The organism is Bartonella sp. CM120XJJH, from assembly GCF_042194715.1.
In the GTDB taxonomy this organism is placed as follows: Bacteria; Pseudomonadota; Alphaproteobacteria; order Rhizobiales; family Rhizobiaceae; genus Bartonella.
Window position 1 is genome coordinate 143,434 of record NZ_JBHINE010000002.1, and the last position, 57,671, is coordinate 201,104.

The 57,671-nt window shown below is 39.1% G+C and carries 34 protein-coding genes and 2 pseudogenes (1 of these 36 running past the window's edge); 12 read left to right on the plus strand and 24 right to left on the minus strand.

Going from position 1 to position 57,671, the window contains the following annotated elements; all coding sequences use genetic code 11:
* Positions 1-159 precede the first annotated feature (159 nt).
* A complete protein-coding gene (locus ACFIKU_RS01610) occupies positions 160-744 on the plus strand; it encodes a CarD family transcriptional regulator (protein WP_375641855.1) in 585 nt (194 codons plus the stop codon).
* 1,871 nt (positions 745-2,615) lie between these two features.
* On the opposite strand, the pseudogene ACFIKU_RS01615 reads toward ACFIKU_RS01610, so the two are convergent.
* Positions 2,616-2,687 (minus strand): annotated as a pseudogene (locus tag ACFIKU_RS01615) (50S ribosomal protein L32); the annotation flags it as partial.
* A 273-nt stretch (positions 2,688-2,960) separates the two neighbouring features.
* Positions 2,961-3,140, minus strand: a complete 180-nt coding sequence (gene rpmF, locus ACFIKU_RS01620) for a 50S ribosomal protein L32 (RefSeq protein ID WP_005774555.1) — start codon at positions 3,138-3,140, stop codon at positions 2,961-2,963.
* A gap of 432 nt (positions 3,141-3,572) precedes the next feature.
* On the opposite strand from rpmF, the gene ACFIKU_RS01625 reads away from it, so the two are divergent.
* Complete coding sequence (locus tag ACFIKU_RS01625) at positions 3,573-4,475, plus strand: polyprenyl synthetase family protein (protein WP_375656484.1); 903 nt, start codon at positions 3,573-3,575, stop codon at positions 4,473-4,475.
* Positions 4,476-5,051: 576 nt separating this feature from the next.
* Here the strand turns inward: ACFIKU_RS01625 and ACFIKU_RS01630 are convergent.
* The 3 genes from ACFIKU_RS01630 to ispG all read right to left on the minus strand — a co-directional run bounded on the left by ACFIKU_RS01630 (position 5,052) and on the right by ispG (position 8,222).
* Complete coding sequence (locus tag ACFIKU_RS01630) at positions 5,052-6,200, minus strand: MFS transporter (RefSeq protein WP_375656485.1); 1,149 nt, start codon at positions 6,198-6,200, stop codon at positions 5,052-5,054.
* An 86-nt stretch (positions 6,201-6,286) separates the two neighbouring features.
* The gene (locus tag ACFIKU_RS01635; RefSeq protein ID WP_375656486.1) at positions 6,287-6,454 is read right to left on the minus strand and encodes a hypothetical protein; all 168 of its coding nucleotides are present in this window, start codon (positions 6,452-6,454) and stop codon (positions 6,287-6,289) included.
* A gap of 526 nt (positions 6,455-6,980) precedes the next feature.
* Positions 6,981-8,222, minus strand: a complete 1,242-nt coding sequence (gene ispG / locus ACFIKU_RS01640) for a flavodoxin-dependent (E)-4-hydroxy-3-methylbut-2-enyl-diphosphate synthase (protein WP_375656487.1) — start codon at positions 8,220-8,222, stop codon at positions 6,981-6,983.
* Between the two features lie 824 nt (positions 8,223-9,046).
* Between ispG and ACFIKU_RS01645 the strand changes: the two genes are divergently transcribed.
* The gene (locus ACFIKU_RS01645) at positions 9,047-9,331 is read left to right on the plus strand and encodes a hypothetical protein (RefSeq protein WP_375641861.1); all 285 of its coding nucleotides are present in this window, start codon (positions 9,047-9,049) and stop codon (positions 9,329-9,331) included.
* Between the two features lie 2,359 nt (positions 9,332-11,690).
* Here ACFIKU_RS01645 and ACFIKU_RS01650 read toward each other — a convergent pair.
* The 8 genes from ACFIKU_RS01650 to ACFIKU_RS01685 all read right to left on the minus strand — a co-directional run bounded on the left by ACFIKU_RS01650 (position 11,691) and on the right by ACFIKU_RS01685 (position 23,810).
* Positions 11,691-12,698, minus strand: a complete 1,008-nt coding sequence (locus ACFIKU_RS01650; RefSeq protein WP_375641862.1) for an HlyD family secretion protein — start codon at positions 12,696-12,698, stop codon at positions 11,691-11,693.
* A 31-nt stretch (positions 12,699-12,729) separates the two neighbouring features.
* On the minus strand, positions 12,730-14,358 hold the full coding sequence (locus ACFIKU_RS01655; protein WP_375641863.1) for an MFS transporter: 1,629 nt from the start codon (positions 14,356-14,358) through the stop codon (positions 12,730-12,732).
* 23 nt (positions 14,359-14,381) lie between these two features.
* On the minus strand, positions 14,382-14,798 hold the full coding sequence (gene atpC, locus ACFIKU_RS01660) for an ATP synthase F1 subunit epsilon (protein WP_375641864.1): 417 nt from the start codon (positions 14,796-14,798) through the stop codon (positions 14,382-14,384).
* A 105-nt stretch (positions 14,799-14,903) separates the two neighbouring features.
* On the minus strand, positions 14,904-16,550 hold the full coding sequence (gene atpD, locus ACFIKU_RS01665; RefSeq protein ID WP_375641865.1) for a F0F1 ATP synthase subunit beta: 1,647 nt from the start codon (positions 16,548-16,550) through the stop codon (positions 14,904-14,906).
* Between the two features lie 19 nt (positions 16,551-16,569).
* Positions 16,570-17,481 carry a F0F1 ATP synthase subunit gamma gene (locus ACFIKU_RS01670; RefSeq protein WP_375656488.1) on the minus strand — a complete coding sequence of 304 codons (912 nt, stop codon included), beginning with the start codon at positions 17,479-17,481 and terminating at the stop codon, positions 16,570-16,572.
* Between the two features lie 20 nt (positions 17,482-17,501).
* Complete coding sequence (gene atpA / locus ACFIKU_RS01675; RefSeq protein ID WP_375641867.1) at positions 17,502-19,037, minus strand: F0F1 ATP synthase subunit alpha; 1,536 nt, start codon at positions 19,035-19,037, stop codon at positions 17,502-17,504.
* The gene (atpH, locus tag ACFIKU_RS01680) at positions 19,037-19,621 is read right to left on the minus strand and encodes an ATP synthase F1 subunit delta (protein WP_375656489.1); all 585 of its coding nucleotides are present in this window, start codon (positions 19,619-19,621) and stop codon (positions 19,037-19,039) included. Before atpH ends, atpA begins: the two co-directional genes overlap by 1 nt.
* A gap of 1,981 nt (positions 19,622-21,602) precedes the next feature.
* A complete protein-coding gene (locus ACFIKU_RS01685) occupies positions 21,603-23,810 on the minus strand; it encodes a primosomal protein N' (RefSeq protein WP_375641869.1) in 2,208 nt (735 codons plus the stop codon).
* A gap of 1,139 nt (positions 23,811-24,949) precedes the next feature.
* On the opposite strand from ACFIKU_RS01685, the gene fsa reads away from it, so the two are divergent.
* Positions 24,950-25,603 (plus strand): fructose-6-phosphate aldolase, encoded by a 654-nt coding sequence (gene fsa, locus ACFIKU_RS01690; RefSeq protein ID WP_375641870.1) that lies wholly within the window; start codon positions 24,950-24,952, stop codon positions 25,601-25,603.
* Here the strand turns inward: fsa and ACFIKU_RS01695 are convergent.
* Positions 25,600-26,214 (minus strand): hypothetical protein, encoded by a 615-nt coding sequence (locus tag ACFIKU_RS01695; protein WP_375641871.1) that lies wholly within the window; start codon positions 26,212-26,214, stop codon positions 25,600-25,602. The two genes, fsa and ACFIKU_RS01695, sit on opposite strands and share 4 nt — an antisense overlap.
* Positions 26,201-28,861, minus strand: coding sequence for a leucine--tRNA ligase (gene leuS, locus ACFIKU_RS01700; RefSeq protein WP_375641872.1), 2,661 nt, complete (start codon positions 28,859-28,861; stop codon positions 26,201-26,203). The genes ACFIKU_RS01695 and leuS overlap by 14 nt, the downstream gene beginning before the upstream one ends.
* A 166-nt stretch (positions 28,862-29,027) precedes the next feature.
* On the opposite strand from leuS, the gene ACFIKU_RS01705 reads away from it, so the two are divergent.
* The 6 genes from ACFIKU_RS01705 (at position 29,028) to ACFIKU_RS01730 (ending at position 36,413) form a co-directional block, all read left to right on the plus strand.
* Complete coding sequence (locus ACFIKU_RS01705; protein ID WP_375641873.1) at positions 29,028-29,717, plus strand: YggS family pyridoxal phosphate-dependent enzyme; 690 nt, start codon at positions 29,028-29,030, stop codon at positions 29,715-29,717.
* A gap of 1,072 nt (positions 29,718-30,789) precedes the next feature.
* Positions 30,790-31,077: a hypothetical protein gene (locus tag ACFIKU_RS01710; protein WP_375641874.1), complete on the plus strand. Its 288-nt coding sequence runs from the start codon at positions 30,790-30,792 to the stop codon at positions 31,075-31,077.
* A 581-nt stretch (positions 31,078-31,658) separates the two neighbouring features.
* Positions 31,659-33,602, plus strand: a complete 1,944-nt coding sequence (acs, locus tag ACFIKU_RS01715) for an acetate--CoA ligase (protein ID WP_375641875.1) — start codon at positions 31,659-31,661, stop codon at positions 33,600-33,602.
* A 535-nt stretch (positions 33,603-34,137) separates the two neighbouring features.
* Positions 34,138-34,797: a cell division ATP-binding protein FtsE gene (gene ftsE, locus ACFIKU_RS01720; protein ID WP_273723097.1), complete on the plus strand. Its 660-nt coding sequence runs from the start codon at positions 34,138-34,140 to the stop codon at positions 34,795-34,797.
* Positions 34,790-35,743 (plus strand): cell division protein FtsX, encoded by a 954-nt coding sequence (locus ACFIKU_RS01725; RefSeq protein WP_375656490.1) that lies wholly within the window; start codon positions 34,790-34,792, stop codon positions 35,741-35,743. Before ftsE ends, ACFIKU_RS01725 begins: the two co-directional genes overlap by 8 nt.
* Positions 35,744-35,747: 4 nt before the next feature.
* Positions 35,748-36,413, plus strand: a complete 666-nt coding sequence (locus tag ACFIKU_RS01730) for a YdcF family protein (protein ID WP_375656491.1) — start codon at positions 35,748-35,750, stop codon at positions 36,411-36,413.
* 1,335 nt (positions 36,414-37,748) lie between these two features.
* Here the strand turns inward: ACFIKU_RS01730 and ACFIKU_RS01735 are convergent.
* The 8 genes and pseudogenes from ACFIKU_RS01735 to ACFIKU_RS01770 all read right to left on the minus strand — a co-directional run bounded on the left by ACFIKU_RS01735 (position 37,749) and on the right by ACFIKU_RS01770 (position 53,413).
* The gene (locus tag ACFIKU_RS01735; RefSeq protein WP_375656492.1) at positions 37,749-42,704 is read right to left on the minus strand and encodes a DEAD/DEAH box helicase; all 4,956 of its coding nucleotides are present in this window, start codon (positions 42,702-42,704) and stop codon (positions 37,749-37,751) included.
* A gap of 958 nt (positions 42,705-43,662) precedes the next feature.
* The gene (locus ACFIKU_RS01740) at positions 43,663-45,651 is read right to left on the minus strand and encodes a MacB family efflux pump subunit (RefSeq protein ID WP_375656493.1); all 1,989 of its coding nucleotides are present in this window, start codon (positions 45,649-45,651) and stop codon (positions 43,663-43,665) included.
* A gap of 3 nt (positions 45,652-45,654) precedes the next feature.
* Positions 45,655-46,878 carry an efflux RND transporter periplasmic adaptor subunit gene (locus tag ACFIKU_RS01745; RefSeq protein ID WP_375641880.1) on the minus strand — a complete coding sequence of 408 codons (1,224 nt, stop codon included), beginning with the start codon at positions 46,876-46,878 and terminating at the stop codon, positions 45,655-45,657.
* Positions 46,875-48,356, minus strand: a complete 1,482-nt coding sequence (locus ACFIKU_RS01750; protein ID WP_375656494.1) for an efflux transporter outer membrane subunit — start codon at positions 48,354-48,356, stop codon at positions 46,875-46,877. Before ACFIKU_RS01750 ends, ACFIKU_RS01745 begins: the two co-directional genes overlap by 4 nt.
* Before the next feature lie 61 nt (positions 48,357-48,417).
* The gene (locus ACFIKU_RS01755) at positions 48,418-49,233 is read right to left on the minus strand and encodes an exodeoxyribonuclease III (protein ID WP_375641882.1); all 816 of its coding nucleotides are present in this window, start codon (positions 49,231-49,233) and stop codon (positions 48,418-48,420) included.
* A gap of 30 nt (positions 49,234-49,263) precedes the next feature.
* Entirely contained in the window at positions 49,264-49,872 is a 609-nt protein-coding gene (locus ACFIKU_RS01760; protein WP_375641883.1) for an outer membrane lipoprotein carrier protein LolA, read from the minus strand.
* 122 nt (positions 49,873-49,994) lie between these two features.
* A pseudogene (locus ACFIKU_RS01765) lies at positions 49,995-50,267 on the minus strand (DNA translocase FtsK); the annotation flags it as partial.
* Positions 50,268-50,971: 704 nt separating this feature from the next.
* On the minus strand, positions 50,972-53,413 hold the full coding sequence (locus tag ACFIKU_RS01770; protein WP_375641884.1) for a DNA translocase FtsK 4TM domain-containing protein: 2,442 nt from the start codon (positions 53,411-53,413) through the stop codon (positions 50,972-50,974).
* A gap of 731 nt (positions 53,414-54,144) precedes the next feature.
* Here ACFIKU_RS01770 and ACFIKU_RS01775 point away from each other — a divergent pair.
* Complete coding sequence (locus ACFIKU_RS01775) at positions 54,145-55,422, plus strand: ubiquinone biosynthesis hydroxylase (protein ID WP_375641885.1); 1,278 nt, start codon at positions 54,145-54,147, stop codon at positions 55,420-55,422.
* Between the two features lie 1,484 nt (positions 55,423-56,906).
* Here ACFIKU_RS01775 and ACFIKU_RS01780 read toward each other — a convergent pair.
* Positions 56,907-57,194, minus strand: coding sequence for an H-NS family nucleoid-associated regulatory protein (locus ACFIKU_RS01780; RefSeq protein ID WP_015857007.1), 288 nt, complete (start codon positions 57,192-57,194; stop codon positions 56,907-56,909).
* A 128-nt stretch (positions 57,195-57,322) separates the two neighbouring features.
* Between ACFIKU_RS01780 and ACFIKU_RS01785 the strand changes: the two genes are divergently transcribed.
* Positions 57,323-57,671 carry the 5' portion of a hypothetical protein gene (locus ACFIKU_RS01785; RefSeq protein WP_375641886.1) on the plus strand. 266 nt of this gene lie beyond the right edge of the window, so the window shows 349 of its 615 coding nt (coding positions 1-349); its start codon is at positions 57,323-57,325; its stop codon lies off the right edge, out of view.

The following is a 57,671-nucleotide window of genomic DNA, read 5'->3' on the forward strand; positions in this document are numbered from 1 at the left end:
CTTGTTGTAGTAAAGCGATGTATTTTTTTTGGATTTAAAAGTACTCGGCTTTTATGCTCACTTAATTGGTACAATATACTTGGTTAAAGAAAACTCAACCCTCAGGTTTATAACCTGTTTTCCGATACATTTGTTGATCATAAGGGAGTAAACTAAAATATGGCATCCCAACATGGAACGTCTTCCAAGACCAAAGAATTTGCAACCTCTGAATATATCGTCTACCCTACGCATGGAGTAGGACAAATTATAGCGATTGAAGATCAAGAAGTTGCAGGACATAAATTGAAACTTTTTGTCATTCATTTCGCGAAAGATAAGATGGATGTCAAAGTCCCTATTGCAAAAGCCCTTTCCGTTGGAATGCGTAAATTATCTGCTAGTGATTCTGTCGAACGCGCCTTAAAAGTTTTACACGGAAAGGCCCGCGTTAAACGAACCATGTGGTCACGTCGTGCACAAGAATATGATGCTAAAATCAATTCCGGAGATCTTATTTGTATCGCCGAAGTGGTCCGTGATCTTTTCCGCTCTAATCTACAGCCTGAACAATCGTACTCTGAGCGCCAACTTTATACAGCTGCTCTTGAAAGAATGGCCCGCGAAATTGCGGTTATTAATAGTCTTTCTGAAACAGAAGCTATCAATCTCATAGAGATGCATCTCTCCAACAAACCGGAACGCGAATTTAAAGCTGAGAGAGAAGAAACAGATGAAAACAGTAAAGCTGTCTACGCTGCATAATACACTCTTTCATCATAATGAGATATTTTGATAAAACCAGCTTTTCGCTGGTTTTATTTTTTAACATCCTCTCTGTCCTTAAGGATAAACTTTCTTAAACCAGCGCCAATCTATAAACAATCTAACTTTTCGACAAATTCCTCCTCCTCATTTTCTTGCTTCATAGATAAAAAATTGATTAATCATCATAATCTAGCATTATTCATATTAAATTAGAATCTTGAATATCGTAAGATTTTTCATTTCAAATTTCTCTCATGTTGAATCAATGACAATCACTTGCTTGTCAATCACAAGCGGGGCTGATCTTTGGGTAAAAACTATACAAAAAGAGCGAGAAGTGTCTCAAGCACCAAAAGATATAGCAACATTGGAATCTAGCAAAATGTGTAAGGATGCAGGCTTACTTTTTTATCAAGCATAAAGATCATAGTGCCGTTTATACACTACACCAAGACTTTACCCTTCTACAAAACCATTATAACATTCAAAAACGCCGTCATAAAATGGATGCAACAAATATTGAAAAATATTCCTTTTAAAAAACGTGTGATGGTACAACATAATCATATTTTGTCTCGGGCACTCTATTTTGCATGAGAAGCATTCCCTCATTAAAGAACGCGATAAACAAAAGCATGAAATAAACCATTATCTCCATTCTATAAAAGGCATTTCAAATACTTTTGAAAGCTGTAAAGCTAATTTTAAAAATAACAATAAAAATAAACGTTGGCATTGCCCCTTGCAACTTCATATTTTTCTAAAATGAGGTTATATTTTCATTTCAGAGATTACGAGATATACGCAAGTATTCTTACTCCAATCAGACATACAAAATCTAGAACGATTCATAGAACTCTAAAAGTCTCAATCTCTGTTTTAAACAGACCGCTGAAAATTGGATATTGATGAACAGATAACAAAAAAATCACAAACTTAGGTAAGCAACACCACAAAACTATTCATAAACCAGCTATGTACCGGAGAGTCATACCAACTTTGATAAAATACTTTGCTCAACCCCATACATAACACATCTGGTTTTAAGTTTACTTATTTTTACAAGCTGTTCGTAACAAATCCCTTATATTCACAAAAATAAGAAAAATATATGGACAATTCTTAGTTTAAAAATATGAAAATGAAATGTGATATTCATAGAAAAGTCTCATGTGTCTTTATCATCAAAAGCACTAAAGATTATTGAATGTGTACGCCTTCTGTCTTGTAACGATTTTCTCTTTTCTGCTTATAAGAAAACACGCTGGCATCATCATACACTTAACCCCCAATGTTACAACAATCCTTACATTTGAAAGTATTCATTATAGACATTTTGTCCTTTCTTATAGAATGTTCACCCACATGCCAGCCCCACTTGTGACCGAAAAGCAAGGGATTACCATTGATTCAACATGAGAGAAATTTGAAATGAAAAAATCCCACGATAGACCTTTCATTCAAGACGCAAACAACGAATGATCTTTATAAATCAATGTGATGTAAATCTCTATTTTTTACTGAGAATCACATGTCACAATATAAGCCTCTAGACAAACATTGCCTTAAATATTCTCATAAAAAACACCGGTATGCTTAAAGCCTTACATGGGACAACCGCCTTAAACGATGATATTTTATGGTCTAATAGGATTCCCTCTACAGTCAATAAAAATTAAATGCGATACAAAATGATTCTATTACTGAGCTAACTTATATCAATAAGCTCTTAACGCAATCATCATAAAAGACACTGACACAAGCAATCCTTTATAACCTCTCAAGAAAAAGCGAAAATGCACGCCACAAACGTGCATTCACTCATGAATCAAGAGAAGCTTACCACTGGAAAAGAGATAAAACGCTAAATTTTTAATCCCTAAAACGGAACGCCCGCGATACATTCCCGTTTTCAAATCAATGTGATGAGAGCGATGCAAAGACACCTCAACATCCATCTTAAAGCGAAAATGCACGCCACAAACGTGCATTCACTCATGAATCAAAAGAAGCTTACTACTGGAAAAGAGATAAAACGCTAAAGTTTTAACCACTAAAACGGAACGCCCGCGATACATTCCCGTTTTCAAATCAATGTGATGAGAGCGATGCAAAGACACCTCAACATCCATCTTAAAGCGAAAATGCACGCCACAAACGTGCATTCACTCATGAATCAAAAGAAGCTTACTACTGGAAAAGAGATAAAACGCTCAGTCTTTAACCACTAAAACGGAACGCCCGCGATACATTCCCGTTTTCAAATCAATGTGATGAGGACGACGTAATTCACCAGAATTTTTATCTTCGATATAAGTCGGCGCCTTCAGAGCATCAGCCGAACGGCGCATGCCCCTCTTCGCTGGAGAGGTTTTTCGTTTAGGTACAGCCATAAAAAGACACTCCAAATCCATTAAAACAGAAAAAGCAATGTCAAAAATGACAATGCCTCATTTAAAAACACCATAAAATTTAAAGATATTATACACTGATAAAAAAGAAGAGGCAATGTCAAAATGATCCTCCTCTTACCAAAAATGACCTTCTTTTTATCAAAAATGGTATCACAATGATCAAATGAATATCAAAAACACCGCAAAATTTGAAAATTTTATACATCAATGAAAGCTTTTTTATAAGACCTTCATTCAATTTTTATTTAGTTTAAAAATGGATTTGCACATACAATAGAGATACGGATAAAAAGAGAAATTGATTTTTAATAAAAAACGACGCCAATTTATGACAACAAGAAAAAGCGACAACCTTTCTCTCTTTCTCTTAAACTTCATAATTTCATTTTTGTAAAAACAAAGGAAGCAAGAATGCACGAATTTACCACCCTTCTTGCAAAACATGGACACACTGTTGAAAAGCGGCTTGATACCCTGTTAAGTGATCAAATCCAAAATGGTGAAATTTCACGCCCTAAAAACTTAATCAAAGCCATGCGCTATGGTGTGCTGAACGGTGGGAAACGCCTGCGTCCTTTTCTTGTGATTCAAAGTGCTGCACTTTTTGATATCCCTGTAGAACATTCTCTTGATGTTGCATGTGCCTTAGAATGTATCCATTGTTATTCGCTCATTCATGATGATCTTCCCGCTATGGATAACGATATACTCCGGCGTGGGAAACCCACCGTCCATATAGCATTTGACGAAGCAACAGCAATTCTAGCAGGCAATGCCCTCTTAACATTTGCCTTTGAAATCATTGCCCATAAAGCCAGTACTCTATCGACAGACATTAGAATAAAGCTGATCACGTCTCTTGCACAATCGGCAGGACTTGGCGGTATGTTAGGTGGACAAATGCTGGACCTCGAAGCTGAAAAAAGACCGCAAGAAAATACTGACATCACCACTCTACAACGCATGAAAACAGCAGCCCTGATGAGCTTTGCTTGCCAAGCAGGCGCCATCATTGGCAATGCATCTAAAGAATTAACCGAAAAGCTTACTGATTTTGGTACCTATCTTGGTTTAGCCTTTCAATTAACCGATGACCTTCTTGATGTCACCGCCAACACGCAAACCCTAGGAAAAACGGCTGGGAAAGATGAAACGGCACAAAAAGCGACCTTTGTTCATCTTTACGGCATTGAAGAAACCCAAAAAAAGCGAGATACACTCATCAGTAAAGCAGAAGCATTCTTACATCCTTTTGGCGCTAAAGCACTCCCCCTCCAACAAGCAGCACACTTTAGTGCACTACGCAAAAATTAAACTTCATCCACCCTATTGCACACAGTGTACACCATCATCTTTGTTGAATGCATAATAGATTTTTCAAAGAAACGTTACCATTGATCCCCATTATAGTCCTTATCATGAAATGGGTGCAATAAACCTTGAGAAGAATTTCATTAAAACAAGCCACGTGAATTTATAACACAAGTGCATTCTGGTATCCTATTTTGCATGAAAATTTGCATGAAAAATGCCCTCCATTAAAGAATAAAAAAAAGAAAATGTGAAATAATGCGCAATCACCATTCCTTAATAAGCATATAATCCGGCACAATCATTTTCTTTATCAGCGTCCAATCTTGTCAGCAACTCTTGGTGCAATATTCATGAGAAGCATTTTTATTTCTTTTTTAATGATTTTATGCCATGCCCACTTATAACGTACAAGCAGATGACTTTGATTGCTTCAACATACATAGATTTGAAATAAGAGTAACGGATAACATTCTGCTTTCTCATTCAACATGCAAAACAATGATGCGTCTTAATAAATAAAAGCCTTGATTCACTATAAACCCCATGAAACACACGTGAAATACGTTACTACTTTCACTAAGATTTCTTTAGAGTTCCTTCTAAAAAAAACATTGCCAACAGGTAAACCAATAAATAAATACCCAAAATATAAACGAGTGAGAAAAAGCCAAATATATCGACCATATACGCACTCATGTAAAAAAATACCAAGAGGCTAAATCTCCCAACGGTTGACAAGAAAGATTCATATGTAGCTCTGAAATGATCGCTAATACTATCATGCAAAACAACTTCTACACGAAGATATGTATACTTAATTAAGTAAAAAATCATACAAACTAAAATAATAGCGATTTCTTTTTTCGGCTCAAAGAAAACCACTGTAAAAATCAGTGAAACCAAAAGAAACAGCAATAAAACAAAATTCACCCTTTCACTTAGTTTTGTAAAGAGAAAACTAGCCAAGAGCTGAGAGAGCAATATCAGTGAAAATGTCACACCAAGATCAAAATAAGTGACATTAATATTATGATCTTTAAATATCCACTGCCAATACTGCGAGAATATATTGAAAAAGATCAATGAAAAATAAAAGCATAAAGAGATATAAGGAACCTTAATAAAAATAGACAACATCTCTTTAGCATCACAAATAAGAGAATTCGCTTTATTTGGTTTTTTCTCTCCTTTCAGGTCATCAAGAAAAAACAACCCAAAGAGTGTTGTCATCAACATTAAAAACGCCGCAATATACCATATATATTGTCTAGAATAATCAGCAAAATATGCGCCAATTAAACTGAATATAAACATGCCGATGTAATTATATTGAGAGCTCGCTCCCAGCACTTTTTTAGTCGATGTCACTTTTGCTTTTGCATATTGAACAAGTAAAGCATTATAGGCCCCCGCAATCAATGTCAGCGATAAAGCATTAAAAGATTCTGCCAAAAGAAAACCATAAAAGCTTGTAGAAAATCCCATGAGACATAGCCATGTAGCAGCAAAAGCCGCTGCCAAAACGATCGATATTTTATAACTTTTTCTATCGGCAAAATATCCCAGAGGAATATCTGTAACCATCATAATAAAAGCCTGAAACGACTTAATGATCCCGATATCAATAAGAGTTAGCCCTTTTTCAAGCATATAAAATACAATAAAGGCACCTGTTAAAATTCTTATACCATTAAATAAAAAGCCAAACGCTAATATACTTGTCATGCATCCCCCCAATAACGCCAAAAAAGGGCAACCTATACATCCTTTTATATAAAGATAAAAGCTTAAATTTTACGACAAATAGGGCACTAACCGCTATACGGATCTCCAATCCTATCAATTTTATAGCTGGAAAAATTAATAAATAATGTTTTTTCTATAATTTGACATTTGTCAAAATCCGTTAAATATTTTACTGCCTCAAGAGCAGCCAAAAAACCAGCAACCGCATGATACGGATCTATCAAAGTATTCATATAGTTTTGCTTAATAGTCTTAACAAACTAAAATAAATCGATATCCTTTATAGGCTTCTGATTCATAACATGTATAACCTCTGATTTACTTTGAAATAATAAGCAGCCCAACAACAGTATTTACCGTAGCAAAACAACATAGTGATTTATAAAGAGTATTCATTGTTTTGCATATTGAATGAGAATCCCGAATATTATAAAATTCTATCATTTCAAAGCTGTTTTGTTTTATGTTGAATCAAAATCTCTTTCACGTCACAAACAAGAGAGCCCATGTGGAGTAAAAATGCCTTTTATGAAGTGTCTCAAATGTTAAAGACCCTATAAGGGCAGGCAGATATATTAATGGTACCGACTTGTTACTTATAAGCGTAAAGAGGGTGGGTATTCCGTAAGTTTTATATTATTCATGACGAAGCTTTACCATTATATTCTTCACAAACATCGTCGTGAAATGGACTTGGGGATCTTAAGAGATGTTTTTTTAACCCGCTCCTCTTTTTTTAACTTTATGCGATTGTTTACCTCACCCCTGTCCAAAGCGTGTATGAATATAATCACTCAAAAGCGCTTCAAATTCTTCAGCAATGTGATCACCCCGCAAAGTTTTCACCTTTTGTCCATCAATAAAAACAGGTGCCGCAGGACTTTCCCCCACTCCAGGCAAAGAGATTCCAATATCCGCATGTTTTGACTCCCCCGGTCCATTGACGATACATCCCATCACGGCAACCTTCAAACTTTCAACGCCAGGGTATTTTTCACGCCAAACAGGCATATTTTTGTATAAATCTGCTTCAATTTTTTGCGCCAATTGTTGAAAGACCGTTGAGGTTGTGCGCCCACAACCAGGACAAGCCGCAACCACAGGCAAAAATTGCCGAAAACCCATTACTTGCAAAAGTTCTTGCCCCACTTTTACTTCTCGTGTCCGATCACCACCAGGTTTTGGTGTTAAGGAAATTCGTATCGTATCGCCAATCCCTTGTTGTAATAAAATGCCCAAAGCCACCGAAGAAGCAACAACGCCCTTTGTTCCCATCCCCGCTTCCGTTAATCCCAAATGAAGAGCATAATCACAACGCGCAGCCAGGGTGGTATAGACAGCAATAAGATCTTGAACATCACTCACCTTAGCAGAAAGAATAATTTTATCACGCCCCAACCCCATCTCTTCAGCGCAAAGAGCCGATTGCAGAGCAGACTGCACAACAGTTTCCCGCATCACTTCAGCAACCGATAAAGGATTTTCTTGCTGTGCATTTTCATTCATAAGCCGTGTTAACAATGCATTATCAAGAGAGCCCCAATTCACACCAATGCGAATAGGTTTATGATACCGACAAGCAATCTCAATAATTTCTGCAAATTGACGATCTTTTTTTGCGCCAAAACCAACATTTCCAGGATTGATGCGATATTTTGCAAGCGCCTCAGCACACGCAGAATGCTCAGATAAAAGCTTATGACCAATATAATGAAAATCCCCGACCAATGGTACAAAAAATCCTAACCTCTCCAATCGCTCTCGTATTTTTGGTACAGCTGCCGCGGCTTCATCACGATCAACAGTAATTCGAACCAATTGTGAACCAGCTTGCCAAAGAGCAGCCACTTGAGCAACAGTTGCATCAACATCAGCTGTATCTGTATTGGTCATTGACTGTACAACTATCGGGCTCTGCCCCCCAACGATCACATCACCAACAGCAACACCAACAGAGCGACGACGCTCAAGTGGTTTAGATAAAAAATAGGTCGTACTCATCAAGTCCTCAAATTTTTAAAACCTGCGCTATCAATCATCATTTACATTGACTTCCTCCGCGCTTCAAAGGACGAAAATTACACCGCCTACCAATCTTAACAGATTGCTCTCAAAAGGTTCCACCTACTAACACTGATGCAATACAATTCATAAGTGCGATTCATTCTATAGACGCATCGGATAAGTTCTACTACTTCTGTTCAAATCTATACTTCTATACTTGGTTGATTCAAAAAGAAACTGAACAAAATAGAGACAATACTGTATTTTTAAGTTGCATTCCTATACCTTACATCAACGTCATCGCAAAACAGTGTTTTACAGCACAACAGATAACGCCTATCAAAGCGCAATTTTTAAAAATTGCATGAAAGACACCGCCAAATTAATCCAACATGTTGATTTATAATAATCTATTTTTTACAAATTTGGATAGCAAACCAAAATATCGCAAGATTTTCTCATTTTAAATCTTCCTAATTGAATCAATCAACACCACTCCCTACAACCACAAGAGAACATGTAGATAAAAATTCCTTATAAACTATTTCAAGTGCCAAAAACTACCCTAACACTTTAAACAAACAAAAAAATGAATCTCACACCATTTTGTAAAAATTTTTACCTTACATCCTTAACAAACACCATCACAAAATGAGCTCGAGCACATTAAGAAATACCTCATTAAACCCAAACTCTTAATTCGCACCTCACCCACACGCGGCATTATCAATGCAACCTTTCAATTTTCAAGCCGTTATAGCAAAACCCCAAACACAATTCCAACTGTCACGCAACAATTTAACACATGAAGGAGTCAATAAATGTGTCTATTTTCACCCCATAGAAAAAATGCTAAAATTAAAAAACGTATAGCACAATTAAAAAGAGAGCTGGTCCCTGTAAATCATTGGAGTTCTCAAAATGATAGCTTTGAAAACATTTCTGAGCTGTTTAACACATGGAAACAAAAAGGCCGTCACGCGCTTTATCACCTCAACGAACATGCTACAGAATTAAAGAAAAAAGCGAAAGAAAATCCTAAAAAAACCCTCGCATTAGCAGCAGGAGTTGCTTTAGTAAGCTTCTTGCTAATCCGTAAAAATTAACAACACAACCAACAACCTTCCCTTTTAATGCCCGACTCAAAGCGGGCATTTTTTATAGTTTACAAAATATAAACTTTACGTCTTCCCCCTAACTTTACGCCCCCTCCCTAAAGGATAAGTTTTCTATCCATCCGACCAGTCTATAATCCAGCTTTTGTCTATCGGAAACCTATCCACACATGCGATTCACATCACCACACCTCAAAGGACGACATTTCTAAAGGCAACAAGCAAGCCCTACGATGAATGTGCTCCCACACGAACAACTTAACGTGTCAAAAAGACGTCTGATACAACACCTCAAATAAGGATATTCACGGTACCATAAGATAACAACTCAAATATTCAATCCAAAACTTCCCCTAATTTCGCAGACTTTCCAAAACTTCATTATGTATAGAGACTAAAAACAACAAATTAATACTGCAAAAACTTATACTTTTACTCTATGTATCTTTGATTGTCATTTTAATTGGGGAAAGGGAAGGATATTTTGATATTGAAAACCTACACTCCTCTCACTAACAGATATTTTTACAAAAAATGCCTTTAAACAAAAGAATTTTTTCTCAACGACAATCGTTGCATTTTCCTTTGAATTTCAAACGAACGCATTTGCAATAATTATTCTATTTTTTTCAACTCATTTTACCAGAACATAGAACAAATTAAACAATTAAAACAACAGATTGCACATTTTAAAAATCTACTCGATGAAATAAAAAACGACATGGTTTTTTAAATAAAACACCCGCAGCTCTTCAAAGAACATTCAAAAATCAAAAGGGTCATGCCCCCTATCACTCTAATTTTAGTCACTTTCAAAAATTGACAGGTAGCAGCGACAGCGAAAATACTGAAAAGAGGAAAAAAAATGCTTATACAAAGAGCCATTGAAAAACGCAAAATCAAAGGCCGCAGTTGATATTTTTGATGAACAAAAAGTCAAAGCACAACATAAAACAAGCTATTTACGAAAAAGCGCGTGAAAAACAAAAAACCATCAAACAGCTCATTGACTAACTTAAAAATCCTAAAAATACGGATCAAATTCAGCCCATTCAAACACCCTACGCAGCCCTACAGATTCACAAACAAGAGTTCTACAAATGGAAACATCGGCAATAATCCAACAAAAAAAAGAAGAACGTGAAGCGAAAGAATTTAGAAAACGACACAAAGGTTATACCCCACCACTCTGTGGTCATTAAACTGGAAAAAGGAGAAAAATCATAACAAAGTCATTATTACAACACTTGCTACTCTGCACGGCTCTTGTCTCTGCTGGTTGCGAAAGAACCTATAGCGTAGCAGAATTTAAAAAAGATAAAAAATGATTCGACGAATGGGCTATGAGATGTAGATAGTCAGGAACTTCAAAAAATTGTGAAAACCTACGAATAGCTGATCACAAACTTGCCATAGAACGTCAGAAAAAAGCCGAATATGAAATGGGAAGCTGGAGATGAAAAACGGAGAACCGAAAGTGAAGCTAGAGGAGGAGCTAAACTTTAAGAATTACAGCGACTATAAGAAGAGAATATTCGTAAAATGTTTGGAACTTAAAAACAAAAAGAAAACGGCTAAATCAGAAAAACATTCATGGCAGCATTGTCTTTAGCCTAATTGATCAGAATTGATTACAAAAATTATAACAAAGCACAATTTAAAAATTGTGCTCAAACTGCATAAAACTGAAAGAAATGGTTCTTTAAGCACTCTTCAAGAAATTATCAAAACACACAATAGATATCTTGGTATTTAAATGGCAACAGAAAACGAAGGGATATTGACCTAGATAGATAACGATTTAATCCCTTACAATACACCATTCACATCTTTCATCGTCTATATCCTCCGGTAACTACATTTTATACGCTCTATAGTGTGTCCATGGGTATAATATTATGTACGGGCGTTTTTTAGCTGGATTATTACAACAGTTTTCAAACTTAGCATCACTGTTATACATGCAATACACATTGATAATAGCAACACATGTATCCGAGATACATTTCCCAATGATCTGCCTCACATCATTGCAAACATCACACAAAGATTACACTCAGATAAAAAGAAGCACCTTCTTTCCATGCCTCAAAAGATGATGTTGCTAGAAACTACAGGCAAAGCTTCTAATATTCCCCCCTACTGAGTTATTTCAAAGGAAATAGAAGTGAGTAAAGATGCATGCGCTTTAATATTCTAAGGAACATTATTTTACATCATGACATAGAAGAGTACTAAGCTTAAGAGTTTCAAAAGATGTATTATAGCAAACCAAATGAAATCTTCCAATGTGAATATCCATTTGCTATACGTAAATGACGCAAAAATTAAACTGAACAAACCCAAAATTTCATCCTCCAGAATCGACCCGCTGCGAAGTATCCACATACGTAACCACAGACATCCCAGGAATGAGTTTTTCAATTCCCTCCTGCCCAGGATCTAAAGCAATCCGTACTGAAATACGTTGCGCAATTTTGATAAAATTACCAATTGTTGTATCTGTTTTTAACAATGAAAACTCTGAGCCTGTAGCAGGTGCAAAACGAACCACACGCCCTGTTAATTTTTTGTTGTTCAATGCATCAACAGAAAAAACAACCGGTTGTCCCACACGCATCTGAGAAAGTTGCGTTTCCTTATAATTAGCAATAATCCAAATATCATCAGAAATAACAGAGACCAATTGCGTACCCGGCATAACATATTGCCCTACCCGCGCTCCAACTAATCCAATGTATCCTGTTCGAGGAGACAAAATCTTTGTATGATCGAGATTAAGTTTTGCCAACTCAACACTCACCTTCGCTCCCGCAATCTCTGACTGTAAACTTTGCCGTTCAAGATCCAATTGTTTTTGCAATTGGCGTTTTGTTTCGAGAGCTGTCAAGAGTTGTGAAAGAGGGCGAGAAACAGAACTTGCCACATCACCAAAGCCTAACTTTTTACTATCTGGAACAACATTGGAAAATGCTCGTGAACGCGCCAATTCCACCTCTGCTGTATTAATTTCACCCTGCAAAAGCTGTGCTTGCAATTCAATACTTGCCAGTTTTGCATTTTTTGAATCGAGAACAGCCTGTGCCCGTGCAAGTTGCTGCCGAAAAAGAGAATCATCGAGCTCAAAGAGCAGCATTCCTTTTTCAACACGTTGATAATCTTGCACATAAATCCGTGCAATCACCCCAGAGATCTGTGAACTAACCAGAGTAACATTGCCTTTAATGGAAGCATTATCCGTTATTTGAATGTTACTCACAAAAGGAGGAAGTCTCCAAGCCCACAAAATCAGCAAAACACCCGTAATACCCGATAGGAATGCAACAATCGTAGCTTTTGACCGTAATTTTTTTATCATTTTTTTGCACCCCTCTTTCTATGACATTACTCTACTTTTCTAATGCACGCAAAGAGCATGACTTAACAATCATTGTGACAAGAAAAATAACGAATACAACCATTGAAATATAAAAATAAAGCCGAAAAACGTCATCATAAGCAAAAATATTTGCTGTTAACTTAAATTTCTCTATCAACATAGAAGTACCCTGCTCACTTCTCAAGCCATTGGGAACAGAAACACCATAAGAAGGCGAAAATAAAGTATTCATCTCACCAGAAATAAGCGGATCAGTAATAATAATATTTTGTGTTAAGGACTCAAAGTTTTTATGGGCAAAATAAAACTGTAGGCTGCCAAAAAAAGCTGATCCCATCAATCCCCCTGTCACTTGCGTTAACAAAAAAACAGCAATAAAACTTAAAACGTAACGCGGTCCTCGCTCACCAGCGATCACAAACCCTTTGAAAAGAGCAGGAGGCAAAAAAAGTGCATAACTAAAACTCACCAACCCTTGGCTCAACATCATATCTTTCGGACGCGTTAAATAGTTTACATGACTGTCTAAATAAGCTCCCAACGCCAAACAACCTAAAGATAACAAATAAAAATAATCCTCACGCCCCGCCCGTAAAAAAAAGACACAAACAGCCCCCCCTAACAGAATCCCTAATGTCACCGCAAGATACATGGGCGCCATCTCACGATTGAGCAAACCAAAAAGATTAAAAAATCCTACGGGCAAATTTGATCGCTCCAATAAAAAAACATGAAATATCAATAAAATAAAAACAGATTGGATCATTTCTTTACTGAAAATCCAACGTAAATCAATCAACGGTTTTTCTCTATTAAGCTCAATAATAATAGCAACAGCCAACGAGAAAATAGCAAGTGCGAGCCCCCAACCAATCCATGGTGCTTCATACCACCAATACAATATGCCAACAGACATAATCACAGCATTTAATCCAAGACCAAGAGCAATCAAACCATAGCTTATCCAATCTAATTTTTGAATAACCTTACTGCGCACAACAGGAGTAAGAGGTAATGTATAGATACAAACCAAGCTGATGAGAACCAACCCCATTTCCAGAGCGGAAAGACTGGAAAAACCACCATTTTCCAACAAATCAGGAGAAATCAAACGCGATAAAGGTGCAGCTAAAGCTGCATTCATATAATTCAAACTAAGACCAACAGTAAATTTCTTTGCTGGAGCAAAAGCCTCCATCATATAAAGCAGCGCAAGCGAAGCCAAAGGAGCAGCAGCAATCCCAGCAAAAAAGCGAATAATCAATGCAGAACGCAAATCCGTAACAAAGAGCTGCAACACGCAAACCAAAACAAAGCCAAGAATTGATAATTCAGCAAAAGCGCGCAGCCCAAATTGATAGCGGATTTTGATCAACATAATCGCTACACTCACATTTGGCGCCATATAGGCCGCTACCAGCCATGTCGTCTCGGCCAAAGTTGCATGAAAATCACCCGTAAGATGAACAATGTTAGACTGAACAATATTAGCCCCTAGACCATAAGCCCATTGCAAAATAAGAGAAGCCAAAATATAAACAAAGCACTTTGGTAAAGGTCCCGCAAAAACACGACCAGGACGAGGAAAAGGTTTTGCGCTCCTTTTAGCAGACACAACCGTACTCTTTTTTCCGCTCATGTCACCTTTTCCTGTATACTCTGCTACGCTTCTATCAATACAGCACCATCAGCTGACAACTGCTGGAAAAAAGACTCTATTTTATGATTGTCCTCATCACTTGTCCCTCCTTCTAACATCGCTTGAATCTGTAAAATCTGCTGTTCTAATACATCAAAAGAAAGATGCTCTACAGCCACAACGCGCTCTACCAATAAAGAGCAGCCCGAAACGGTAATACTTGCAACGCCCCCGCATACAGCAAATAATTTTTCACCCAAAGAGGTGCGAACACGAACACTGCCCAACACAATACTTGCCACCAATGGCGCATGATGCGCCATAACTGTCAAATAACCTGAGGCTGAAGGAAGAACAACAGACACTACCTGCTCTGAAAACACAATTTTTTCAGGCGATATAAGCTCAAATAAAAAATGCTCTTCTCTATTGTTTTCCACAAAAGTCTCCACAATACCCGATATAAGGACTCTCTGTTTTCTTCAACGACTTGTCCTTTTTAACGAAAAATACCCATGACAGTTTTCTCTTGAATAAGAAGCTTCTTACTTAGAAGCCTCTGCCATGAGACGCTTTCCTTTTTCAAGTGCTTCATCAATCGAACCAACCATATAAAAAGCAGCTTCTGGCAAATCATCATAATCGCCAGCACAAAGACCTTTAAAGCCTTTGATTGTCTCTTCTAAAGGAACGAGTTTCCCCGGCGAACCAGTAAAGGCTTCCGCAACATGGAAAGGTTGCGAAAGGAAACGTTCAATTTTACGCGCCCGCCCCACCAGCAATTTGTCATCTTCAGAAAGTTCATCCATTCCAAGAATAGCAATAATATCCTGAAGCGCTCTATAACGTTGTAAAATGGTTTGCACTTGACAAGCAACTGTATAATGCTCTTCCCCCACAATCAATGGATCTAACATACGCGAGAAAGAATCAAGCGGATCAACCGCCGGATAAATTCCCTTTTCCGCAATAGAGCGCGAAAGAACTGTTGTTGCATCCAAATGAGCAAAAGACGCTGCCGGCGCCGGATCCGTCAAGTCATCAGCAGGAACATAAATTGCCTGAACGGAAGTAATAGAGCCTGTTTTTGTACTGGTAATACGTTCTTGCAGCGCCCCCATATCCGTTGCCAAGGTAGGCTGATACCCAACAGCAGAAGGAATACGCCCTAAAAGAGCCGATACCTCAGCTCCTGCTTGCGTGAAACGGAAAATATTATCCACAAAGAAGAGAACATCTTGTCCTTCATCACGGAAACTTTCTGCAATTGTCAATCCTGAAAGAGCCACACGCGCACGCGCTCCTGGTGGTTCATTCATTTGCCCGTAAACAAGGGCACACTTTGACCCTTCCGTTGAACCATTATTCTCTTTTGGATTCACATTCACGCGGCTCTCGATCATTTCATAATAAAGATCATTTCCTTCACGTGTACGTTCTCCCACACCAGCAAATACAGAATAGCCACCATGTGCCTTTGCAATATTGTTTATAAGCTCCATAATGAGAACGGTTTTTCCAACACCAGCACCACCAAACAAGCCAATTTTACCCCCTTTAGAATAAGGGGCTAACAAATCCACAACTTTAATACCGGTGACGAGAATTTCCGAAACTGTCGATTGCTCAACATATGGAGGTGCCTCTTGGTGAATAGAACGTGTTTTGGTTGAAGCGATTGGTCCCACATTATCCACCGGTTCCCCAATCACATTCATAATACGTCCCAACGTTGCTTCTCCTACAGGAACGCTAATTTGCGTGCCTGTATCCACAACCTTTTGGCCCCGCATCAAACCATCAGTGGTATCCATAGCAATCGTACGCACGGTATTTTCACCCAAGTGCTGCGCAACTTCTAATACCAAGCGATTGCCTAAATTCTCTGTTTCCAAAGCGTTGAGAATATTTGGCAATTCACCTTCAAATTGCACATCAACGACAGCACCAATAACCTGCTTGATCTCACCAACAGCGCCTTTTGCACGCTCTTCTTTTTTTGCAGATGTCTCTTTTTTTACAGGTGTATTTTTAGCTGCACTACGCGCAAACGCAGAGGAAGCCTTTACATCCGCTGAAGCCGTTACATCCACTTGAGATTTCGAAGCGGCTTTTTTCACGCTGGAACGAGCAGCTGGTTTCTTTTTTGCACCTTTTTCTGTTCCTTTGCTTGAGGTTACTGCTTTTACCATCAATCTTTACCTTTTCCATTTAAAGCGCTTCAGCGCCCGCAATAATTTCGATCAATTCTGTCGTAATCTGTGCCTGACGTTGACGATTATAAGCTACCGTCAATTTATTAATCATTTCACCTGCATTGCGCGATGCATTGTCCATAGCTGTCATCTTTGCGCCCATCTCACCAGCAATATTTTCTAGCAAAGCCCGAAAGATTTGCACCGAAAGATTGCGTGGCACAAGCGCCTCTAAAAGAGAAGCCGCATCAGGTTCATACTCATAAACAATTGATTGTGAACCTTTACTATGATCAGTTTGCTCCTCAACATCGAGTGCCTCAACAGCTGCTTTTGGAGCAATCATCGGAATCAAGCCAAAAGCTGTTGGACGCTGATTAATCACAGAAATAAATTCAGAATAAAACAGCGTACAGACATCGAAAGCGCCTTCATTGAATAAATCAACAATCCGTTGACTAATCATCACCGCCTCTGCAAAACCAATTCGCTTTACAGCATGCAAATCGATATGATCAATTATCAAGCCTTTGTAATCACGCGATAAAATATCCGCACCTTTTTTGCCCACAGTGATAATTTTTACTATTTTATCAGCCGCCAACAATGCTTTAATCTGTTCACGTGCACAACGAGCAATTTGCACATTAAAAGCACCACACAAACCACGCTCAGCAGTACACACCACCAAGAGATGCACATCATCTCGCCCCGTACCACGCATAAGAGCAGGCGCATCAACACCATCTACATTAGCAGCAACACTGGTCAAAATATCAGCCATCTTCTTCGCATAAGGACGCGCAGACTGCGCTGCCTCTTGCGCACGATGCAACCTTGCCGCTGCAACCATCTGCATGGCTTTGGTAATCTTTTGTGTTGCTTTAACCGAAGCGATACGGTCTCTAAGATCTTTTAGTGAGGCCATTCAAGCATTCCATCAATTCATCACGAGAAATTTTTCGCATAAGTATCAAGAACAGTTATCAACTTATCTTTCAGCTCATCTGTTATTTGCTTTTGCTCAGCAATTGCCTTTAAGAGATCTTGATAATCACTCCGCAAAAGCACCAAAAGTCCCTGCTCAAACCGCGCAACATCAGAAACCGCCAAAGCATCAAGATAGCCATTCACACCCGCGAAAATAACCACTACTTGTTCTTCTGTTTTGAGTGGAGAAAATTGTGGCTGCTTCAACAGCTCTGTCAAGCGTGCACCCCGATTCAACAGACGCTGGGTTGACGCATCCAAATCAGAACCAAACTGTGCAAAAGCTGCCATTTCACGATATTGTGCCAATTCACCTTTAATCGAGCCAGCAACTTGCTTCATCGCCTTAATTTGTGCGGCAGAACCAACACGCGACACAGAAAGACCAACATTTACAGCAGGACGAATTCCTTGATAAAACAAATTAGTCTCTAGAAAAATTTGCCCATCCGTAATCGAAATCACATTTGTAGGAATATAGGCAGAAACATCATTGGCTTGCGTTTCAATAACCGGCAAAGCTGTCAACGACCCAGATCCATTTTCCGCATTCAACTTCGCAGCTCGCTCTAAAAGACGCGAATGCAGATAGAAAACGTCTCCCGGATAAGCTTCACGACCTGGAGGACGACGCAACAAAAGAGACATTTGACGATAGGCCACCGCCTGTTTTGACAAGTCATCATAACCGATCAAAGCATGTTGCCCATTATCACGGAAATACTCACCTATAGCACATCCAGCAAGAGGTGCAATAAATTGCAGTGGTGCTGGATCAGAAGCGGTCGCTGCAACAATAATAGAATATTCCAGCGCTCCACGTTCTTCTAAAACTTTAACGAATTGTGCCACCGTCGAACGTTTTTGACCGATAGCCACATAAATACAATAAACTTTGTCTTGCTCTCGTCCAGCTCCTTTTTCATGAAAAGGTTTTTGGTTTAAAAATGTATCAAGCAAAATTGCGGTTTTTCCTGTTTGGCGATCACCAATCACCAATTCACGTTGCCCCCGTCCAATAGGGATGAGTGCGTCAATCGCTTTCAATCCGGTCGACATCGGTTCATGCACAGACTGACGCGGAATAATTCCAGGAGCCTTAACATCAACACGACGACGCTCTGTTGCTTTAATGGGCCCCTTACCATCTATAGGGTTTCCCAACGCATCAACCACACGCCCGAGCAAAGCGGGACCCACAGGAACATCGACGATAGTGCCCAATCGCTTTACACAATCACCTTCACGAATATCACGATCTGAGCCAAAAATGACCACACCAACATTATCAACTTCCAAATTGAGGGCCATACCCCGCACACCGTTTGGAAAGGCGACCATTTCCCCTGCTTGGACATTATCCAAACCATAAACGCGAGCAATACCATCCCCCACAGAGAGAACCCAACCAATTTCTGAAACCTCAGCCTTTTGGTCAAAGTTTTTGATTTGCTCTTTTAGAATTTTTGAAATTTCAGATGGTCTAATATCCATCAGCTGACCTCTTTTTTCAATGCAAGCTTAAGCGAAGACAATTTTGTGAGAAGTGACGTATCAATTTGAGACGACCCCACACGAACGATTAATCCACCAAGAATTGTTGGATTCACAATGATGTGTAGCAAAACCTTTCCCCCAACGACACCTTCCAAAGCCTCACACAACTCTTGTTTTTGTTGAGAACTTAAGGGGCGCGCAGAAACAATTTGCGCAGTAACCTGCCTACGAGCGCGCGCAACACAACGCTGGAAAGCATGTAAAATACCAAATACGGCACTAAGCCTACGATTTATTGCAACAACGCGTAAAAAATCACCAATAACCTGCCCTGCGTTTTTATCAGCAAATTTGATGTTTGCACAAACAGTTTGCATCACCTTAACTTGCTCTTTAACTGAAAAGAATGGACTAAGCACAAAGCGTTTTAAATCTTTATTTTGCTCCAAAACAAGCAAAAGATCTTCCACTGCCTTTTCAATCTTTTCAATGTTTCCGGCTTCTTGAACGCAATCAAAAAGCGCTTGCGCATAGCGTTGATCTACCAACGGCAGCGGTATGAGAGAAAATGAATCCGACACGAAATACCGCCTCTTTCCCTTGAGCGACTCTCTGATAGTTATCAGATGAAATGAAACAGACATTCTCAATCTTAAGAATCTTCTTCTTAAAACCTAGAACAAAAATCACTTGGTTTCTAGCATAGACATAGCCGACTCGCAACACCACAAATCGCTGCTTTTTAAAAATTTTAATAAAATATTCAAAATATTTTTGAAAAGAATTTTTTTTAGATATACAGGATGGCATCATAGTTTTTTATGCCTCTTTTTGACATTCTCTGAGCGATTTTTTCACTCTCTTTGATTTTGCTTCAAACGCTCTTGCCACCATAACAAAACACTTCTTCTCTAAAAAACACTCCCTTTATCATCACAAAACCTTTAACGAGATACGAATGCGACTGAAAAAATCTATTATTGCAAACTGATAAGAAAGAAAAAGTGATGAATATCCTACTGAAAATTAAAGAAAAAATTGATCTTTTCTCTTCAAATACCCACTCCTTTTCAAAAATTTCACCAAGTGTATTTTCTTGTAAACACACTCTTTAAATATACAACGCATTGATTTATAATGATAATATATCATTTTTCATACCAGATGAGCCCCACACATCGAAAGATTCTCTTATTTCAAATCTTTCTATCAAAATCACTCTCTTGCTCCATCACAAACAAAAAAGAAAATGATTAAAGAAAAAAACACCTCGTATAAACGCTCTCAAGTACCAAAAGCTTTAGTAATCCTAAAAGCTTTATAATAAATAGCGCCATTTGATACCTTTATAAAATAAAGATAGTGATCCTTAACGCGTTGTTTTCATTCATAAAAGCTTTTATATTCCACACTCGAGAAACATCGTAAAATGAATTCGAGCATGCTGAGAAACATTTGCTTAAACAAGCATATGAATATAGTAATACAATAGATGTTCGGTAATTTCCGTTTTGGGCGTTCTGCTTTACATGAAAAATGTGCCCCCATTAGAGAACGAAAGTAACAAAAGAATGAAAAAATGGATAATCTCTATTTCACGACAGCGCCCATGAATGCTATAATAGTAACCTCATTAAGCAGCCCCATCTTTACACTTATGAAAGAACAAGCCAGCACTATCACATACTTTGCCATCTCCCAATTTTACGACAACCCTTAACACTTGAGATGATTAAGAATTTTAGTCCTATCTTGTATAGTTTCACTCGACACAGGCTCTCCTATCTGTAACATGCAAACGAATGGTTTTGATAGATTAATATAACCAGATTTGAAATAAGTGAATCCTACAATAGTTGAGATTCTAATATGAATAACAGCATATTATCATTATAAATCAATATTTATTATTTATAAAAATTATAATTATGGGCGCTTTTGAAAATTCTAGAGCCATAAATAAGGACGACAACGATGAATACGCATTTTAACCTTTACGCTCCCAAATGAATCTGCATTCTCGTCAAAGATAAATAAAATAGATATATGCAATACTCTCGCCTTAATCTAGCATACAAAAGCAGGTGCGACTCGCACAGCGCTGATACATCTTATGAACGCTGCTTCTTAAGGTTTTAAGATCAAACCACATGAAAAACACGACTTTCATTAAGCCCACGTAGCTTCACTTTATATGGCATTATAGTGCACTGATTTTAGAAAAAGCATAGATCAATATCAATTTGAACCCGTATAAAATTGGATATTTTGGGGTGTACCGCTAAGCATTTTCAGCCCCTATAATCCGCCTTTATAACCTATAATCCGCCTATCAAAAGGATACTGCCCTAACACAAAAAAGGAGTAAAAGCCGAAATGATAGCGCCCTCAAATAAGAGAAGCGCTTCTGCTGGTTTCATAATAAAGATATTTTTTCCTATGGCTCTGCTTAATGCAATGCACATGTATCATATTCTGCTGCTAGGATGCTTATTCTGAATAAGATAATATTAAAGTAAAGCATCTTAAGTAAAGAGACCTTCACTTTATGCGATACTGGTTTTAGAAAAAACTTTGCGGATCAATATCAATTTGAACCCGAACAGAACTGGGCATTTTGGGTGTACCACTAAGCATTGCACGTATAAACCCTTGTATATCAAAAGAGCGCTGTCCTTGCAGCAAAAGCCGAAAACGATAACGCCCCCGAACCAAAGCCAAAGGCGCTTCTGCTGGTCCCATAACCGAGATATTTTTCTCCCGTGGCGCTGCTTGACGCAATGCGCGCGCATAATGTTCTGCTGCTTGGCGCTGTTGTGCAGAGACAATCAAAGAGGCAAGCCGCCCATAGGGGGGCAAATGATAATGCTGACGCGCTGCAATCTCACGTGTGTAAAAATCTTCTGGCTGGCATGAAAGTAAGGCTTTGATGACCGGATGCTCTGGTTGATAAGTTTGCAATAATCCTAAACTTTCCAATCCCACACGCCCTGCTCTTCCGGTAACTTGAGAAAGCAGCTGGTAGGTACGTTCACTTGCGCGTAAATCACCATTGGCAAGACCAAGATCAGCATCAATAACGCCAACCAGAGAGAGCTTTGGAAAATGATGTCCTTTAGCAACCAACTGTGTTCCAATAATAATGTCCACATCGCCATTTGCAATGGCTTGTAATTCGCTTCGCAATTGCCCAATCCCCCCTTTGAGATCTGTTGAAAGAATCAATGATCGCGCTTGAGGAAAAAGCATTTGTGTTTCTTCTGCAATTCTTTCCACACCCGGTCCACAAGCCACGAGATGATCTAATGTCCCACATTCAGGACAGGCTTGAGGAAGTGGTTCATGATATCCACAATGATGACATTTCAGTTGCCCTTGCGCACGATGTTCTACCAACCAACTTGAACAATCGGTACAATGAAAACGATGTCCGCAAATTCGGCATAAAGTTAAAGGTGCATAACCACGACGATTAAGAAAAAGAAGAGCTTGTTCGCCCTTTTCAAGCGTTTGTTTTAAAGCCCTTTCAAGAGCAAAGGAAATAAAGCGCCCCTTTTGCACCCCTCCTTGGCGCATATCAACCACCCGCAACTGTGGCAGTGCTACTTCTTTAAAACGGGAAGGTAAATGCACCTTTTGATAACGCCCTTTTAAAACATTGGCTTGGCTTTCAATCGACGGTGTAGCTGAAGATAAAATAACAGGAAAATGTTCAAAAGAGCCCCGTGCAACAGCCATATCACGCGCATGATAAAAAATGCGCTCTTCTTGTTTATAAGCGCTATCATGTTCTTCATCGACAACAATCAAGCCAAGCTCATGAAAGGGAAGAAAAAGCGCTGAACGAGCCCCCGCAACAACACGCACCCGCCCTTCTGCAACTTGCCGCCAGACGCGTTCTCTACGTCGTGGCGTCAAATCAGAATGCCATTCTGCTGCCGCAGCTCCAAAGCGTGCATAAAAACGATCTAAAAACTGCTGTGTTAAAGCAATTTCCGGTAATAAAATTAAAACTTGGCTACCCCCTTTGAAGGCTTGAGCGACCGCTTCAAAATAAACCTCTGTCTTTCCTGATCCCGTAACACCATCAAGCAAAAAAACTTGAAATTGAGAAGATACAACACCTTCTCGCAACATTGTTGCTGCTTCATTTTGCGCTCCCTGCAACTGAGGAGGACAAAAGTCAGGATCAGGCATTGCCACAAGATCAGGAGCAGGAACTATAACATCTTCAAAAACCCCTAGCGCTTTTAAACCTTCAACAACAGAAACCGAAGTTCCAGCCGCATGTGCCAGACCAGAACGTGTCCATATCTTCTCATTACGCACCAATTCCAAAACCCGTGATCGCGCTGGTGTGAGACGTTCTACATTTCCACCACAATATCGCAAACCCAGCATCTGCGCTTCCGGCTCTAAAGCAGCCGGTACAGACAAAACCAATCGCGCCATAAGACCAAAAGGCGCCATTGTATAGCGACTAACAAAACGCAAAAATGTGATCATTTCTGCCTTTAAGGGGGGGCAATCAAAAACATGAAGCAGAGAGCGTAATTTTTCACGCGCCACCGAACCAGACCTTTGCCCATCTGCTGTCTTCTCTCCAACATCCACAACAAAACCGCAAAGCTCACGCCCCATCACCGGAACTCGAACAAAGGAACCAACATTCACTTCCATAGAAGAGGGAACTTTATAACTATAAGCGTGAGCAACAGGAAGAGGAACCAATACGGATACAATCTTTTCCTCTATCACGTTTGAATGCATCTTTTAAACCAATCTACGACCTCTTGAACACCAACAGGTCTATACCTTATCTTTAAAAACTCTTATAAGATTCATTGCAGAATTCAATCTCTTCCCTCTATCATAACACTTCTCTCACAAGAATTCTTTTTAACACTCATCCCCTCTACCAAAGTGTCAATAAAAGAACCAATCTTATCCTCTATAACAAAAAACTCTATAGCAAAAAAACAGCGCCATTCTTCTGTGCAAATAAAGCTCATCACTATACGCATTAAACATGATATCGTCAGTGCGCTCTTCAACAAAGCGATCCCATAGTTATGACTTCTTCCCAACACACACGTTTGTTTTTTTACCGCATCATATCTCAATTTATCTTCAACAAACTGATTTATAAAGATATAATCATCATTTTACCTATTGTAATAAAAAACCCTCAATACAGTGAATTTTCTCATTTCAAACTCATCGAGGAACATTTGTAAATCCTTATTGATGAGAGAGTATCCCATGATTTGAATTACAGGAAGAATAGTATTGCAAATGGAACCTTTACAATATTCACCTTGGCTTTGTGCCAAAACGTGGAAACACGTGTATACATCTTTCAGCTTGATTGAGAATCAAGCAACAATACAAGCAGCACAAAAGCGTATTGTTGAAGAATGGGGAACACAGAATAAATCAATGTATTGACCATAAAAAACACTTCATGTGTAAAATTTTACATGCCTTCTTCAATGGTGTTTTACCATAAAATAAATCCATTCGCTTCTATTAAAAATGAGGTTAAACCTACTTCCTGAAAAAGGAAGGGATCTTATGATGCACTCTCAAATATCAAGAGCAATCGCAAATAGGAAATGAGCAAAGAATGTGATAATGCTAGCTTATTTTCATAAGTATAAAAATACCGCTACGCAAAGATGCCAATACACAAAAATGTTTGTACACAATGAGTCCTATATCTTTCATGAGCAACGCTACAAAATGGGTGTGGAAACAATGAATCATATTGCTTTACTACAAACAGGTACATGGTTAACACCATAGCATTCTTGTTCTTTGACACAGAGATTAATTCTTTCTCTTGCTTTTGCAGTCAACAATAGCGCATAACAAAAAATAGGATAAAAGCTAACAAGAAGAGGTTAGAGATGAAGTTTTTTGTGGATAGCGCCAATATTGAAGAAATCCAAGAGTTACAGAATTTAAGCCTTGTTGATGGTGTCACCACCAATCCCTCTCTTATCCTAAAATCAGGACGCAATATTCTTGATGTTACAAAAGAAATTTGTGCTCTCATTAGCGGACCTGTTTCTGCTGAAGTTGCAGCAACGGAATTTGAAAGCATGATGAAAGAAGCGGCTGTTTTAGCAAAGATTGCCGACAATATTTGTATCAAGCTTCCTTTAACACTCGATGGTTTAAAAGCCTGTAAAGCCCTTACAGCAGAAGGACTAAAAACAAATCTCACCCTTTGTTTTTCTGCCAATCAAGCCTTACTTGCAGCCAAAGCAGGCGCGACATTTGTTTCGCCTTTTATTGGTAGACTAGATGATTGCGGAAATGATGGAAGTGAACTGCTTCATGAAATTCGCACAATTTATGATAACTATAACTTTGAAACACAAATCTTGGCCGCTTCAATCCGCACCGTTAATCATGTCAAAGAAGCAGCACTCAGTGGTGCTGACGTTGCAACAGTTCCACCAGCAATCTTAAAAGCACTGGTCAAACACCCTCTCACTGAGAAAGGATTGCAAACATTTCTCAACGACTGGAAAAAAACAGGACAAAATATTGCTTAATGGCTAGAAGTTTTATTCGAAAGATCTTTTGAAAGTAACAAAAAAATCTGTTCAGCCAACTCTTCCGCAACACGTTTTTTTGCATCCTCTTCTGCTTGCAGCGTTGCATATTCTTGACGAAGTCGCTCAAAAGATGCATTCATCATTGCTGTTCCTTTTGCAACAAGAGTATTTTTCATATCCTGCAAAGTGTAAGAAGCTTTGCTCATAACAGTTCCAACAGAAGGTCGTCCTTTTCGTTTTTTCTCGAAGTCAACCTCTATCTGCATAGATTCTCTTGTAGAGACAGATATCTGCAATGCCAATCGATAAGCCGGTAGAGAAGGCTTAGCACCATTTCCATACAAAAGAAACAGCAGATGATTGCGCACCATTTGACCAAAACGATCTGAAGGCTCTTCCACAACAATAGAAGCAAGCTTTGCTGAAAGCCCCAAAGAAGCTTGCCCAGAAACAGGATCCCCATAAGAAGCAGAATTCCCATAGGAAGCAGAATCCATTGTCATTGCACTCTGCAACTCTTGACGATAAAGCGGTTCAACTTTGCATCCACACAACAATGTGAAGATACCCGCTAAAACGACAAGAATAAAACTTTTAAAAAACGACATTCACAATCCTTTGTGGAACAATAATGATTTTTTTCACAGGCTTTTCAATCAGCTGTGCCTTTACAAAATCTAACGCCAAAACCGCCTCTTTAATCATCGTTTCATTTGCTGTTGCTGCAACGCTCACCTCACCACGTTTTTTACCATTAATTTGTACTGGCAAAGTATAGCATTCCGCAACGGTTAACGCGCTGTCATAAACAGGCCAAGCAAGCGCAGACATTAAAGTTTTTCCTCCTAAAGCAGCATGACATTCTTCTGCTAAATGGGGCATCATCGGTGCAATCATGGCAAGAAAAAAATCCATAGCTTGACGTAAAGAAGCTTTCATTTCATCGTCAACACTTGCTATCTTGTTGAGCAACGGTGCCATAATATTCAAGAATTCATAAAGGCGTGCAATAGCCCGATTAAAAGCAAATTTTTCCAAATCATCTTCCACAGCGCAAAGCGTGCGATGTGCGACCTTTGAAAGTTCCAAAGCTTCCCCCTGATGCCCTGCACAAGGCGCCACGTCCTTTAAAACAGAAGCACTCAAAGCAACATGGCGCCAAACACGCTGTACAAAGCGATGGGCTCCTTCAACACCAGATTCTGTCCAGATAACATCCCGCTCGGGGGGAGAATCTGACAACACAAACCAACGCACAGTATCAGCGCCATAAGATGCGATAATATCATCAGGATCAACGACATTCTTTTTGGATTTCGACATTTTTTCAATCGAACCAATCATCACTTCACTTTGATCAGTCAATTTGTAAGCCTGTCGTTTTCCATCCTTTTCAACAATGGAAATTTCTGCTGGAGAAACCCACCCTTGATCATCCCGATAGGTTTCATGCACCACCATACCTTGGGTAAAAAGCCCCTTAAAAGGCTCATCAACCCTCACATGGCCGATCAATTTCATGGCACGCATAAAAAAGCGTGCATAAAGAAGATGAAGAATGGCATGCTCAATTCCACCAATATATTGTTGCACAGGCAACCATTCAGAGATTGCTTGTTTGTCAACAGGTTCCTGCGCAAAAGGAGCCGTAAAGCGTGCATAATACCAAGAAGAGTCAACAAATGTATCCATGGTATCGGTTTCACGTTTGGCAGGTTGACCACAGGAAGGACAAGTAACGTTCTGCCACCTTTCATGCCGTGCAAGAGGATTTCCAGGTTGATCAAAAGTAACATCATCAGGCAACACAACTGGCAAATCAGTCCGTGGTACAGGGACAACGCCGCAAGATGTACAATGGATCATCGGAATGGGGCACCCCCAATAACGTTGACGCGAAATCCCCCAATCACGCAAACGAAATTGCACTGTTTTTTTCCCTTGCGGTTGCCCATTGAGCATTTGTTCTTCAAGCCTTTTGGCTGCTTCTTCAAAAGCTTGTTGAGGTGTCAAACCATCCAAAAAGCTGGAGTTGATCATCACACCATCACCCGTATAAGCTGTTTCAGCAATGACAAAATCTTCTGCTTGCTTTCCTTTTGGCAAAACCACCGGTTTTATTGGAAGATCATATTTACGCGCAAAATCAAAATCTCTCTGATCATGAGCCGGACAACCAAAAACAACCCCTGTTCCATAATCCATAAGCACAAAATTCGCGATATAAACAGGAATATGTACTGTTGAATCAAAAGGATGAACTGCCAAAAGGGGCGTAAGAAATCCTTGTTTTTCAGCTGTTTCAAGTGCTGCCGTTGTCGTTCCACCACATCGACAATTTTCGATAAAAGCACTCAACGCTTTATCTTTCTTTGCTAAAGCTTGTGCAATAGGATGATCAACAGACACAGCTAAAAAAGAAGCGCCAAAAAGTGTATCAGGACGTGTTGAATAACAAACAACCTCATCAAATGTCTCACAAACATCATCAACACCACTTGCATCATCAGTATCCGCAATCGACTTTAAAGCCCAACGAATCAGTAAACCTTGCGATTTTCCAATCCAATTTTTTTGCATCGTGCGAACTTTTTCCGGCCATTGCTCCAGCTCTTCAAGCCCGGCCAAGAGCTCTTCACTAAAGTCGCTAATTTTGAAAAACCACTGCGTCAACTCACGTTGTTCCACCAACGCACCAGAACGCCATCCCCGCCCATCAACAACCTGCTCATTTGCCAAAACAGTATGATCAACAGGGTCCCAATTCACCTTAGCCACTTTACGCGCAACCAACCCCTTCTGATAAAAATCAAGGAACAACATTTGTTGACGATGGTAATACTCCACATCACAAGTCGCAAATTCACGCGTCCAATCGAGTGAGAGCCCTAATTGCTTTAATTGCCCGCGCATTACAGCAATATTTTGATAAGTCCAAGTTTTAGGATGCACTTTGCTTTGCAGAGCAGCATTTTCAGCCGGCATACCAAAAGCATCCCAGCCCATAGGATGAAGTACATTAAAACCCTTTGCCCTTTTATAGCGTGCCACCACATCCCCCATGGCATAATTGCGCACATGCCCCATGTGAATGCGGCCTGACGGATAAGGAAACATTTCTAAAACATAATATTTTTCACGAGCATCTTCTTGAACAGTCTGAAAAATTTTCTTTTCATCCCAAATTTCTTGCCATTTTTTTTCTCTCGCACGTGGATTATAGCGTTCGCCTATATTATAATGTTCAATCGTCATTCCCATTATACTCTTTTAATAAAACTGCACCAAAAAACTTGTTTTATTATGCTTGACCATGGATTAAGCTCATCGTCAACATTTTCGTGAAATATTTCCCTAAGTATTTTATAAAACTTTTAAAAAAACGACCAACTCTTAAACAAAAAAGGTAAAGCACAAAAATATGAATACACAAACGCCCCTCGATGCCCCTTCCATTGAAACATGGCAAAACCTTCAAAAAGACATTGCTGAAACATGTCAAGAGCTACAACGCCCCGTAGAAGAAATTGAACTTATCGCTGTTTCAAAAACTGTTTCTGCCGCTGATATACGTCCCCTTTTGCAAGCAGGCCAATCTTTATTTGCAGAAAACCGCGTACAAGAAGCGGCACAAAAATGGCCCGAGTTACGTCAACAATTTGAAAATATTAAACTTCATCTCATTGGTCCCCTACAATCAAATAAAGCCGCTGAAGCTATCAAAATTTTTGATGTCATTCAAACGGTTGATCGTGAAAAAATAGCCAAAATTTTGGCGGAAGAAATGCAAAAACAAAAAAGGCATCTTCCCTGCTATGTTCAGGTTAACATTGGCTTAGAACCGCAAAAAAGTGGTATCGCACCACAAGAAGCGACATCTTTTGTCGACCAATGCAAAAACAACTATGGACTTAATATCATCGGTCTTATGGGCATCCCCCCTGTCGATGAAAACCCCGGACCCTATTTCGCACTCTTAGCAAAATTAGCAAAACAAGCCGGTCTTCCAAAGCTTTCCATGGGCATGTCCAGTGACTTCAAAATTGCTCTACAGTTTGGCTCTAACGTCCTTCGCATTGGCTCCGCTTTATTTGGAAAACGCCCTATGTAAAGCAATTTCCCTTCATATAAATCTCCATTGAAAATTCTACGAACAAACCCAAAACAACAAAAATGAGAAAAAACATTCCCCTCAAAATCAAGAAAAGCGCAACTCTAGCAAAAAAGATTCCAGTCCCTCTTTCATCCTGTTAGCAAAATAAGCAAAAATGCTCTTCCTAAGCTTCTCACCAGCCCTGCTCAACCCATAAAATGACTTCAAAACAGCCCTGCTTAGGCTCTCATATTCCCACACATTGGCTCTACTTCGCCTCCCCTCTGACCGCCTCTCCAGCAAAAGCAACATAAAAATAAATCCTTATATAAAGGCAAAATGATAAGAGAGGCGTTGTGCATTCATAAAAAAACTGTCGCAAAATCACTAATAGCAAAAGAATATTCAATAGGATTGTCGCAATGATTTCCATTAAAAACCACGAATTCTCTTAACTTCTCCAACACGCGTAAACAATTTCCTCACATGCCAATGGCGTAAAGCAGGCAAAAAAGGCTTATAGCTGCATAATACAGTAACAAAACTCTTTCATGTAAGTCACGTGAGCAAAATAAACATCTCAAATGCCCAATAGAGCACCAAGAGCCGCGCTAAACAACATGACAGCAATCTATATGGTTCAAGGATAGCATAGAGGCTTTCTATGCTCTACAAAGCGTAAATACAGTCAATATTCGCCTGAAAAGTAAAAGAACGAATCCCATGTATATGCGCATAATACACGTAGGAGAAACAATGGCAATGAGACTGATTTCAATAACGATATTCCTTTATCGTTCTTGTAAACAAAGAGAAAAACTTCAACTTTTTATATGCGCAATTTTTCTAATTTTAAACTTCAATTAAGCAAAAATATGGTGTAATTTCTTATATTTTAAAATATTACAAATAATACTATTATCCTATTAAGAATAAAATTTAATATATACATAAATAACTTATCATTTATACAGTATTTTTATTACTATTTTGAAAGTTTATCTTTGTCATTTCTCTAAAATACGTGATATCCATTTGAAATGTATCATTATGATGCTACTTTTAATGTAGATAATTAAGGAGAATTAATATGTTTGGTTCATTCAACACATTTGGTCATATGGCGACAAAGCCTTCTTTTGGTCATTCGCACAATTCAAGACCTACTCATGGAAATGCATGTAGTCCTAATGCTTTTATGTCTCACATGAAAGCACAGGGTTTTGACTATGCAGTTGCAGGAGGGATAACCGGAGCAGCACTGGGAGCTATAACTGGTCCAGGTGCACTTATGGGTGGCCTTACTGGTGCCACGACTGGTTTCTTCGGAGGTTTTGGTTTAGGGTTCGTACAGAAAGTTCATGAGTGTTGGTTCTAATTTGTAGAGAGCAACTATAAAGATATCTCTGAAGATAATAATTTGTAATTTTTTTCGAAAAATATCTAAATTATATTATCTACAATTATTATTGAGACGGACTTCAGAGATATTTATAATTTGTAATTATATTATAACTTGGATTTCGTGATGACAGATTTTGCTTATAAAATCATTGAATCGCTTATAGCAACATTTTTTTTGGTTTAATATATCTTTTTTATTATTGGAAAGATTCTCTAAAAAAATCATTATTAATAAGCTCAATATTCTTTCTTGTTAGTCTTTTATTTAATGATAGTGGTTTATATCAACTTGTAAGGGATATTTTATAATAGACATTTTTTAATGTCTTTATGCCTTTATAAAAGGCGCTATACCGCAATAGGTTTTACCACATTTGAGTATCCTAAAAGCATAGAATACCCTCTTTAATATCATCACATCAGATTTAAAAATTGACTATTCTAATCTTTGTCATTTAGTCTAACCTCACAATGAAAAGCTTTTGGGAAAACTCTGCCACAAATATAAAAATACAATGGCTGATTTTTCTAAAAAATAAATAAAAAGAGGGAAGCATGACTGAAAAAATCTATCCAGTATCAGAAGAGATCAAAAAAAATACTTTACTCGATGAGGAAACTTATCAACAATGGTATCGAGAAAGTATCAATGATCCAGAAAGCTTCTGGGCCAAACATGGTCAACGCATTGAATGGTTTAAACCTTTTACAAAAGTAAAAAACACTTCTTTTAACGGAGATGTATCAATTCAATGGTACGAAGATGGGATAACAAATGTTGCCTATAATTGCATTGATCGCCACCTGAAAACCCATGGAGACAAAATTGCGCTCATTTGGGAAGGAGATAATCCTTATCACAATAAAAAAATAACCTATAACGAGCTTTATGAACATGTTTGTCGTTTTGCCAATCTTTTGAAAGGTCGTGGAATTAAGAAAGGCGATAAAGTAACCATTTATCTTCCTATGATTCCCGAAGCAGCCTATGCTATGCTCGCCTGCGCCCGCATTGGTGCTGTTCATTCGGTTATTTTTGCTGGCTTTTCTGCTGAGGCAATAGCAGGACGCCTTGTTGACTGTGAATCAACCTTCATCATTACCGCTGATCAAGGCTTGCGTGGCAGCAAACGGATCAACTTAAAAGACAATGTTGATCATGCTATTGAGATAGCAGCGCGCCAAAACGTGCATGTAGACCAAGTCATGGTTATACGGCGAACTTGTGGACCCATTCAATGGATAAAGGGGCGTGATTTTTGGTACCATGAAGAGATAGCTCATGCCAAAACAGACTGTCCACCAGAACCCATGAACGCTGAAGATCCGCTTTTTATTCTTTATACTTCCGGCTCCACCGGCAAACCCAAAGGTGTTTTACATACCACAGCGGGCTATCTTGTTTTTGCCTCGATGACACATCAATATGTTTTTGATTATCACCCCAATGAAGTTTACTGGTGCACAGCTGATATTGGTTGGATTACCGGTCATTCTTACTTGGTTTATGGACCTTTATGCAATGGTGCGACTACTTTAATGTTTGAAGGCACACCAACCTTTCCTGACAAAGGAAGATTTTGGGAAATTGTCGACAAGCACCAAGTCAATACACTCTATACCGCACCAACAGCTATCCGCGCTTTAATGGGAGCAGGAAATTCGTTTGTTGAACACTCAGACAGGACATCGTTGCGTCTTTTAGGCACGGTAGGAGAACCTATTAACCCAGAAGCATGGGAATGGTTTTATCATACAGTTGGAAATGACCGTTGTCCGATTCTCGATACATGGTGGCAAACAGAAACAGGGGGGCATATGATCACGCCCTTGCCTGGTGCAACACCCCTTAAAGCAGGGTCAGCCACACGTCCTTTCTTTGGTATTCAACCCCAAATTGTTGATGCTCAAGGCAATGTTTTAGAGGGTGAAGCAGAAGGCAATCTTTGTATCAGTGATTCATGGCCCGGACAAATGCGCACACTTTATAAGGATCATGAGCGCTTTATTCAAACTTATTTTTCCTCCTATAAAGGAAAATATTTTTCAGGCGATAGCTGTAGGCGCGATAGCGACGGCTATTATTGGATCACAGGACGGGTTGATGACATTCTCAATGTCTCGGGACACAGGTTAGGAACCGCTGAAATTGAATCAGCCCTTGTTTCTCATCCCGCTGTATCAGAAGCAGCCATTGTGGGTTATCCGCATTCCATTAAAGGACAAGGAATTTATAGTTTTGTGACCCTCATGGAAGGGACAGCGCCAAGTGAAGAATTGCAAAAAGATCTTATCAAGCATGTGAGACAAGAAATAGGCTCTATTGCCATATTGGATAAAATTCAGTTTGCTCCGCAGCTTCCCAAAACGCGATCAGGGAAAATTATGAGACGTATTTTACGAAAAATCGCCGAAAACGATTTTGATACTCTTGGAGATATTTCAACGCTTGCCGAACCACAAGTTGTTGAAGATCTGATTGCTAACCGACAAAATTAAAGAACCCACAAAGAAATATAACATACGGTGGTTTTTGTTTTTCTGCTAAAATTATCTCAGCATTGTTACGAAAACCACCGATGAGAATAAAAAAACAAAACAATTCATTAGAAGCTCAATAATTCTAACAACAAACGCTTTTCTCATAACAGGTAAGAAATAATTTAAGCAAAAACCTTAGGAATGGAATGCAAACAAGAATAAGAAAGTAAGATAAAAAGAGCAACATAGCTTTTTAAAATCGCCCAATACCCACTCAATGCAAAAAAGCCTCTGATAAAGAAGGAAAAATAGTTCTGATGTTTATGCTAGAATCACTTTGAAATTCCTGCTAAAATCATAAATAAAACTAAAAAGAGAAAGTATAAGTGATAATATTTTTGAGCAAAAATATTTATCTATAACGAGGGTGTATAAAAAATATTGAAAACCATGAAATCTAAAATAAACAATCTTACAACAAAAATCTAAAGCAATGAAAGTAAGAGTTCTTAGAATAAATGATGCAATATAAAATCAGGAGTAATAATAAAAAGTGATTCATTTTGAAAATGTCGGTCTACGCTATGGAATGGGACCTGAGGTCCTTCGTGATATTAGCTTTCATATTCCTCCTGGATCATTTCAATTTCTCACTGGCGCCTCTGGAGCAGGGAAAACGTCGTTGATGCGTCTTATGTTTTTGGCACTCAAACCCACCCGCGGTCATATTGATCTCTTTGGAACAGATACAGCATTACTCAAACGCCAAGAGCTCCCTGCGCTGCGACAACGTATCGGTGTAGTTTTTCAAGATTTTCGTTTACTCGACCACATGACCACTTATGAAAATGTTTCCTTACCTTTACGCATTAAAGGACAAGAAGAAGCAACCTATCGCAGTGAAGTGGAAGATCTTCTCTGTTGGGTAGGTCTTGGAGATCATATCCATGTTTTACCACCAGTTCTTTCTGGCGGAGAAAAACAAAGGGTAGCCATTGCACGCGCACTCATTGATCAACCTGAAATTCTACTTGCCGATGAACCCACCGGAAATGTCGATCCGCCCTTAGCAAAACGCCTACTCCGTTTGTTTATTGAATTAAACCGTTTTGGAACGGCTGTGATCATTGCTACCCATGATATTGCCTTAATGGAACAAGTTGCAGCACGACGTATGCTTCTCCATAACGGACGGATGACGATTCATGAATAAGTCTTTCCCCATTTTTACAAGCAATAAAAAAAATACAACAGCGATTATTCCCAGTGGTAATATTTCTGGAAAAGCATTGGTTGCCATTATTGCTATTATGACATTTCTTTCAAGCCTCACCTTAATCGGTGTTGATTTAGTCCAACGTGCCGCCCAAAATTGGAGTAATCAGATTAGCTATGAAGCAACAATACAAATACGCCCCATGGACAATGTTGATATCAACAAAGCTCTCCGTGATGCCGTACAATTAGTTAAAACATTTTCTGGTGTACAAGATGCAAAAATTGTTGACCAAAAAGCTACAGAAAAATTACTGGAGCCATGGCTTGGAACAGGCTTCAATGTCAATGAATTGCCCCTTCCCCGCCTTATCATTGTGACTCTGAAGAGAGATGAAAAAATCAATTTTGCAGCCATTAATCACGCCATTAAAACCCAAATTCCAGGAGGTCAATTTGATGATCACCGTGTTTGGGTCCATCGTTTTGCAACCATGGCACACACCACTGTTTTCATTGGTTTTTCAATTTTAGTATTGGTTCTAGGCTCTCTTATTCTTACCATCATTTTTGCCACCCGCAATGCATTGGCAGAAAATACACATATTATCAATGTCTTATATTTCCTTGGTACTGAAACTCTTTTCATTGCCCGCCAATTTGACTGGCATTTTTTTAAAACTGCACTACGTGGTGCTTTATATGGTGGTCTCACAAGCATATTTCTGTTTTCAGCCTTTTGTCTCTGGACGAATTATAACTTGGGAAGAGTGGAAGCTAGCCAAATAACAGCTTTGTTTGGACATCTTTCCATAAGTTCCATTCCTTACGGAAAAATCATTTTTCTTATTATTTTCGTTTCTTTTCTTACCACCCTTACAAACCGCATGACTATTTTAACACAACTGAAAAAAATCGATCAATGTGAAAACGGTTTATTTTAATTTTATGACTCACAACACTTCCAACTCATTGACGCAAAACAATTTAGAACGTCCTCTTCCAAAACGGCTCCACTATAGTTGGTCTCCCCGCTTTTTATTTCGCTACTTTCCACCGACAACCCTTACTCTTGCAATCATTGTTTTCATTTTCTGGAGCGGTTTTATTATTTTTTCTGAAAAAACTGAACGACTTGTCCCCCCAACACCTCTCCCCAAAGCAGATGCCATTATCGTGCTTACAGGCGGAGAAAACCGAATAGAGACAGGACTCCATCTCTTACAAAGGGGGCTTGGTTCACGACTCCTTATCAGTGGTGTAAACACCACAACCAATCTGAAAAGTCTCATACATAACATGCATATTACCCCACGGCTTGTCTCCTGTTGTATTGACATTGGGCATCAAGCGATTAACACCAGAGGAAACGCTACAGAAAGTGCTGCTTGGATCAAAAAACACCACTATAAAACCCTTTATATCGTCACCCATGATTACCATATGTGGCGCTCGATGCGAGAACTTAAATATTTAATGCCTGATATCCATTTCATTGCCTATCCTGTTAAAAAGAGCGATGCTGAAAGCGCAATACAACAGATCAATCAAATCCGCATTCTTCTATTTCAATATATTAAAACGCTCCAAGTCTATCTCAGAACCGCATTCTAGTCTTTATCCTTCTGACTTTTTAAAAACCTTGCCATCTTCTGACCGCTTCATACCGTTCTTTCCATACCCTTCCACACGAAGTTGCCTCTATAAAAGCTCGAATAGAGCTACCTTCATACAACACAGAACACCCCACACGTGTCACTGTATTGCACGTTCACCCAAGACATCTCTCACAGCACGGGATTGTACATGCCATCCCAATATATTAAGCTCTTGTAAATAAAGCCCCCAGACAACTATAAGATCTTCAAACTTGTTATAGAGATCTATTTATACCACCGTCTTTACGCTTCATAAAAAATAAAAACCGCCCCACCTATATTTTTCCGCCCCCCAATATTACGATAGCTCTTAAGCCACTTGGGATGATTAGTAAGAGGCATGCTTCACGCCTTTTTTCAAAACGAACATAGCAACCTCATATGACATGAAAAGAAGTAATTTTAATAGATTTAAAATAAGAAAATTTATGATACTTAGATTTCTCATTCAACAGAGAGAATGTTAAACTATTATGATAAATCGATATATTAGTAACAATCTCTTCATTCTAAAAAGCATCTTCATAAGAGCATTTTAGATCAGAGATAGGAATAAGCTCAAAACGCACACCGCCACGAACATCCCACACTTTTTATAACAATATCTTTTGGTATAAATCATTTCCCTCTAAAAACACTTTTTGTTTGGCAGCCTCCCCAAAAAGAACGAAAATTTTTAAACTCTGTCGATCTGTAAACAATAACAATCCAGCTTCTTGTCTAACCCGTTCTCCCTGCTCGCTTCCGATCACCCGCGCTCAAAAGACAGATTTCATGAGAGCTGTGATTTCCTCTAAACATCTCAAAGGACGATGATTCTTATCAGCGACGATTTGTAAATAATCCACTTTCTCTGGGCAGATTCCACTCAGCTTCCCCATTTATATGATTTACTCACATAAGACTCGACGAACAAGCCTGCTTAAAGCTATTCTCCCCTGTCGCTAAAGTCCATGCGTCATCATTTTATCCGCCTACTACCTAAGATGTTTTATCGCATGCAACACATTGATTTATAAGAAAATTTATACTCTACAACTTGAATGAGAGCTCTCAATATCATCAGATTCTTTCATTTCAAATCTATTCTCTGTTGAATCAATCAAAACCTTTTTCTTGCACATCACATAGAACTTGCACATCACAAGGAAAGAGAGCCTGCGTGGCGTAAAACTATACAAGAAAGGCATGCCTTTCTTATGGACTTGTCTCAAGTGCTAAAAGCTTATTGCAACACCCACAAGCTGGCAAAGTATATGAGAATACCAGTTTATTACAACACTGCGCTGTTTTACCGCACAATGGATAACTTCACCTTTTCAGTTTCTCGCACTTCCAATTTTGGCAAACTACGGACAATTTTCATTGTTTCCAAGCTTACAGTAATAACCCGCTGAAACAATTCCAAGGGATAGGCCGGATTACCCACCGTCTCAACAGCATAGCGATTAGCATCATTCACAATCCCACTCGCTTTATCCGTTTTGACAATCTGCCGTTCCATAACCCATTCAAGAGCAGACCTGCCATTGACCACATATTCATAAGCTTCAAGAGGAATATTCTGCATCGTGATATGCGCATTATAAACCACTGTGCTCTTATCAATAGCACCACGCCTACCCGCAAATTTCATCGCTTCAACACGATAGAAACTCTTCTCATCAGAAATCATCCAAGTTCTTGGATCACCCTGTTTATAGGTAACGGGATAGGGCTCAACCTCTTCATAATTCATATGTAAATCACCAAGCTTTCGCCCTGCTGTTACAAAAGCCCAAAAATCCTCTACCTTTTTAACTGTTGGAATACGTGGCAATTCTTTAGACAAATTATGCGCATAACGCGCACGATAATCTTCAGAATGCAAAATCCCATAAACATAATAAAACAAATCATCCTTTGTTATCATTTCACCAGGATATGCTGCCCTAAAATATGCCAACCCTTCATCCGTGAGTGCATCACGCCGCTCTAAACCAGTTTCTTTGCTTTCCTCTGCAAAATTTGCAAACAAATGAACCTGATCTTCCTCTTTATCTAAAGACTTAGTATCTTCATAAATATATCGTGGGAAACACTGACCAGTATCCATTGTATGAAGATTGGGTAAACTCTTAGTCATAAGGACAGAAAAGCCACTGCTTGCTCCAACTCCCGTAACTTGTATTACTCTGTTTTCAACCGCTTGCTTCATAGGAAAGATCCGCGGCATTTGGTACACTCTTTCATTGAAAGTACGGTTATAATAAAGCCATTGCTGCATGAAAGGACGATAAAGACTTTGAACTAAGCAATTACTTTCAAATTCAGAAAACTTTCCTCTTACCAATTCTTCTTTAAGGCTACTACTCCAGCTGATTTTCCTTGCATCTAAATTTACGAAATCATTCACAGCATTTGCACGCACTTTGCGGTCAGAATGCGCATAAACATTATTAAAACGTTCCACTTCATTGTTATAGAAAGTTATAGTGTTACGCATATTCTTCGCTAGATCTTCACGGCTTGAATTATATGCCCAGGCATCGCGAGTAGTTATAATCCCACGAGAAAACGTTTCAAAGAGCTTTTTATCACTACCTTTCTTATCACCTAAGGCTAAAAATTTTTCAAAATCACTGTTACGCTGATCCAGCCAATCACCATGCTCATCTGGTGTAAGCATCTTCCAGCCGTGTTCACACTTGATACCACCAATACTCCCCAACCTCTGAAGTTCACGGAGCTTCTCTTTTGTCGTGAGATTATCACCAATATCGTAATAGTGAATTTTGCAATGCTCCGTGACATTTGGATTTTTAATAAACAGTGTTACAGCGATTCCTGCCATACTTCCACTTCCGAAAACATTTTGCCCTTCTCGAGCACGTCCTTTGCTCATCATATTTTTGCGAATATCACCACGCAAATTGAGAACATAAATGCTCGAAAATTCTTCATTCAATTCTTTTCGTAAACCACTCGTAGAATATCCATTGATAAAACCTGAATTTGTAACAAAACCAATAACACCACAGTCTTTTATGCGATCACTCGCCCAGCGAATGGCACGAATATAACTGTCATAAAGTCCATTAACATTGCTCGCTTTGGATTGAGCGGCATAAGTTTCACGAATGCGGTTATCCAATTTAGGATAACCAATATTTTTCGCATTGTCGTTTTCACTTTTTTGCCCCGAAGAATAAGGGGGGTTGCCAACAATAACACGAATATCCAGTTCTTTTTGGCGTGAGCGACGTGTGCTGTTATCCACCAGCAAATCACTGATCAGGTCTTTTTCTTGCTCGTAAAGCTGGAATGTATCGGTTAAACAAATTCCCTCAAAGGGAATATAATCTCCCCCCATCAAACCATGATAGGTTGTCTCAATATTAATGGCTGCAATATAATAAGCTAAAAGCACGATCTCATTGGCATGAATTTCATGACAAAATTTGTGTTTCATCTCCTCTGGTTTTATCAAACCCGATTGTAAAAGCCGCGTGATAAAAGTTCCCGTTCCTGTAAAGGGATCCATGATATGCACATCAGATGAGCCAAGCGTTTGCCCAAATTCTTGCTCTAAGACATCATTGACAGAGTGCAAAATAAAATCCACAATCTCAACGGGGGTATAAACAATGCCTAGTTTCTCTACAGTACGTGGAAAAGCATAACGAAAAAACTTATCGTAAAGCTCTACAATCAACCTCTGTTTTGCTTTTGGATCCGTAATGCCACTGGCGCGTAATTTTACACTTGTGTAAAATTTCTCGAGATCTTTGGATTCCTTATCGAGATTCGCCTCATCAAGCACATCAAGCATACGCTGCATAGCACGCGATACCGGATTCTCACGTGTGAACTGATACCCTTCAAACAACACCTGAAAGACAGGACGCGTGATAATATGCTGTGCCAACATCTCAATCGCATCAGCCTCTGTAATCGCATCATTTAAATCATCACGCAGTTCTGCTACAAACCTGTCAAAGGCTTGACGCGCCTCAGTGTTTGGCTCTGCCAGAATACCTGTTAAGCGCGTGATATGATTCTTAGCAATTTCAGCAATGTTGCTCGCCCAATCTTCCCAATAATCACGTGTCCCACATTTCTTGACGATCTTTGCCAAAATCGCACGAGAAATTTCATCCACTGGGAAAGAAAACTCCTTGTTTACCTGATCTGTACGAGTTAAATCATATTCCGGTGTCCCAATGCCCGCTCGTGCCGGTTGTGCGCGTAGTGGAAGATTGTCTACAACAGCTGTAACAGCCTGTAACTCAGTGCTCTGCGTGACGCCAATAATCTCAATCACATTGCTGATATCCTGCCCCAAAGATGCCTTATTAATCGTCGCATCAAAACGATCATCATGCGCACGCAAAGCATTTAAAATTTGCCAAACAACCCGATATTTATCATTGTTGTTCAAAGCCTGTTCCACTGGAATCCCAGAGGGAATACCAATTGGCAAAATGACATATCCCATCTTTTTGCCCTCAGACCGACGCATCACCCGCCCAACCGCTTGCACAACATCAATCTGGCTCTTGCGTGGATTTAAAAACATGATCGCATCAAGAGCCGGAACATCCACCCCCTCAGACAAACACCGTGCATTGGTCAAAATACGACAAACATCTTCACCACTATCAGCTTTCAGCCAATCAAGTAATGCACCACGATCCTTCGCATTGAAAGTGCCATCAACATGCTCAATTTCACACTTCAGAAAGTGCTCATTTTCCGTATCCTCTTTCGTATATTCAAGATATTCTCTAACAACCGCAGAAAATTCATCACACACCAGTTCAGAACTTTCAATAGTTTTACAAAACGCTAAAGCACGACGCATGGGGTGTGGATCCGCACCAACATCAGCCTTCAGATCTTGTTTTGTCAGCGCCTTATAACAGCCAATAATCTTCGTAGCATCATCAAGAACAAGCGAAGACTGGTCATCACTAAGACGCTTCTGAACAGCTGAACTGACCAATTTTTCGTCCATTGCTAAGACAATAACCTTATAATCCGTTAAAAGATCATTTTGTACTGCCCATGAAAACCCCCGATAAAAAAGTGTTTTACCAAAAAGTTTTTCATCATCCATCGAAGCAAGAACAACATTGGCTTCATTCGCGCGACTTTTTGCATTATCACCAAAAATACGTGGTGTTGCTGTCATATAAAGGCGCTTCTTGGCACGAATAACATCATTAGAATGCACCTTAACAAAATTGGATTCATCCTCTCCAACCAGCGTTGCCCCTGTTGTACGGTGCGCTTCATCACAAATAATAAGATCAAATATTGGCAAACCATACTTTTTCTGAGCATCTGCAACCACCTGAATCGAGTGATAGGTTGCAAATACAACGCTCATCTTATCTGCAACACTCTTACCCGCCTGTTCTGCAAGTTTAGCAGCATCGGTTGTTGCTGGAAAAGCAAGATCAAACACATCAATTTCAGCAACATCATCACTATTTTTACGACGCTTTCCCACTTGTGTATCTGAACAGACAGCAAAGGATCTCAATCCAATTTCTGCATCCGTTGTCCATTCACGAACCGTCTGTGACATCAATGCCAAGGAAGGAACAAGAAACAAGACAAACTTGCCTTCACCCGCTAAATCCTCAGCAATTTTAAGACTGGTAAATGTCTTACCAGTACCACAAGCCATAATAAGCTTACCCCGATCTGCTTGAGCAAGCCCAGCACGCACATCACGCAACGCCTCCTGCTGATGTGGACGGATTTTCTTTTTATCCTCCAACACAACTTTGCCCTGGGCTGCAAAAGTTTCCCAACGGATCGGACTTTGTTGTATATTGGAAAGATTAATCCGTATAACAGGAATATCCTGCCCCCGTATCATTGTTTCAGCGTTATCACTCCAAGCACCTTCAGTACTATCTATAATAACACGCCGCTTGAATGGAGCTTTCCCTGATGCCGAAATAAAACTATCAATATCTGCTTTTTTAATCCGATATGCGGCATCATAAAATTTACATTGGATTGCCGCAAAACCCCCTCCATCACGAATCTTTGCCACAAGATCGATACCAGTATCATGAACATCCCAATCATTTTCACGAGCCCAATCTTTAAAGGTTTGAACCTTTTCATAACATCCAGACTGAAGAGGATCATGTGTTAAATAAGCAAGAGCAAAACGCTCAAAATATGTACCTTTGTCCCGTTCGGTACGCGCTTCATCACGATATGTCTGTAAAAGCGATTGCAGCGTCATGCTTTCCACCCAACTAAAAATACTTTCAATTATCGAGTCTAGACAAATTGGTCAATGCCTATTGTTCTATCCAAAAGACTCTAGATAACTCGATTTACTAAATGAACTGACTATTTATAATGGTATACGTACTAAGCAAAACAAATTGATAAAGTTTTACTTATTAGCAAAAGAGTGGAATCTGCTTCCTTCTCATCCCTGATAAATATCATGTAATCACGCACAAGAATGTAGAGATTTGCTTTATTATTTGGGTGAGCTTCTTTTTGATGTTTATCTATTGAAAGAGTATAAGTTCATACTCAGAAGGTGCTAAACGCAATAAAAGCATATTATAAAACCAATTACCAGCTATACCAATACACATAATAATAAATGCAGCAATTAACATTCCCAGCAACATGAGCCCATAAATGTATTCATCTCGTTCTCCCTATGAAGCTGGACTTGCGGAAGAGCCTATATCTGCGTCGCATAAAGCCATAAAGAATCTTAAAACCAAACGTTACAAATACCAATGTCCCTCCCTTTGCCATACAATTTGTAAAAAAACAGGGGCACGAATAAACAAAAGGAAAAGAAAAACTATAGAGACCAACACGCCCCGTATACCCGTTCGTTTTTTGGATATAAGCTGTTTTTCGTTTAAATTTTCCTCTTTTTTATCTTGTTTGTTAACAGATATACACTCCCCTTCCCCTCTTTTTAGGTTAAAATCCTAAAGCTATCGCACCCTATATTCTGTATAACTACACAATACAATGAAAATTTATTCATAATACGTTGTGCCGTAAAACTTCATCCTTTAACGTTACATAAAATACGCTCCACTTAACGAACAAAGCGTTTTCTAAAATAGAGCAGCAAACAATGCTAAACTTCCCATTCATGTTTCGCTTCATAAACGCTTCATCCAAGTGGAAAGCATCACAACAAACATTGCCCCTATTGATAAAGCTTAATCGCGCGAGAGGGCAACAACAGGGTCAAGCCGTGAAGCTTGCCGCGCTGGAGAAAAACCAAAACATATTCCAATGAGGGTTGAAAAAGTAAGAGACATAAGGACTGATTCAATGGTATAAACCAAATGGATAGGTGCCTTAAACAGAAGAAACAAGCCACCGATAGAAAATCCAAACAAGATCCCCAAACCACCACCAATCACACAAACCAAAACCGCTTCAATGAGAAATTGCTGCAAAATATCACTTTGCCGTGCACCAACTGCCATACGCACGCCGATTTCATTAATCCGCTCAGAAACGGTGACCAGCATAATATTCATCACCCCAATACCTCCCACAATCAATGAAATAGCAGCAATTGAAGAAATTAAAAGTGTTAAAATATTTGTGCTCTCCATAACACGTTCACGGAAGAATTCAGAATTTCTAATGAAAAAATCTTCCCCGCCATGCCGCATAATGAGAAAACGTTTTATCATGGTCTCCGCTAAATGTGAATCAATATCATCAGCAACCCTAACGGTAATTGCACGAACTTCTGTTGTGCCAAGAAAACGCGTCTGCACTGTTGTATAGGGTAAATAAAGCTGTAATGTATTCGATGTGTTTCCACTTGCTTGGTTTTGCGAATCAACAACACCAATAATACGCGCTGGAACATTACCCACAAGCACCACCTTTCCAAGGGGGCTTTCATGGCTATGGGGAAAAAGAACAGACAATGCTTCTTTTTCAATCACGAGATCAACCGACCGATCATGCACGCTTTTTTGATCAAAAAACTGTCCTTTGAAAACTTTAAGCCCCTGTGTCTGAAAGAATTGTTCTCCCACCCCCGCAATGACGGCATTGACTTCAACTGCACCAAAACGCACTTTCGAGCTTGTTGAAATCTGTGGTGTTACACCAGAAACATAAGGTAACCCAGACAAGGCTTCTGCATCAGCTTCAACAAGACTTGTTATTTTCTCTGCTTGTGGATCAGAAAAACTTTTGCCAGGAAAAATAGTTAATGTATTAGCACCCAAACTTTTAAAATTTTCCAGAATCTTCTCTCGTGTACCATTCCCTAAAGCCACCATAGCAATAATCGCCCCAATACCGATAATCACCCCAAGCATTGTTAAAAAAGTTCGCATTCGATGTGCATTCATTGCTAACAAAGCCATGACAAACGCCTCACGGAATCGCTCAACAAAAGAACGAAAAAAGCCCAGTTTTTGTTGGCCCTTTAGATTTTGTTGTTCCTGAAGAGATTTTCCACCAACTTTTGTTTTTGCAACCTTTGACCGCTTATCGGCAATAATTTCCCCATCACTGATTTCGATAATACGCTCTGCTCTTTCAGCCACCTGCATATCATGGGTTACAATGATAATGGTACGCCCTTCTTGATGAAGTTCATCCAAAATACGCAATACTTCTTGCCCACTCTTTTTGTCCAATGCACCAGTTGGTTCATCTGCAAGAATAACCTCCGCATTATTCATGAGCGCACGGGCAATAGAAACACGTTGTTGCTGACCACCGGAAAGCTGATTTGGACGATGATTGACCCGATCACCCATGCCCAAACGCGTTAAAAGATCTTGTGCACGCTTTTTCCTTGCTTCCACGGCACATCCCGCATAAATAGCCGGAATTTCAACATTACCAAGAGCTGTCAATTCATTCAACAAATGGTAGCGCTGAAAAATAAAACCAAAATGATTACGTCGCAAAGCCGACAATTCATCAGCAGAAAGGGAAGCTGTTTCTTTACCAGAGATCCAATAACGGCCAGAAGTTGCCCGATCAAGACAGCCTAAGATATTCATCAATGTAGATTTTCCTGAACCAGAAGCTCCCACAATCGCTACCATTTCACCGCGCTTAATGGTAAGATTGATATCCTTCAAAACGGTAACAAACGTTTCGCCCGCGGGAAATTTGCGCACAATATTTTCCAAGACGAAGACAGCATCTGCTTGGTTCGTGTTCATGGTTTAACTCTCGTCTTCGCTATGCATGTTAGAAGACTCTGGCATCACTCCATCAGACGAGCCGGTGATGACAACATCACCCTCGTTAAGTCCTGAAACAATCTCTGCCATAACCTTGTTATTCAACCCAACGCTCACCTGTTTAGTAACCACCTTATTTTCCCCCACCAAAACAGAAACCCACGCTTTACGCTCTCTTGTCTCATCGCGTAAAGCATCACTTGGAACCAACAAGACATTCTGCGCGCGCCCTAAGATAATATGAACTTGAGCAGTCATATAGGTTCGCAAAAAATTGTCCGCATTATCAACATGTAGAATTCCATTGTAATAGATAGCCGACGATATTAAAGCACTAGAACCGCCCACCATACCAGGATTAATACTCACATCAGCACGAATTGCTTCAGGAGCCGGTTCTACCTTTTCTAAAACGCCTTCATAACGACGCTGAGAATTACCTAGAACTGTAAAATAAAGTGGTTGTCCAGCTTGGACTTTAAGAATATCGGCTTCTGAGATTTGCGCCTTGATCGTCATCTTTGATAAATCACCCAAAATAACAATTGTTGGCGCCGACTGAACCGCATTCACATTTTGCCCTTCTTCCACCACTGTTGCCAAAACCGTTCCCGCTGAAGGAGCCGTGATACGTGTATAACCTAAATTAACCTCTGCACTTTCTACATCAATTTGTGCTTGCACAATCTGCTGACGAAGTTGTTCAATTTGTGCCTCGCGTATTTTCACCTGTGTCGTAGCCTCATCGAGGTTCGCCCGTGAAATCGCACGTGTTTCGATCATTTTTTTCTGACGCTCTAAATTTTTCTGTGCAAGAGAAAGATAGGCTTCTTGCTCTACTAAACTCGCATAATAATGCGATAATGCTGCTTTTTTTCTTTTTAAATCATTTTCCTGATCTGTAGGATCAATTTCTGCCAAGAGATCGCCTTCTTTCACAACACTCCCAGGGGAAACGCGCATTGACACCACACGCCCTGTTGCACGCGCACCAACAGCCACCAACCGATAAGGACGCACAAGACCAGAAGCTAAAACACTTTCCTCAATATCTCCACGCTTCACCACTGCTGTGATATAAGTTGGAGTAGATGTTCCAAAAAAAACAGAACGTAAACACAACAAGAGAATGAGAAATATAGCAGTTAAAAAGAAGGAAAGTTTTTTGTGTTTTGTAATGAAATTTTTGAGTAAGTTTTTTTTCATTTCCCTACCTTTGCACGCGAACGAGGTGCATTATCAACGACTTCTGGACGCGATACATCAACAACGCCATCCCAGCCCCCCCCCAATGCTTTCATCAACGTGATATATTGCGTAACCAAAGAAACACGGCTATCTTTAAGCGCCATTTGTGCAGAATAATAAGAGCGATCAGCATTTAACAATTCAAGAAAACTAGTATTTCCATTCTCAAAAAGGCTCCGTGAAAGTTTTAAGGAATGAAGAGACGCTTTATTCGCAACGATTAGCTTTTCTAAGCGTTGATGTTCCTTCGTTAATCTTACAAGCGCATTTTCTACATCTTCTAAAGCCTCCAACACAGCAGCTCGATAAGCAATAAAAGCTTGATCACGCTGTGCACGCGCTACCACAATAGAAGCCTCAACCTGACCTCCATTAAAAAGAGGAAAACGCAGACCAGGTCCAAAAGACCAGCCAATCGTTGAATTTTTCCATAACTGATCAATTGCCGTTGCTGCTGTCGAAATATTACCTGTTAAAGTAAGTGATGGATAGCGATCTGCTTCACGTTGACCAATTCGCGCTGTCGCTTGCGCATATTGACGCTCCGCCCGTCGTAAATCCGGACGTGTTAATAAAATATCAGCCGGAATTCCTGCTGGTATTGGCCAATGTGGTTGTGGAATCTTTGCATGCTTAGCATTTCTTTGTAAAAGATCCTTCAATGCCGTCGGCACACGACCTGTTAAGACAGAAAGGCGATGAACGCTCATTGCTAAATTCGCTTCCATCTGTGATATATCTGCTTCTGTATTTGCCATTTGTGCTTGCGCATTTGAAACATCGAGCTCTGAAACATCACCAGCTCTTAATCTAGCGCGCATCAATTCATAGGTTTTACGTTGTGATACAGCAATTTGCCGCACAATAAACAACTTTTGTTGCCAACCACGCATTTGCACATAATTTGTTGCCACATCTCCCAGCAGTGTCACCATGGTAGCGCGCATATCTTCCACAGCCGCATCAAGACCATAACGCGCTGCTTCAACCGCTCGTTTATGCCCACCAAAAAAATCAAGCTCCCAGCTTGCATCAAAACCACTACTATACTGGTTTAAAGACACATCAGACTGTCCAGAACGACTACGGGTTCCTGAAATTGAATTGGACACATTTGGCAAAAGAGTTCCCACAACCTGTCCCAAACCCGCACGCGCCTCACGTACCCGCGCTTTGGCAACAGCAACATTATTATTTCCAGAAATCGCGTAATCCATTAACGCATCTAGAACAGGGTCATTCAAACGCCGCCACCATCCGGCAAGCGCAACTGACTGCCCTGCAATCTGTGCAGATTTTTCTCCCCAAACTGCTGGAACACGAAAAGATGTTTTCTGGTAATTAGGACCAACCATACATCCTGACAAAAGCAACCACAACAAAACACTAGAAAGTAATCCACGAGAAGCGCCCCTTTTGAGATTTCTGATATACATCTAGTCTCCCGCATTCTTTCAGAATCATTATTTAATATTAATACTTTATTTACCTCTTATTTCAAACTTGACGTGAAAAATCAAACACAGTTTGCACAGGAATATGATCTGAAGGACGTTCCCATCCGCGCGCATCACGAAAAATCGAAAGATCTACAACAAAAGGTACTAAATCTTGAGAAGACCAAACATGATCAAGCCGCCGCCCATAATCGGTAAATGCCCAATCGCGTGCACGATAACTCCACCATGTGTAAAGCTTGGTAGGAACAGGGATATGCAACCGCATGAGATCAACCCATCCACCTTGACAACACAAAGCTTTTAAACGCTCGGTTTCAATGGGAGTATGGCTTACAACCTTCAACAATTGCTGATGAGACCAAACATCCTCTGCCAAAGGAGCAATATTCAAATCGCCCACCAAAAGAGAAGAAAGACCATCTCCTTGATCAGCACAAATGGAGGACATTTCTTCTAAAAAATCAAGCTTATGCCGAAATTTTTCATTCACATCAGCATCAGGAATATCTCCCCCAGCAGGAACATAAAAATTATGAATCCGCAAGCTTCTCCCATAGGCTTCCACAATAACTGAGATATAACGGCAATCTTGGTTTTGGCAAAAGAAACGCTTTTCTACCTTTTTAAAAGGCAAACGAGAAACAATAGCCACCCCGTTATAAGATTTTTGTCCACTCAATGCGATATGCTTATAACCCGCTGCTTCAAAAGCCTCCACTGGAAATAAAGCATCTGGACATTTCGTTTCCTGTAGGCACAAAACATCTGCGGAAAAGAGTTCCAAATACTGAAAAACCTGTGCAAGACGCAAACGAATAGAATTAATATTCCAAGTTGCAATACGAAAGAACATCCATTTCAATCCCAATGAAATAACACAGCACTATTTCTTCGAAGGAAGTGTAAACATTCCATTAGCGAACCGGACGTCTGTCCGCACATTCATAATCTGCACAGTAGTTTCCAAATTTTGTTGGTCAACAATTGTCCACTGCCGCAAAGCAGAGCCTTTAGAATCAAAAACCATCCTTATTTGCCCTGCCCCAATCGTTTTATCACGCAGAACAATCGTCACCGCCCCTGGATCTTCGCGAAATGCGAATAACCGCCCAGAAGATACATCAATTTTATCATCTAGCAAAAACTTCATTGGCGTTTGCGAAAGTTGTGAAAAATTCCAAGTATTCAAAGCCCGATTGTTAATACCTACAAATTGGCCATCTGCAATAATCTGTAAAGGCATTTTTTTGTAAATGAAACGAATTTTCCCTGGGCGCTCTAAATAAAATGTCCCCTGAGACATTTTCCCCTTTGGACTAAACTGGATAAAATCACCTGTCATTGTTTTGATTGCCGCAAAGTGATTTACAACATTTTGCGCCTTTATCACTTTATTAGATGCTTGCGAAAAAACAGGAAAAGTGAAATACCAAAAGATAATAATTCCCACCAACCCAAAGACTCTTCTTTGCGGCAAAAAAGACGTTTTCATAAAAAATGCTCCCAAGCAATGCTTAATTGACTTTATAATTTATAACTTAAGTGACCAACGATGAATAAATACCCTTCTTTATAAAATATAAGATATTGTTTGAAAAAACTATCAAAAGATTTTTAAAAGTATTCTTCTTCGACAGTCTCAAAAACTTTCCGCTTAACCATATCATTTACTAGACTAATGATACCTTCTTCTTCCATCTTTTCAATCAATGTTGTGGCACGATTATAATCAATACCTAAAAGACATTGAATATAAGAAGCTGAAGCCTTACGATCACGAAACACAATAGCAACAGCTTGACTATAGGGATCATCTACTAAAGAAAAAGATAAAAAACATCCTTCTTTATTTCTTGCAAGCTCTTGCGGTATCATTTCCAAATAATCAGTCTGCATTTAAGTTTCCGAAAGCATCCAAATTCCTGCTTTTCTAAACGCATAATATATTCTTTCCCACTCCTAATCTATGAAACAACATAAATTATAGTCAATACATAACGGATTAAGTACTAAGCATATTGCTCGCGAATCTAAAAGCTTTTTTAAGTGGCAAAAATGCTTTTTTGACTTCCTTCCAACCCAAAAGAATAAAAATTTCCACCGGAACCAATCTGTAAACAGTTTGAAGTTTAGCAGATTTCACTTAGCTTCCTACCCCATAGATTCATTTATATAAGGCTCGACAGATAAGCCTTGCCCTAAATATTTAGAGCGCACTTTAAAAGACACTTAAATATCAAGACTTACATGCTTTTATACCCCTACATTCGCAATGACATTATTTTATACCAAGATATTGATTTATAATAAATTATCTTTTTAACTTAAATCATAACGCCAAATACAGTAAGATTCTCTCATCTTATACTCTCTCATATTGAATTAATTCACATCATTTGCTTGCACGTTACAAGCAAGGTTGGTGTATGGATAAAAGTTATATGAGATATAAGAATCCCCTTATAAAGAGTCTCAAGTGCCAAGGAGCTATCGCAAATCGAGAACTGGTATATGAAAATGCAGACTTTCTACGATACAGTAGAATAAACACTTGTTTTATAAGATATTATAAAAGCAACTATAAAGATTTTTCAAAAGCGTTCTTCTTCGGCAGGCACTAAAATTTCTCGTTTCCCTGCGTGATTTGCTGGACTAATGATACCTTCTTCTTCCATCCTCTCAATCAATGTCGCAGCACGGTTATAACCAATGCCTAAACGGCGTTGAATATAGGAAGTCGAAGCCTTACGATCACGAAGCACAATAGCAACAGCTTGGCTATAAGGATCATCTTCTGAAGGAGAAGCCAAAGAAACATCGGCACCATCCTCTTCAACTTCTTGCGTAATTGTTTCCAAATAATCCGGTCGTGCTTGTGCTTTGAGATGCGCAACAACCTGCTCCACTTCATCATCCGCAACAAAAGGACCATGCACACGTTGAACACGTCCTCCTCCCATCATAAAAAGCATATCTCCTTGTCCCAATAACTGCTCAGCCCCCTGCTCGCCTAAAATTGTTCGGCTATCGATTTTTGAACTCACTGAAAAAGAAATACGTGTAGGAAAATTAGCTTTGATCGTCCCAGTAATAACATCGACAGAAGGACGCTGCGTCGCCATAATTACGTGGATACCGGCAGCACGTGCCATTTGTGCTAAACGTTGAACCGCGCCTTCAATATCTTTACCAGCAACCATCATCAAATCAGCCATTTCATCAATAATGACAACAATATAGGGCATAGGACTAAAATCAAGCGTTTCCGTTTCATAAAGAGGCTCTCCGGTCTCGCGATCAAATCCAACTTGAATTGTCCGCGCCATTGTCTCTCCCTGACTTGCTGCTTCCCTAAGACGTGCATTAAACCCATCAATATTACGAACGCCTAATTTTGACATTTTACTATAGCGCTCTTCCATTTCACGCACAGCCCACTTTAAAGCAATCACGGCTTTTTTAGGATCTGTCACCACGGGTGTTAATAAATGAGGAATGCCATCATAAACTGAAAGCTCAAGCATTTTCGGATCCACCATAATGAGACGACATTGTTCAGGTGTCATACGATAAAGCAATGATAAAATCATTGTATTGATAGCAACAGACTTTCCCGATCCTGTTGTACCAGCAACCAAAAGATGGGGCATTTTTGCTAAATCTGCAATAACAGCTTCTCCCCCGATTGTCTTACCCAAAGCAAGTCCTAGCTTTGCTTTGCTGTCAATAAATTCTTGCGCCTGCAACATTTCTCGTAAATAAACCATCTCACGCTTTGCATTAGGCAATTCTATTCCAATCACATTGCGTCCTGGAACCACCGCAACACGCGCCGAAATCGCACGCATTGAGCGTGCAATATCATCTGCCAAACCAATGATACGGGAGGACTTAATGCCAGCAGCCGGTTCAAATTCATACAAAGTTACCACCGGTCCAGGACAAGCATCAATAATTTGCCCCTTGACTCCAAAATCTAACAAAACCCCTTCAAGTTCCTGAGAATTTGCTCTTAAAACAGCAGGAGAAAGTTTTGCATCCCTAACAGACGGCGGTGGAACCGAAAGATAATCTACAAGAGGAAGAACAAAACCACCATTTGAAGAAGCTGTTAAAGACTTTCGATTTTTAGCAGGAGAAACATAGGCTTTATTTTGATTTTCCTCACACTTTACTTTTTCACCCAAAAAAGTTGGCTCAATCCGATCAAATGACTTTCCTTTCCCTTTACTTTGAAAACGCCTTTTGAAACAGAACAAACGAAAAAAACGCGCTTGTAAAAAATAAAAAAGATGTAAAAAAGCGCCGCAAGTTGTCGCAAAAAAACCATGATTTTCACGTTCATCCTCTGCGGCATATTCCGTATCTTCTTCCAACTCAAAAACTGGATTAACGATTTCGTCTTTTGGAATACTTTTTTCTTTTCTTTTCTTTGTTCGACGCCGCCATATCACATTGCCAGCAAAAGCAGCAGTGAAAAACCCTAAAAGAATAAAAACAACACTGAAAAACACCGTGTAAGGAGGAGAAAGAAAAAGAGGAAAGACTGAAGAAGCAACACTTAAAACTTTATCTCCTAAAACCCCTCCCAATCCCATTGGCAATGGCCAATAAGTAAAAGAAGCAACAGGTGACATAAGGGCAAAAGCAATTAAAAAACAAATGGTTGATAGCACCCATAAAAAAAAGCGAAAAGTCAAATTGTAGATATTCTTTTGCGCCAACAAGAGAAAAGACCAAAATAACGGCGGCAACAAAACAGCAAGACTTGCCAAGCCAAAAAACTGCATAATAAAATCTGAAAAAATTGCCCCCATCCACCCCATAAGGTTTGTAACCTCATTTGTACTTGCATGGGTTAAAGATGGGTCCGCAACATTCCACGTCGCCAAAGCAAACACACAAAAAATAATAAAGCCCAAAAGCCCAAGCCCAATAAACACCCCTATCTGACGTAAAAACATCTCAATAAGACGCGAACTTTGAGAATTTCGCACTTCTAATGAATCATAAGGAGAAGAACTTCGGTGCATCTATCAATTCCAAATACAAAACTTTCATATTTTAAAGAGTTATAACTCCCTCTCTCTCTTAAAAAGGATGAAGCTTAAACTCTATGCCGATTTGTAAACAAATAGCCTGTAAACAATCCGACTTCTCATCTAGCGCGTTCTACCTTCTAACCACTTCATATCATTCATATACCACCACCCTAAGAGATAATCCTTCATAAGGCGGATAAAAAGCTTTTCCTGAATATTTATCACACGATCAACCAAAAAATACCTCATGTGTAAAGTGTTACATGGGTGCTACAGCACCTTCCTAAACAGATGATGTTTTTTACGCTACATCATGATAACGGCAAAATATGAATACTGTTTTAACCATCACGAATGAACACAATTTTTTATCTATCATACTAACTAAATGTCCCCCTTCAGAACAGGTAACACTGAAGTAACTCATACAACTTAAAAATACACGACCACCTTTGTTTATTTTTAGTTTTCTTTTTTATCAACCAAGTGTAAAAAGAATTGAAGAGGATATTCAAAAAAAGCTTATCCGATAAATCTGCAAAATGAGTCACATAAATGATTAAGCAGAAGAACTCTGAAAAACCAATCTATCATCAGATTGGCGCTAAAAATAAACCTCGTTTTATAAAGCAGAGAGAAAAGTAAAAGTTAAGATATGTTAGGCAATGTAAAAAGATATTCTTTTTAAAAGAAAGCAAACTATAAACAATGGAAGAAGTATTGTGTGTTCTAATCGCAATAAAGACGTACAACCCAATAAAAAAATAAAATCTCATAAAACGAAACAATGTGATCTGCTCATTGCAGGAGGAGCGGCTGTCGGTTTAACTCTAGCGATAGCACTCAAACAAACAGCCCCTAATCTGAAAATAAAAATCGTTGATGCTGCTCCACAAGGAGATACCCCTGCTTCTAACATACGAACCATTGCCCTTGCTGCTGCTTCTATTCGTATGTTAAAACAATTACAATGTTGGGAACCTATAAAACCCTATGCGCAACCCATTCATTCAATGATCATCACAGATACAAGCACAAGTGATCCTGTCAAACCCACTCTTTTAACCTTTGAAGGCGACATTAACCCTGGTGAGCCCTTTGCTGCTATGGTAGAGCATAGAGAGCTCATCAACACTTTAAAAAAACGTGTCAAAGATCTCAATATCCCTGTTATTGCAAACACGCGTGTCATTGATTTTCATCAAGAAGACCAGCATACAACTGTCAATTTAAATAATGAAGAGGTTTGGCAAACAAAATTGCTTATTGCAGCTGACGGAGCCCATTCGAAATTACGCCCAAAAGCAGGTCTTAAAAACTTTTCTCATCCCTATAAACAAACAGCAATCATCTGCACAGTTGAACATGAAAAACCTCATAATGGTCAAGCAATTCAACATTTTTTACCTGCCGGTCCTTTTGCTCTTCTCCCTCTCAAAGGCAACCGATCCGCCATTGTGTGGAATGAAGGTCATAAAACTGCGCAATATTATCTCAAAGCTGATGAACTTATTTTTGAAGCAGAACTCGAAAGACGCATTGGCCATCGATTAGGCAAACTCTCTTGGGATGGCGAACGTCAAGCTTTTCCTTTGAGTCTTTCTTTAACACGTCAATGCGTTAAACCACGTTTTGCTCTCGTTGGTGATGCCGCCCATACCATCCACCCCATTGCAGGACAAGGACTCAATTTAGGATTACGCGATAGCGCTGCCCTCGCTGAAGTGATTATTGAAACAGCACGTCTAGGCCTTGACATTGGCTCTCTCACTGCTTTAGAGCGCTATCAAAGCTGGAGACGTTTTGAAATCGTCCGTATGGCTTTAAGCAATGATTGGCTTAATAAACTCTTTTCTAATGATAGCCTTCTTTTACGGATGCTCCGCGATACCGGCCTTGGAATCATTAATCAAGCGCCCAAAATAAAAAAATACTTCATTCAAGAAGCTGCCGGACTCACTCCAAATGCCCCACGTCTTCTACAAGGCTTCCCACTTTAAGAAAAAATTCATACCATTCTACAACCTTTACCTCTCTCCTTCAAAGAACAAAAAACTCCTATCTCATACAATCTGTTTACAAACCAGATTCCTGTCGAGTAATTCTCTCTTGACTTCCTCCTCCCATATTTCACTTCACATAAGACTCGACAAGCAAGCTACATTCTAAGAATATTCACCACGCACTGAAAAAAATGTCTCAAAAAAGTTGCCTTATACCTCCACACCATAAAAGAAGACATTTCACGTCATAACGAAATAAACAAGACTTTTTAGCACACAACACTTTTATTTATAATAATAATTCATTATTCTTATATTGAATGAGAAAGCTGAAGATCATAAAATACTCTTATTTCAAATCTCTCTCATGTTAAAGCAATCAAAATCATTCGCTTGCACATCACAAGCGAGAGTGTCCTATAAATAAAAACAATTAAACAAAGCAATAAAAAGCCTCCCCCTCTCAAGTACCAAGAGCTTTAGCAGCAGTGGAAGCAAGTAAGTGTATAATGGCGCCAGCTTACACTTTTTATTGAAGTAAAAAATGGTGGACTACAATGGATCTTATATGATCATAGGAACTTTTACGTTATACTATTCACGAGAAGCGCCGTAAAATAAGCTTAATTGCTTTGAAACGTTTTTTTTAAAAAAGCGCGTAAATTGGTAACACAAATGTATTGCGTTTGGAGCATTCTGTTTCTCAAACAGACTCTTTAACTTATTGTGGAATACCACATGATTTCAGGAAAAATATTCTGATATATAATTAAAGTGTTCCGTACTCTATACCATCACACACAATTGTAAACCTGTATATCACCCCCCTATTTCACACCATAAAAGAAGATAAACCGCAATAGAAATAACCCAATTCTTTTATTTTCAAATACGCTCTTTATTCATTATTCATAAATGCTCATAAATGAATTTTAATCACAAACGCTCAAAAATATGTCATAAATTCTATAAACCCACAACAGCCATAGAAATTTTTCATTTTCTACACACTCACTCATCTCAATTAAACCAACGATAAACAAAGTAAATGCCTCATATATATCTTACAGAAAAAAGGCCAAACAAACTCTATAATATCAGGATTGTTCTACAGAACAGTATTTCAAAAATATAAGTATGCTAATTTATCAACCTCTTAATTGATAAAACTCTTTATTTGCATAGACGAAAAAGAGCAATGTCAATAAAACGATAAAAAGAAGCAAAATATCCCCCTCTCTCAAATGCCAAAAAGCAATTATAATATTTTAATCTGGCATTATCATTATGCTTGCCAGATTATAACAACAAAACCTTTTGCATTTAAATAAATTTGTTCATGCTCCCTATCATTGTATTTGGTCACTCAATACTTTAATATATTTGTTCAGTATGTTTATACAATCAAATTACCCAAAAGAGCACACTTCTTGCATTTACATTCCTTGGTATTCCCTTATCTTTTAAATATCGCACACGTGTTACGTTACTTCGAGTTCATCAAGTGTATACCCATTCTCCAACCACTCTTTAATCCACTTAGGTCTACGTCCACGCCCATTCCATAATTCCCATTGGTTATTGGGATTTCTATAATGGCGCTCTTTGCTTACAAGATCAGCGATATCAATTCCATGGGCATTAGCAATTTCAAGAATTTTTCGTCGCGCATTTTGCTTTTCCTTTGCTTGCCGTTTTTTTAATTCCACATCGATTTGTGTACGCATCTCTTGTAGTTCATCAAAATTCATATTCTTGAGATCATTCACCTTAATTACTCCCCTTGCAAAAAAGAATCTTTTCTTGCCATATTTTAAACACAATTATAGACAATTTCTGTCTATTTATTATCGAAATTAAAATTACGATACATATATCACTTTGACGGAGATGTGCTTTGGACCACAAAGAGCTATTTATTGGTATATCAATTACCACCACTGCATCTTTTTTCAGTTCAATTGCTGGAACTACTAAATGCAGTGCTCAAGCACCATCACACCTCTCTGACTCTCATAAATCAGGTGTCAAAAGTAAATATAAATCATCACTCTATAAGTTATGGCAATACGCAACAAAGAACAAGCCCTCTCTGTATAATGATGGTGTAGTTCGTTATAACAATAAAACCTCCGCTCACACACAGCGGCTTTTTACTTCGTATAAATGTTTTTTGAAGAGATTTTTTCAACTAGAGAATTATATAAAACAAGCAGCTTCAATACAGTATCGAAGATTATTATTTT

What these genes read in the sequence shown, in the direction of transcription:
- ACFIKU_RS01655 (WP_375641863.1), bottom strand. Translation starts at nt 14,358, where the DNA reads ATGAGCGGAAAAAAGAGTACGGTTGTGTCTGCTAAAAGGAGCGCAAAA.
- ACFIKU_RS01745 (WP_375641880.1), bottom strand. Translation starts at nt 46,878, where the DNA reads ATGAAAAAAAACTTACTCAAAAATTTCATTACAAAACACAAAAAACTT.
- ACFIKU_RS01755 (WP_375641882.1), bottom strand. Translation starts at nt 49,233, where the DNA reads ATGTTCTTTCGTATTGCAACTTGGAATATTAATTCTATTCGTTTGCGT.
- ACFIKU_RS01750 (WP_375656494.1), bottom strand. Translation starts at nt 48,356, where the DNA reads ATGTATATCAGAAATCTCAAAAGGGGCGCTTCTCGTGGATTACTTTCT.
- fsa (WP_375641870.1), top strand. Translation starts at nt 24,950, where the DNA reads ATGAAGTTTTTTGTGGATAGCGCCAATATTGAAGAAATCCAAGAGTTA.
- leuS (WP_375641872.1), bottom strand. Translation starts at nt 28,861, where the DNA reads ATGACGATTGAACATTATAATATAGGCGAACGCTATAATCCACGTGCG.
- ACFIKU_RS01610 (WP_375641855.1), top strand. Translation starts at nt 160, where the DNA reads ATGGCATCCCAACATGGAACGTCTTCCAAGACCAAAGAATTTGCAACC.
- ACFIKU_RS01630 (WP_375656485.1), bottom strand. Translation starts at nt 6,200, where the DNA reads ATGACAAGTATATTAGCGTTTGGCTTTTTATTTAATGGTATAAGAATT.
- ACFIKU_RS01685 (WP_375641869.1), bottom strand. Translation starts at nt 23,810, where the DNA reads ATGCATTCAAACGTGATAGAGGAAAAGATTGTATCCGTATTGGTTCCT.
- ispG (WP_375656487.1), bottom strand. Translation starts at nt 8,222, where the DNA reads ATGAGTACGACCTATTTTTTATCTAAACCACTTGAGCGTCGTCGCTCT.
- ACFIKU_RS01670 (WP_375656488.1), bottom strand. Translation starts at nt 17,481, where the DNA reads ATGGCCTCACTAAAAGATCTTAGAGACCGTATCGCTTCGGTTAAAGCA.
- ACFIKU_RS01650 (WP_375641862.1), bottom strand. Translation starts at nt 12,698, where the DNA reads ATGATAAAAAAATTACGGTCAAAAGCTACGATTGTTGCATTCCTATCG.
- ACFIKU_RS01625 (WP_375656484.1), top strand. Translation starts at nt 3,573, where the DNA reads ATGCACGAATTTACCACCCTTCTTGCAAAACATGGACACACTGTTGAA.
- rpmF (WP_005774555.1), bottom strand. Translation starts at nt 3,140, where the DNA reads ATGGCTGTACCTAAACGAAAAACCTCTCCAGCGAAGAGGGGCATGCGC.
- ACFIKU_RS01730 (WP_375656491.1), top strand. Translation starts at nt 35,748, where the DNA reads ATGACTCACAACACTTCCAACTCATTGACGCAAAACAATTTAGAACGT.
- atpD (WP_375641865.1), bottom strand. Translation starts at nt 16,550, where the DNA reads ATGGTAAAAGCAGTAACCTCAAGCAAAGGAACAGAAAAAGGTGCAAAA.
- atpA (WP_375641867.1), bottom strand. Translation starts at nt 19,037, where the DNA reads ATGGATATTAGACCATCTGAAATTTCAAAAATTCTAAAAGAGCAAATC.
- ACFIKU_RS01735 (WP_375656492.1), bottom strand. Translation starts at nt 42,704, where the DNA reads ATGACGCTGCAATCGCTTTTACAGACATATCGTGATGAAGCGCGTACC.
- ACFIKU_RS01725 (WP_375656490.1), top strand. Translation starts at nt 34,790, where the DNA reads ATGAATAAGTCTTTCCCCATTTTTACAAGCAATAAAAAAAATACAACA.
- acs (WP_375641875.1), top strand. Translation starts at nt 31,659, where the DNA reads ATGACTGAAAAAATCTATCCAGTATCAGAAGAGATCAAAAAAAATACT.
- ACFIKU_RS01695 (WP_375641871.1), bottom strand. Translation starts at nt 26,214, where the DNA reads ATGTCGTTTTTTAAAAGTTTTATTCTTGTCGTTTTAGCGGGTATCTTC.
- ACFIKU_RS01705 (WP_375641873.1), top strand. Translation starts at nt 29,028, where the DNA reads ATGAATACACAAACGCCCCTCGATGCCCCTTCCATTGAAACATGGCAA.
- ACFIKU_RS01635 (WP_375656486.1), bottom strand. Translation starts at nt 6,454, where the DNA reads ATGAATACTTTGATAGATCCGTATCATGCGGTTGCTGGTTTTTTGGCT.
- ACFIKU_RS01760 (WP_375641883.1), bottom strand. Translation starts at nt 49,872, where the DNA reads ATGAAAACGTCTTTTTTGCCGCAAAGAAGAGTCTTTGGGTTGGTGGGA.
- ACFIKU_RS01645 (WP_375641861.1), top strand. Translation starts at nt 9,047, where the DNA reads ATGTGTCTATTTTCACCCCATAGAAAAAATGCTAAAATTAAAAAACGT.
- ACFIKU_RS01770 (WP_375641884.1), bottom strand. Translation starts at nt 53,413, where the DNA reads ATGCACCGAAGTTCTTCTCCTTATGATTCATTAGAAGTGCGAAATTCT.
- ACFIKU_RS01740 (WP_375656493.1), bottom strand. Translation starts at nt 45,651, where the DNA reads ATGAACACGAACCAAGCAGATGCTGTCTTCGTCTTGGAAAATATTGTG.
- ACFIKU_RS01710 (WP_375641874.1), top strand. Translation starts at nt 30,790, where the DNA reads ATGTTTGGTTCATTCAACACATTTGGTCATATGGCGACAAAGCCTTCT.